Source organism: Roseisalinus antarcticus (assembly GCF_900172355.1).
GTDB lineage: Bacteria > Pseudomonadota > Alphaproteobacteria > Rhodobacterales > Rhodobacteraceae > Oceanicola > Oceanicola antarcticus_A.
In genome coordinates this window covers 109,215-166,885 of record NZ_FWFZ01000005.1, presented here as the reverse complement: position 1 = coordinate 166,885, position 57,671 = coordinate 109,215, and the positions used below count along the sequence as shown (strand labels likewise).

At 69.9% G+C, this 57,671-nt stretch carries 41 protein-coding genes and 1 tRNA gene (2 of these 42 cut by a window edge); 18 read left to right on the top strand and 24 right to left on the bottom strand.

What is annotated here, in order from left to right; genetic code table 11:
• The 4 genes in view from ROA7023_RS06995 to ROA7023_RS25640 are tightly spaced (at most 2 nt apart) and all read left to right on the top strand, a layout consistent with a single transcriptional unit that may run on beyond the window.
• Window positions 1-744 carry the 3' portion of an NAD-dependent epimerase/dehydratase family protein gene (locus ROA7023_RS06995; RefSeq protein ID WP_234992063.1) on the top strand. The gene continues 222 nt to the left of window position 1, outside the view, so 744 of the gene's 966 nt are visible here — the last part of the coding sequence; its start codon lies beyond the left edge, outside the window; its stop codon occupies window positions 742-744.
• Window positions 741-1,532: an MBL fold metallo-hydrolase gene (locus tag ROA7023_RS06990; protein ID WP_085878298.1), complete on the top strand. Its 792-nt coding sequence runs from the start codon at window positions 741-743 to the stop codon at window positions 1,530-1,532. The genes ROA7023_RS06995 and ROA7023_RS06990 overlap by 4 nt, the downstream gene beginning before the upstream one ends.
• Window positions 1,529-2,788, top strand: coding sequence for a hypothetical protein (locus ROA7023_RS06985; RefSeq protein WP_085878297.1), 1,260 nt, complete (start codon window positions 1,529-1,531; stop codon window positions 2,786-2,788). The genes ROA7023_RS06990 and ROA7023_RS06985 overlap by 4 nt, the downstream gene beginning before the upstream one ends.
• Before the next feature lie 2 nt (window positions 2,789-2,790).
• Complete coding sequence (locus tag ROA7023_RS25640) at window positions 2,791-3,906, top strand: DUF3419 family protein (protein WP_085878368.1); 1,116 nt, start codon at window positions 2,791-2,793, stop codon at window positions 3,904-3,906.
• On the opposite strand, the gene ROA7023_RS06975 is transcribed toward ROA7023_RS25640, so the two are convergent.
• The 11 genes from ROA7023_RS06975 to ROA7023_RS06925 form a co-directional block, all read right to left on the bottom strand.
• Window positions 3,858-3,931, bottom strand: a tRNA-Gly gene (locus ROA7023_RS06975). The two genes, ROA7023_RS25640 and ROA7023_RS06975, sit on opposite strands and share 49 nt — an antisense overlap.
• Before the next feature lie 97 nt (window positions 3,932-4,028).
• Window positions 4,029-5,375, bottom strand: coding sequence for a tetratricopeptide repeat protein (locus ROA7023_RS06970; RefSeq protein WP_085878296.1), 1,347 nt, complete (start codon window positions 5,373-5,375; stop codon window positions 4,029-4,031).
• Complete coding sequence (locus ROA7023_RS06965) at window positions 5,372-6,175, bottom strand: alpha/beta fold hydrolase (protein ID WP_085878295.1); 804 nt, start codon at window positions 6,173-6,175, stop codon at window positions 5,372-5,374. Before ROA7023_RS06965 ends, ROA7023_RS06970 begins: the two co-directional genes overlap by 4 nt.
• Window positions 6,175-7,182, bottom strand: a complete 1,008-nt coding sequence (locus ROA7023_RS06960; RefSeq protein ID WP_085878294.1) for a P1 family peptidase — start codon at window positions 7,180-7,182, stop codon at window positions 6,175-6,177. The genes ROA7023_RS06965 and ROA7023_RS06960 overlap by 1 nt, the downstream gene beginning before the upstream one ends.
• A complete protein-coding gene (locus tag ROA7023_RS06955) occupies window positions 7,166-7,903 on the bottom strand; it encodes an SDR family oxidoreductase (RefSeq protein ID WP_085878367.1) in 738 nt (245 codons plus the stop codon). Before ROA7023_RS06955 ends, ROA7023_RS06960 begins: the two co-directional genes overlap by 17 nt.
• Before the next feature lie 4 nt (window positions 7,904-7,907).
• Window positions 7,908-9,356: an aldehyde dehydrogenase family protein gene (locus tag ROA7023_RS06950; protein ID WP_085878293.1), complete on the bottom strand. Its 1,449-nt coding sequence runs from the start codon at window positions 9,354-9,356 to the stop codon at window positions 7,908-7,910.
• The gene (locus tag ROA7023_RS06945; protein ID WP_085878292.1) at window positions 9,346-10,950 is read right to left on the bottom strand and encodes an ABC transporter ATP-binding protein; all 1,605 of its coding nucleotides are present in this window, start codon (window positions 10,948-10,950) and stop codon (window positions 9,346-9,348) included. Before ROA7023_RS06945 ends, ROA7023_RS06950 begins: the two co-directional genes overlap by 11 nt.
• On the bottom strand, window positions 10,947-11,768 hold the full coding sequence (locus ROA7023_RS06940) for an ABC transporter permease (protein WP_085878291.1): 822 nt from the start codon (window positions 11,766-11,768) through the stop codon (window positions 10,947-10,949). Before ROA7023_RS06940 ends, ROA7023_RS06945 begins: the two co-directional genes overlap by 4 nt.
• Window positions 11,765-12,712: an ABC transporter permease gene (locus ROA7023_RS06935; protein ID WP_085878290.1), complete on the bottom strand. Its 948-nt coding sequence runs from the start codon at window positions 12,710-12,712 to the stop codon at window positions 11,765-11,767. The genes ROA7023_RS06940 and ROA7023_RS06935 overlap by 4 nt, the downstream gene beginning before the upstream one ends.
• Window positions 12,713-12,848: 136 nt before the next feature.
• Window positions 12,849-14,324: an ABC transporter substrate-binding protein gene (locus ROA7023_RS06930; RefSeq protein ID WP_085878289.1), complete on the bottom strand. Its 1,476-nt coding sequence runs from the start codon at window positions 14,322-14,324 to the stop codon at window positions 12,849-12,851.
• Between the two features lie 35 nt (window positions 14,325-14,359).
• On the bottom strand, window positions 14,360-15,685 hold the full coding sequence (locus tag ROA7023_RS06925; protein WP_085878288.1) for an acetylornithine deacetylase/succinyl-diaminopimelate desuccinylase family protein: 1,326 nt from the start codon (window positions 15,683-15,685) through the stop codon (window positions 14,360-14,362).
• Between the two features lie 52 nt (window positions 15,686-15,737).
• On the opposite strand from ROA7023_RS06925, the gene ROA7023_RS06920 reads away from it, so the two are divergent.
• The gene (locus ROA7023_RS06920; RefSeq protein WP_085878287.1) at window positions 15,738-16,289 is read left to right on the top strand and encodes a LuxR C-terminal-related transcriptional regulator; all 552 of its coding nucleotides are present in this window, start codon (window positions 15,738-15,740) and stop codon (window positions 16,287-16,289) included.
• 20 nt (window positions 16,290-16,309) lie between these two features.
• On the opposite strand, the gene ROA7023_RS06915 is transcribed toward ROA7023_RS06920, so the two are convergent.
• The 3 genes from ROA7023_RS06915 to ROA7023_RS06905 all read right to left on the bottom strand — a co-directional run bounded on the left by ROA7023_RS06915 (window position 16,310) and on the right by ROA7023_RS06905 (window position 18,812).
• Window positions 16,310-16,645, bottom strand: coding sequence for a chaperone modulator CbpM (locus tag ROA7023_RS06915; RefSeq protein WP_085878286.1), 336 nt, complete (start codon window positions 16,643-16,645; stop codon window positions 16,310-16,312).
• On the bottom strand, window positions 16,642-17,565 hold the full coding sequence (locus ROA7023_RS06910) for a DnaJ C-terminal domain-containing protein (protein WP_085878285.1): 924 nt from the start codon (window positions 17,563-17,565) through the stop codon (window positions 16,642-16,644). The genes ROA7023_RS06915 and ROA7023_RS06910 overlap by 4 nt, the downstream gene beginning before the upstream one ends.
• 137 nt (window positions 17,566-17,702) lie before the next feature.
• Window positions 17,703-18,812, bottom strand: a complete 1,110-nt coding sequence (locus ROA7023_RS06905; RefSeq protein ID WP_085878284.1) for a helix-turn-helix transcriptional regulator — start codon at window positions 18,810-18,812, stop codon at window positions 17,703-17,705.
• A 250-nt stretch (window positions 18,813-19,062) separates the two neighbouring features.
• Here ROA7023_RS06905 and ROA7023_RS06900 point away from each other — a divergent pair, with 250 nt between their 5' ends.
• From ROA7023_RS06900 to speB, 8 genes are all read left to right on the top strand, one after another.
• Entirely contained in the window at window positions 19,063-35,235 is a 16,173-nt protein-coding gene (locus ROA7023_RS06900) for a leukotoxin LktA family filamentous adhesin (protein ID WP_159458453.1), read from the top strand.
• Complete coding sequence (locus ROA7023_RS06895; protein ID WP_085878282.1) at window positions 35,232-36,866, top strand: ShlB/FhaC/HecB family hemolysin secretion/activation protein; 1,635 nt, start codon at window positions 35,232-35,234, stop codon at window positions 36,864-36,866. The genes ROA7023_RS06900 and ROA7023_RS06895 overlap by 4 nt, the downstream gene beginning before the upstream one ends.
• A gap of 27 nt (window positions 36,867-36,893) precedes the next feature.
• Complete coding sequence (locus ROA7023_RS06890) at window positions 36,894-37,424, top strand: invasion associated locus B family protein (protein ID WP_085878281.1); 531 nt, start codon at window positions 36,894-36,896, stop codon at window positions 37,422-37,424.
• Between the two features lie 111 nt (window positions 37,425-37,535).
• Complete coding sequence (locus ROA7023_RS06885; protein WP_085878280.1) at window positions 37,536-38,282, top strand: sulfite exporter TauE/SafE family protein; 747 nt, start codon at window positions 37,536-37,538, stop codon at window positions 38,280-38,282.
• Between the two features lie 50 nt (window positions 38,283-38,332).
• Complete coding sequence (locus ROA7023_RS06880) at window positions 38,333-39,361, top strand: pyridoxal-phosphate dependent enzyme (protein ID WP_085878279.1); 1,029 nt, start codon at window positions 38,333-38,335, stop codon at window positions 39,359-39,361.
• Window positions 39,358-40,509: a M24 family metallopeptidase gene (locus ROA7023_RS06875; protein ID WP_085878278.1), complete on the top strand. Its 1,152-nt coding sequence runs from the start codon at window positions 39,358-39,360 to the stop codon at window positions 40,507-40,509. The genes ROA7023_RS06880 and ROA7023_RS06875 overlap by 4 nt, the downstream gene beginning before the upstream one ends.
• Window positions 40,506-41,252 (top strand): maleate cis-trans isomerase family protein, encoded by a 747-nt coding sequence (locus tag ROA7023_RS06870; RefSeq protein WP_085878277.1) that lies wholly within the window; start codon window positions 40,506-40,508, stop codon window positions 41,250-41,252. The genes ROA7023_RS06875 and ROA7023_RS06870 overlap by 4 nt, the downstream gene beginning before the upstream one ends.
• Entirely contained in the window at window positions 41,249-42,193 is a 945-nt protein-coding gene (speB, locus tag ROA7023_RS06865; RefSeq protein ID WP_085878276.1) for an agmatinase, read from the top strand. Before ROA7023_RS06870 ends, speB begins: the two co-directional genes overlap by 4 nt.
• A 19-nt stretch (window positions 42,194-42,212) precedes the next feature.
• Here the strand turns inward: speB and ROA7023_RS06860 are convergent, their stop codons facing one another.
• A complete protein-coding gene (locus tag ROA7023_RS06860; protein WP_085878275.1) occupies window positions 42,213-42,653 on the bottom strand; it encodes a MarR family winged helix-turn-helix transcriptional regulator in 441 nt (146 codons plus the stop codon).
• A gap of 95 nt (window positions 42,654-42,748) precedes the next feature.
• Here ROA7023_RS06860 and ROA7023_RS06855 point away from each other — a divergent pair, with 95 nt between their 5' ends.
• The 4 genes from ROA7023_RS06855 (at window position 42,749) to ROA7023_RS06840 (ending at window position 47,916) form a co-directional block, all read left to right on the top strand.
• Window positions 42,749-43,279, top strand: a complete 531-nt coding sequence (locus ROA7023_RS06855; RefSeq protein ID WP_085878274.1) for a cytochrome b — start codon at window positions 42,749-42,751, stop codon at window positions 43,277-43,279.
• An 87-nt stretch (window positions 43,280-43,366) separates the two neighbouring features.
• Window positions 43,367-44,008 (top strand): hypothetical protein, encoded by a 642-nt coding sequence (locus tag ROA7023_RS06850; RefSeq protein ID WP_085878273.1) that lies wholly within the window; start codon window positions 43,367-43,369, stop codon window positions 44,006-44,008.
• Window positions 44,009-44,083: 75 nt separating this feature from the next.
• Complete coding sequence (locus ROA7023_RS06845; RefSeq protein WP_085878272.1) at window positions 44,084-45,877, top strand: ABC transporter transmembrane domain-containing protein; 1,794 nt, start codon at window positions 44,084-44,086, stop codon at window positions 45,875-45,877.
• Between the two features lie 155 nt (window positions 45,878-46,032).
• Complete coding sequence (locus ROA7023_RS06840) at window positions 46,033-47,916, top strand: acyl-CoA synthetase (protein ID WP_085878271.1); 1,884 nt, start codon at window positions 46,033-46,035, stop codon at window positions 47,914-47,916.
• Between the two features lie 143 nt (window positions 47,917-48,059).
• Here ROA7023_RS06840 and ROA7023_RS06835 read toward each other — a convergent pair whose 3' ends face one another.
• Together ROA7023_RS06835 and ROA7023_RS06830 are read right to left on the bottom strand one after the other, a co-directional pair.
• Entirely contained in the window at window positions 48,060-49,196 is a 1,137-nt protein-coding gene (locus ROA7023_RS06835) for an acetate/propionate family kinase (protein ID WP_085878270.1), read from the bottom strand.
• Window positions 49,193-50,569: a bifunctional enoyl-CoA hydratase/phosphate acetyltransferase gene (locus tag ROA7023_RS06830; protein WP_200812469.1), complete on the bottom strand. Its 1,377-nt coding sequence runs from the start codon at window positions 50,567-50,569 to the stop codon at window positions 49,193-49,195. Before ROA7023_RS06830 ends, ROA7023_RS06835 begins: the two co-directional genes overlap by 4 nt.
• Before the next feature lie 166 nt (window positions 50,570-50,735).
• Between ROA7023_RS06830 and ROA7023_RS06825 the strand changes: the two genes are divergently transcribed.
• Window positions 50,736-51,929 carry a hypothetical protein gene (locus ROA7023_RS06825; protein WP_085878268.1) on the top strand — a complete coding sequence of 398 codons (1,194 nt, stop codon included), beginning with the start codon at window positions 50,736-50,738 and terminating at the stop codon, window positions 51,927-51,929.
• A gap of 9 nt (window positions 51,930-51,938) precedes the next feature.
• Here ROA7023_RS06825 and ROA7023_RS06820 read toward each other — a convergent pair whose 3' ends face one another.
• From ROA7023_RS06820 to ROA7023_RS06790, 7 genes are all read right to left on the bottom strand, one after another.
• Window positions 51,939-52,748, bottom strand: coding sequence for a division plane positioning ATPase MipZ (locus tag ROA7023_RS06820; protein ID WP_085878267.1), 810 nt, complete (start codon window positions 52,746-52,748; stop codon window positions 51,939-51,941).
• A 30-nt stretch (window positions 52,749-52,778) separates the two neighbouring features.
• Window positions 52,779-54,848 carry a methyl-accepting chemotaxis protein gene (locus tag ROA7023_RS06815; RefSeq protein WP_085878266.1) on the bottom strand — a complete coding sequence of 690 codons (2,070 nt, stop codon included), beginning with the start codon at window positions 54,846-54,848 and terminating at the stop codon, window positions 52,779-52,781.
• Between the two features lie 217 nt (window positions 54,849-55,065).
• The gene (gene rpmE / locus ROA7023_RS06810) at window positions 55,066-55,287 is read right to left on the bottom strand and encodes a 50S ribosomal protein L31 (protein ID WP_085878265.1); all 222 of its coding nucleotides are present in this window, start codon (window positions 55,285-55,287) and stop codon (window positions 55,066-55,068) included.
• Between the two features lie 11 nt (window positions 55,288-55,298).
• A complete protein-coding gene (gene rplS / locus ROA7023_RS06805; protein ID WP_085878366.1) occupies window positions 55,299-55,685 on the bottom strand; it encodes a 50S ribosomal protein L19 in 387 nt (128 codons plus the stop codon).
• Window positions 55,686-55,976: 291 nt separating this feature from the next.
• Complete coding sequence (locus tag ROA7023_RS06800; RefSeq protein ID WP_085878264.1) at window positions 55,977-56,816, bottom strand: hypothetical protein; 840 nt, start codon at window positions 56,814-56,816, stop codon at window positions 55,977-55,979.
• Window positions 56,791-57,591 (bottom strand): tRNA (guanosine(37)-N1)-methyltransferase TrmD, encoded by an 801-nt coding sequence (trmD, locus tag ROA7023_RS06795; RefSeq protein ID WP_085878263.1) that lies wholly within the window; start codon window positions 57,589-57,591, stop codon window positions 56,791-56,793. Before trmD ends, ROA7023_RS06800 begins: the two co-directional genes overlap by 26 nt.
• Window positions 57,592-57,657: 66 nt before the next feature.
• Window positions 57,658-57,671 carry the end of a hypothetical protein gene (locus tag ROA7023_RS06790; protein ID WP_085878262.1) on the bottom strand. Its footprint extends 790 nt past the window's final position, so only the last 14 of its 804 coding nucleotides appear in the window; its start codon lies beyond the right edge, outside the window; the stop codon is at window positions 57,658-57,660.

Here is a 57,671-nt window from a genome sequence, read left to right as displayed (position 1 = left end):
TCGGGCCCCGCGCCGGCCTTCTCCGCGGCGAACGTCGCCACCGTGCGAAGGCTGCTGGACCTGGCCCGCCGGGCCGGCAACCGGCGCTTCGTTCAGGTCTCCACCCCAGCCGTCTACTGGCGCCCGAGCGACCAGATCGGCCTGTCCGAGAGCGCTCCCCTGCCGCCGCCCGTGAACCATTACGCCGCGACCAAGCGCCGGGCCGAGCGCATGGTCCTTGCCGCGCCGGAGCTTGGGCCCGTCGTCCTGCGGCCCCGCGCCATCTACGGCCGCGGCGACACGGCGTTGCTGCCCCGGCTGGCCGCCGCCGCCGCCCGCGGGCCGCTGCCGCTTTTTCGTGATGGCCGGGCGGTGACAGACCTGACCCATGTGGAGGACGTCGTGGACGCCTGCATCGCCGCGCTCGACGTCGCCGCCGAGGACCTGCCGGAGGTGCCGGTCTTCAACGTCTCGGGCGGCGCGGCCCAGCCCCTGCGCGAGGTGATCGAGCGTGTCTGTGCGCACCGCAACCTGCCGCTGCGCTGGCGCCCGGTGCCCGTACCCGTGGCGATGGCCGTTGCCCGCGCCTCGGCCGCTGTCGCCGCGCTCACCGGCCACCGGCGAGAACCCGCGGCGACCCGCTACGCGGTCGGGGTGCTGGCCTACAGCCAGACACTCGACATATCGCGGGCGCGGAACCATCTGGGCTGGAGCCCGCGCATTTCCTTCGAGGAGGGCTTCAGGGAGGCGATGTCCGACGGATGATTGTGCATTTCGCGATCTCTGCCCGGGTGCGCGTCTACGAAAGGCTGGTGCTGCGGGGCGCACCCTGGGCCGTCGTTGGCCTGCCCGTGCGCTACGGCATCGTCCTGCATCCCGATGCGGGGCCAGTGCTGATCGACACCGGCTATCACCCCGGGATGATGACCGTGCCCGCGGGGCTGGCGCTTCGGGCCTACCGGCGGCTGATGCCGCCCGATTTCGATGCGGCCGGGCAACCCGCGACGGCGCTCGGGGCGTTGGGAGTCCAGCCCGCCGACGTCCGCCACATCGTGCTGACCCACCTGCATGCCGATCACGTCGCGGGTCTGGTCGATTTCCCGCAGGCCCGGGTGCATGTGGCGCCGGAAATCGCCCGGCTGCTTGGGCGGGGGCGGCGCCTGCCCGCCGGCAAAGGCGTCTTTGCCGAGCTGGTGCCCCGAGATCTCGCCGCGCGGGCAGAAGCATTCCCCGACCCCACGGCGCAAAGCCCGCTTGGGCCGGCGGCGGATATCCTCGGGGACGGGACCTTGCTGGCCGTGGCGCTGCCCGGCCACGCGCTGGGCCACTGCGGGATCTGGGTCGCGCCTTCGGAGCTGCTCTATGCCACCGACACGGCCTGGACCATGCCCGGATTGATGGAGGACAGGGAGACCCGCCTCGCAGTCGCCGCCGTCGCCGACGACCGTCGCGCGGCGGCCCGCAGCGCCGCCCGTGTCAGGCGCTTCGCCGAGGACGGCGGCCGTGTGGTGCTGTGCCACGATCCGGCGCCCTGTCCGGAAGATCTGCCATGATCGTCGACCCACTGGCCGCGCTGATGACCTACGGCCGGATACAGGCGACCCCGTCCCGGTTTTCAGGCCGTCGGACGTTCGAGCGCTGGCAGGACGCCCGCCTGCAACGCTGGCTCTGGCGGCGGGCCGCGCGTGTGCCGGCCTTTCGCGGGCGGATCGGCCCGAACACCCGGCTGGCAGAGCTGCCGGTCATGGACAAGGCCACGCTGATGGCCAATTTCGCCGCCTACAACGTGGCCGGCCTCGATGCCGACACGGTCCGCGCGGCCATCGCCCGCGATCGCCGGGTGGGGCCCTGGCATGTGGGCCACAGCACGGGCACGAGCGGCAATCGCGGGCTCTATGTCCTGTCGGACCGGGACCGGTTCAACTGGCTGGGGGCGATCCTTGCCAAGGCGCTGCCGGATTTCTGGCGGCGACGTGCACGGATCGCCGTGATCCTGCCGACGGCGACCGGGCTCTACGACGCGGCCCATGGCTTCGGCCCGATGCAGCTTTCGTTCCTCGACCTCACCGCGGGGCCGGAGCACTGGCTCGGGCCGCTCATCGCCTTCCGGCCGACCGTCGTCATCGCCCCGCCGAAGATCCTGCGGCACCTGGCAGAGGCCGCGCCGGAGCGCCTTGCGCCCGACCTGCTCTATTCCGGGGCCGAGGTCATGGACCCGCTCGACCGGTCCACCATCCGCGCGGCCTTTCCGCGTGCCCGGCTGGGCGAGATCTACATGGCCACCGAGGGGCTGATCGCGGTCACCTGCCGCGCCGGGCGGCTACACCTCTGCGAGGACGCGATGCATGTGGACCTGGAGGAGGCGGGCGCGGGGCTCGTCCGCCCGGTCCTGACCGATTTCAGCCGGCAGGCCCAGGTCATGCTGCGCTACCGGATGAACGACCTGCTGCGGATGGACGACAGCCCCTGTGCCTGCGGCTCTCCCCTGCGCGGGGTGGGCGAGGTTGTGGGCCGCGAGGACGATTGCCTGATCCTGCCTGGCGGGGCGGAAGTGACGCCGGACGTGGTCCGCAACGCGGTGGTCGATGCCGACCCGCGCATCTCGGACTTTCGCGTGGTGCAGGCGGGGGACGGGATCTATGTGAGCTTGCCCCGGGACGTGCCGGCGGCTGCCCTGCAGCGGGCCGAGGCCGCGCTTTCGGCGCGATTGTCGGCGCTGGCGGGCCGGGCCGTGCCGATAATGGCAACCGCCGCCGACCTGCCCCTGATGACCGGGCGCAAGCTGCGCCGTGTCGAAAGGCGCAGCTGACCGTGGAGTTCTTCGAAGGGCTGAACTTCAGCTCCGCCAACGAGGATGGCGCGACAGAGATCGCGGTGCTCGGCCCGCAGCGCGGCCGGATCCTGTCGCTGGCAGGCAGCGGGGCGCGGGCGCTCGACCTGTTGCTGGGCGAGGCGGACGAGGTCGTGGCCCTCGACACCAACCCTGCGCAACTGGCGCTGCTTCTGCTGAAGATGGCCGGTTTCGCCACCCTCTCGCACCCCGAGCTTCTGGCCTATCTCGGGGTCGCGCCCTGCGCGGACAGGCTGGCCCTGCACCGGCGCGTGGCTCCGGCGCTTGGGCCCGAGGCCCGGGCGTTCTGGCAGGACCGGCAGGCGCTTGTCGCGCGGGGGGTCTGGTATGCGGGCCTGTGGGAGCGGATCCTGGCCCGAGCCGCCGCCACGGGACGCCTGCTCTGGGGGCGGGCCATGGACTCGGTCTTCGCGGCGCGGGATCCGGGCGAACAGGCGGAGATCTGGCGGACCCGCATCGACGGGCCGCTCTGGCGCTTCGCGCTGCGCGGGGTCTGCCAGCCATGGCTCTGGACCCATGTGATCGGAGAGCCCGGCGGCCGGCAGATGCCCGGCGCACGGACCGCGTCCCGGCGTCTGGCGGCCGCGTTCTCGGCGGCGTCCGGGCGCTTCCTGTTCCGCGACAGCGACGCGGCAAGCCTGATGCTGCGCGGGCGCCACGACCCCGCCGGCGCCCTGCCGCCGCACCTGACGCCAGAGGCCCACGCCCGCATCCGCGCGAGGCTGGACCGGATCAAGCCCCTGCGCGGTGCCCTTCGGGACCTGCCCGCGCTCGATGTGGGACCGATAGACGGTTTTTCCCTGTCCGATTTCGGATCCTATTGCGATCTCGCGATCTGGGCCGCGTCCTGGCAGGGCGTCCGTGCCTGCGCGGCTCCGGGTGCGATCTTCTGCGAGCGGGTGTTCCTGAACCCGCTGCCCCTGCCGGGCGGCATCGCGCTGGCGCCCGCGGAAAGCCGGTGCCTGACGCTGCGGGACAGGTCCATCGTCTATGACATTCGTGTCGGGCAGGTAGAGGGGGGGCTGGCTGGAGCGGGCGACGGGAATCGAACCCGTATCATCAGCTTGGAAGGCTGAGGTCTTACCATTACACAACGCCCGCTCAGCACCTCGCTTCCTATGTCATGGCCCGGCGCGGGTCAAGCATCGGCGCCGGCCGGCTCGGCTGGACCCGGCGCCTCCGGCCCGCTGGTGCGGCGTCAGTCCGCCAGCCGCGCGCGGACCCGGCCGGCGAGGTCCGGCAGGCCCACATCGTCATAGACCTGCGCCAGAAGCCGGTTCAGCGGGATACCGTCGGGGTCGTAGGTGCGCCGCATCTCCAGCACCTGCTGCGCGGCCGAGGCGCGGCCCGCCTTGACCAGCGAATCGAGGTGGATCTGGTCGAAGAAATCGCGCTGGGCATGGGAGCCGCCGATCTCGCTCATCCGCGGCAGGGCGCGTCCCAGCTCACGCGCGGCGTGGGCGTGATCGCCGGTGGCATGGGCGGCGATGCCCAACGCGGCGGGCAGGGCCACCTCCGCCCAGGCGGCCTGGTCATGGGCCGAGGCGGCGGCCCGATTGCGGATCGCCGCCATCAGGGCCTCGGCCTCGGGCAATTGCGCATGGGTGAGCGCATAGAGGTATTGCAGCGCCAGAAACGGCGATACGGTGTCAGGCCCGCGCGCGGCGATGCGCCGGGCCACGTCCTCCCACCTTTCGCCGACGTCGATGCCCGCGAATTCCATCCGCGCCAGCAGGGAGACGGCGCCGACCTGGTCCTGGCTGTAGTCCTTTTCCCGGGCCCAGACATGGGCGTCGAAGGCGGCCAGCACGTCCGCCTGGCGGTCGCGGCTGATGTAGAACAGCGCGAGATGCCACCAGTTGTGCGTGTGCATGAACGAGTTGAGCTCTGCCCAGCTCGGCGCCACCGATTCCAGAAAGGCGATGCCCTCGTCCACCCGGCCTTGTGTCAGCATGACATGGGCCAGCGCGTGGTGCGCCCAGGGGTCGGTCGGCTCGATCTCCATCGCGCGGCGGGCGGCGGCTTCGGCCTCGTCCAGCAGGTGGCATTGCTCGTATCCGAACGCCACCATGCTGTGGACATAGGGCGTGGTCTCCCCCTCGGGCAACGCATGCAGCGCGAGCCGCAGCATCGCGGCCGCGTCGCCGATGTTGAACAGGTGATATTGCCCGAACTTGATGATGGCGAGGTCGGTGGGGTGGGCGCGGGCGATCTCTTCGCAGCGGCGGATGACCTCGGGAATGTCGCCCGCGACCCAGGCCGCCAGCACCTGCGCGTTGGCCTTTTCGCGGGCGGTGCCGGGGGCGGCCAGGGCGCGGTCGAGGTAGGGGGCCGCGCGGGTGGGCGCCTCGGGCGATTCGAGGAACATCCATAGGAAGCCGGCGTAGGTGTTGCCAAGGCAACTTTCGGGATGGGCGTCGATGCAGCCCATGATCGTGGTCGCCCGGGTCTGATAGGCCAGAAAGCCCTCGATGAAGTCGTTGATCCCCGCGATCAGGTCCGGCGCGGTGTCGGTGACGGGATTGCCTAGGCAGTCGGTTGTCATGGGGTCTCCTCGGTCAGGAAGGGCAGCAACGCGGCAAGTGTGGCCTCGGGCGCGTCCCAGTGGACGGAGTGGCCCGCGCCGGCCAGCGTCCGGATCGTCAGATTGCCAAGCGGCGCAAGGGCCGCGCGGGCGGCAGGCTCGGGGATCAGCAGGTCGCTGTCCCCGAGGATGGACAGGACCGGGCACAAGACCTGGTCCAGGGCCCAGTCCCCGTCGAAATCGCGGATCGCCGCGACCTGCGCGGCCATGGCCCGCGCCGATTGCGCGTGAGGATAGGCGAGCGATTGCGCGATGGCCGCGTCCATCTGCCCGGGCAGCTCGAAGAAGCGCGGGTGGAACAGCCAGGGCAGGAAGGCCCGCAGCCAGAGGTCGGGGGGCTGGCCCTCGGCCCGTAGGCGCAGCATCAGGTCGAACAGGGCGAGGTTGCGCGGCGCGTTGACCGGGGCGCTGGCCAGCAGGGCAAGCCGCGAGACCTGGGCGGGGTGCTCGGCCGCCATCTGCACCCCGATGGTGCCGCCCAGCGAATGCCCGACCACCGCCACGGGGCCCAGCCCGAGGTGGCCCACAAGCGCCGCCGCATCCGCCGCCCAATGGTCCACCGACAGGGGCGCATCGACGGGCACGGTGCGCCCGGTGCTGCGGTTGTCGGGGCGGATGACGGTGAAATGCGCGGCCAGCGGGGCCAGCAGCGGGACCCAGCTTGCGCTGTCGCTGGCGGTTCCGGCGATCAGCAGGACGGGCGGGCCGGTGCCGTCGATCTCGTAGTGCAGGGTCACGTCGGACAGCGGCAGGCTTGGCATCACGCGCTCCGATAGCAGGGCAGCAGGTCGCCGGGGGCGGGGGTCGCCTCAAATATTGCACGGCCGATGCCGCGCGAGAGGCAAAGCGCGGCTGCGTGGCCGATCTCGAGCATTTGGATGTCACTGGCGGCAGGGCCCGTTCCGGTCGAGATGCCGAAGACCAGGTCGCCGTCGTTGGGCGTATGGGCGGGGACCACGGCGCGACCGATGCCGTCGTGCGCGGCAACGCTCAGCCGGTGGCATTGCGCCTTGGTCAGGGCGGCATCGGTCGCGACGATGGCGATCGTCGTGTTCGTCCGGGCCCCCTGCATCGCGGCCATCTTCCGCGACGCCGGCGCGGCGCACAGCCCGGCCGAAGGGTCCGGGCCCAGCCCGCCGAACTCCGCCTCGATCTCGAAGGGCGCGGCCCAGAAATGCCGCTCTCCCGGCGTCGTGACGCTGCCCACCGGGTTTGCCGCGACGAGGGCGCCCACCATCGTGCCGTCCGCCAGCCGCAACGAGGCCGAGCCGAGCCCGCCCTTCTGCATCGCCGCCAGCGCCCCGGTGCCCGCCCCCGCGGTGCCAAGCGCGAAATCCTCTCCCGCCGCGTCCAGCGCCGCGCGGCCCAGACCGGGATAGGGCGACACGTCCCAGACCTTGTCGCCGCCGTTCAGCAGATCGAACAGGATGGCGCCGGGCACCAGCGGGATCAGCGCCGCGCCGATGCGCAGGCCCCGGCCCGCCGCGCACAGGCCCTCGGTGACGCCCGAACAGGCATCGAGTCCAAAGGCCGACCCGCCCGACAGCACCAGCGCATCCACCGCCGCCACGGTCTTGTCCGGCGCCAGCAGGTCGGTGTCGCGGGTGCCCGGCGCGCCGCCCATGACATGGACGCTGGCCACGAAGGGCGCCTCTCCGGTCAGCACGGTGACCCCCGATTTCAGGGCCTCGTCGCTTGCGTTGCCCACGCGCAGCCCGGTCACGTCGGTGATCAGGTTGCGGGGGCCGAGCCTATATGCAGCGGCCACCGTCGACCTCCATCGCGACGCCGGTGATCATCGACGCCTCGTCCGAGCACAGGAAACAGGCCGCGTTGCCCATGTCCTCGGGCGTGGAAAAGCGGCCCAGCGGGATCGTCGACAGGAACTTCGCGCGGATCTCGGGCGTGTCCTGGCCCATGAAGGACTTCAGCAGCGGCGTCTCGCCCGCCACCGGGTTCAGCGCGTTCACCCGTATGCCCGAGGGGGCCAATTCCACGGCCAGCGCCCGCGTGGCGGTGATGACCCAGCCCTTGGAGGCATTGTACCAGCTCAGGTTCGGGCGCGGAGAGACCCCGGCCGTGGACGCGATGTTCAGGATCACGCCCGCGCCCCGCGCCTTGAACCCGGGCACGATGGCCTGGGTCATCAGGTAGATCGCCTTCATGTTGACGGCGGTGATCCGGTCGAAATCCTCTTCGGTGACGGTTTCGGTCGGGGCGGGCAGGTGGGTGACGCCGGCGTTGTTGACGACGATGTCCGGCGGGCCGATGGCCTCGCCCGCGGCCATCAGGGCCGCCACGCTGTCGCGGTCGGCGACGTTGCAGGTCTGCGCCGTCCCGCCGATCTCGGCCGCGACCCCGGCCGCCGCGTCGCCGTTGATGTCGGCCACGATGACATGCGCGCCCTCGGCCGCGAATTTCGCGGCGATGCCTGCGCCAAAGCCGGATCCGGCCCCGGTCACGATGGCGATCTTGTCTTTCAGTCTCACGTTTTCACCCATGCCATGCTGCGACAGTTTTCAGTTGCGAAAAACCATAGAGCGCCTCGAAGCCCTTTTCACGCCCGTGGCCCGATTTTCCGACCCCGCCGAAGGGCAGCTCTGCCCCGCCCCCCGCGCCGTAATTGTTCACGAAGACCTGTCCCGCGTGCAGTTTTCGCGCCAGCCGCATCTGCCGCCCGCCATCGCGGGTCCAGACGGCGGCGACCAGCCCGTAGGCGGTGCCGTTCGCGATGCGCAGGGCCTCGGCCTCGTCCTCGAACGGGATCAGGGCCTGAACGGGGCCGAAGATCTCGTCCTGCGCGAGCGCATGATCGGGCGGCACATCTGCAAAGAGCGTGGGCGCGACGTAGTGCCCGGCCTCTGGCGCGTCCGCGACGATCTGGCCGCGCGCCGCGACGGTCAGACCGTCGCCCTGCGCCAGGAACCCCTCCACGATGGCCTTCTGCCGGGCCGAGATCAGCGGGCCGACCGAAGGGTCCGACATCGCCGGGCCGACGGTCAGATTTCCGTAGGCCGCTGACATGCGGTCGCGCACCTGATCGTAGACGCCTTGCTGCACCAGGATGCGCGAGGAGGCCGAGCAGGTCTGGCCCGCGTTCTGCACCCCGGCATTGACGAGAAACGGCAGGGCGCGGTCGATATCGGCGTCGTCGAAGACGATCTGCGGGGATTTGCCGCCCAGTTCCAGCGTCACCGGCACCACGTTCCGCGCCGCGGCGGCCTGGATCAGGCTGCCCACGCCCACGGACCCGGTGAACGACAGGTGCTGCACGCCCGGATGGCCGGCAAGCGCCGCGCCGGCCTCGGCCCCCAGCCCCGTCACCACGTTCAGCGCCCCCGGCGGCAGCCCCGCCTCGCGGGCCAGCGCGGCGAAGGCGAGCGCGGTGAGGCAGGCCTCTTCGGCGGGCTTCAGCACGCAGGCGTTGCCCATGGCGAGCGCCGCCCCGACCGAGCGGCCGATGATCTGCATCGGGTAGTTCCAGGGGATGATATGCCCGGTCACCCCGTGCGGCTCGCGCAGGGTATAGACGGTATAGCCGTCGAGATAGGGGATCGTCTCGCCCATCACCTTGTCGGCGGCGCCGCCGTAAAACTCCATGTAGCGGGCCAGTGCTGTGGCATCGGCCCGCGCCTGGGTCAGCGGCTTGCCCACGTCGCGGGATTCGAGCTCTGCCAGGTCCTCGGTCCGGGTCAGGATCAGCTGGCCGAGGCGGGTCAGGATGCGGCCCCGCTCCAGCGCGGTCATGCGGCCCCAGGCGCCCTCCAGCGCGGTGCGGGCGGCGGCCACGGCGGCGTCGACCTCGGGGGCGCCGCCCCGGGCGATGGTCGTGATCGGGGCGCCGGTCGACGGGTTCGACAGGACGAGCGTCTCGGCCCCCGGGGACCAGGCGCCGCCGATCAGGTGGCAGGCTTCGGGGATGCCAAAGGGCTCAAGGGGCATGGGCGGTGGTCCTCAGATCGGGCAGTTGCGGGGCGGCGGCCAAAAGGGCCTTGGTGTAGGGGTGCCGGGGCGCGGAGAAGACCTGCTCCGTCGGGCCCTGCTCGACGATTTCGCCGGCCTGCATGACCATCACCTTGTCGGTGATCGTGCGCACGACGCTCAGGTCGTGGCTGATGAACAGATAGCTGAGCGGCCGCTGACGGCAGAGGTCGGCGAGCAGGTCCAGCACCTGCGCCCGGACCGAGACGTCGAGCGCCGAGACCGCCTCGTCGAAGACGATCAGCGCGGGGTCGTTGATCAGCGCCCGCGCGATGGCGATGCGTTGGCGCTGGCCGCCGGAAAACTCGTGGATGTATTTCCTGGCATCTTTCGGCGCGAGGCCCACGGCGGTCAGCGCCTCGGCCACCTTGCGGTCCCGCGCGGCCCCCTGGGGCGGATCGGGCAGCAGGTGGAACGGCTCGGTGATCAGGCGCGAGACCCGGTGGCGCGGGTTGAAGCTGCCGTAGGGGTCCTGGAACACGACCTGCATCTGCCGGCGCACGGCGAGGTTGGGGTGGCGGTCGGTCCAGACCGGGGCGCCGCCCAGGGTGATGCTGCCCGACTGCACCGGCTCCAGTCCCAGAAGCGCCCGGGTCAGGGTCGACTTGCCGCAGCCGGATTCGCCCACCAGCCCCAGCCGCTCGCCCCGGTTCAGGGTGAACGAGACGTCGCGCACCGCCTGGATCTCGGGCCGCGGTCCAAAGAGGCTGCGGCGCGGCCGGCGATAGCTGCGATGCACGCCCCTGACCTCCAGCAGCGGGGCGGGCGCGGGGGCGGGGGGCAGGTCGACCGCATGGGCCGACGCGGCAAAGAGCGCGCGGGTGTAGGGGTGCCGCATCTCGCGCAGCAGGTCGGGCGTGGCCCCGGTCTCGACCACCGCGCCGTTCTGCATCACGACGATCCGGTCGGCCATGTCGGCGACGACGGCCAGATCGTGGGTGATCATCAGCAGGCCCATGCCGAACTCCTCCGTCAGCCCGCGCAGCAGGTCCAGAATCCGGGCCTGCGTGGTGACATCCAGCGCCGTTGTCGGCTCGTCCGCGATCAGCAGTTTCGGCCGTAGCGCGATGGCCATGGCGATCACCACCCGCTGGCGCTGACCGCCCGACAGCTCGTGCGGATAGCGCGACAGGGGAAAGCGGTCCTCGGGCAGGCCGACGCGGGTCAGCATGGCGCGGGCGCGATCTCGCGCCTGGGCCTTGGGGATGTTCTCGTGGATGCGGATGGTCTCGGCGACCTGTGCGCCGATGGTCTGCACCGGGTTCAGCGCGGTCATCGGCTCCTGAAAGACCATGCCCATCTCGCGGCCCCGCATGGCACACAGCTGCGCCTCGGGGGTTGCCAGAATATCCGTGCCGTCAAGCAGGATGCGCCCCGTGGTGGCCGCCCGGTCGGGGGCAAGGCCCATGGTGGCGAGGGCGGTCATCGACTTGCCGGACCCGCTCTCTCCGGTGATGGCCACGATCTCTCCGGGGGCGACCGTCAGCGACACGTCACGCAGGATCCCGGTTCCGCCGATGGAGAGGCCGAGGGTCTCGATCGAAAGCAGGCTCATGTCCGTGTCACCCGGATGCGCGGGTCGAGCAGGTCGCGCAGGCCGTCGCCCATCAGGTTCAGGCCCAGCACCATGAAGACGATGGCCAGCCCCGGGACCAGTGCCACATGGGGCGCGATGCTTGCCAGGGTCTGCGCGTCGGCGAGCATCCTGCCCCAGCTCGCGGTCGGCGGTTGTGCCCCGAGGCCGATGTAGGACAGTGCCGCCTCGGCCAGAATGCCGAGCGAGAACTGGATGGTGCCCTGCACGATCATCAGGTTCGCGATGTTGGGCAGGATATGCTCGACCGAGATCCGGGCCGGGGACTTGCCCGAGACCCGGGCGGCGAGGATGAACTCCCGCGACCAGAACGACAGCGCCCCGCCGCGGGTCAGGCGGGCGAAGACGGGGATGTTGAAGATGCCGATGGCGATGATCGCGTTCATCGCCCCCGCGCCGAAGACGGCGGTGATCAGGATCGCGATCACGAGGCTGGGGAAGGCAAAGATCAGGTCGTTGCCGCGCATGATCGCCTCGTCCAGAAGCGACCCGCGCCGGGCGGCGGCGAGCAGCCCCAGCGGCACCCCCAGCCCCATCCCGATGCCCACGGCCAGCAGCGCCACCGCGATCGAGGTCCGCGCCCCCATCATGATCATCGACAGGATGTCGCGGCCCAGCTGGTCGGTGCCGAGCGGGTGCGCCAGGCTCGGCGATTGCAGCTTGGCCGGAATGTCCAGAAGCTCGATGTCATAGGGCGTCCAGACGAAGGACAGCGCCGCGCCCCCGAGAAAGACCAGCGACAGGATCGCGCCGACGACAAGGCTGCGCGGCCACCTCATGCCCGCGTCCTCAGCCGCGGATCGACCGCGGCATAGGCGAGATCCACCGCGAAGTTGACCACGATCACCAGGAACACCAGCAGCATCACGACGCTTTCCACCACGATCAGGTCACGGGCGGAAATCGCCTGGAAGATCAGCCGCCCCAGCCCGGGCAGGAAGAACACCTGTTCGATCACGATGCCCCCCGCCAGCAGGAAAGAGAATTGCAGGCCGATGATCGTCAGCACCGGGATCAGCGCGTTGCGCACCGCGTGCCGCCACAGCGCCTGCCGGCGGCTGAGGCCCTTGGCCCGCGCGGTGCGGATGAAATCCTCGCCCAGCATGTCCAGCAGGGACGAGCGCATGACCCGCGCCAGGATCGCCGCCTGCGGCAGGGCGAGCGCGATCGCCGGCAGGGTCAGCGATTTGAGCCCGCTCCAGACCCCCGCGTCCCAGCCCGAGAACCCGCCCGCCGAGAACCAGCGCAGCTTGATCGCGAAGATCAGCACCAGGATCATCGCGAACCAGAAATTCGGGATCGCCACGCCCAATTGCGTGGCGCCCATGACGCCGATGTCACCGGGCCGGCCCCGCCGGCTGGCCGCGTAGATGCCCGCCGGAAAGGCTATCAGGACCGACAGGCTGAGGGCATAGAGGGCAAGCGGCAGGGACACCCAGATCCGGTCGCCGATCATCTCGGACACCGGGGTGCGATAGGTGTAGGAGACGCCGAAATCGCCCTGCAGCATGCCCGTGACCCAGCCCAGATAGCGTTCCTGCACCGTGCCATCGAGGCCAAGCTCGGCCCGCAGCGCCGCGACCGTGTCGGGCCGCGCGTTGACGCCCAGCATGTAGGCGGCGGGGTCGCCCGGCACGACCTCGACCACGGCAAAGATCACCAGCGACGCAACGACGAGGCTGAGGCCGAGAGAGACAAGGCGGCCGAGCGTGTACCGGATCACGGTCGGGCCGCTCCTGTGGGATCGGGCAGGGCAACGGGCATGGGGTCAGACCGAATGTCAGGAACAGAAAGACGGGCGCAAGGATCCGGTGCGGCGAGTGGCGCGACCATCGGGCCGCGCCACTCGCCGAAAGGGCTCAGGGCCAGGTGACGCCGGTCAGGTCGATGGCCGCGGTGGGCTGGTTCAGCCACAGCCCCTCGATACCCGCCCGGGCGACCGTCGGCACGGCCAACTCGAAGAGATAGCCGTTGACGTAGTCCTCGGCGATGATCCTCTGCGCCTGCGCCAGAAGGTCCGACCGCGCGGCGGGATCGGTGGTGGCCTCAAGCGTCGTCATGACCTCCTGGAAGGCCGGGTTGTCATATTGGAAGTAATAGTCGGGGTTGGCATAGATGCCGATGTCCATGGGCTCGGTATGGCTGACGATGGTCAGGCCGAAATCCTTGCCGCCAAACGTGGTCTCCAGCCATTGTGCCCATTCCTGGTTCTCGATCTCGGTCTCGATCCCCACGGCGCGCAGCTGGGCCGCGATGATCTCTCCGCCGCGGCGCGCGTAGGACGGCGGCGGCAGCTTCAGCGTGGTGGTGAACCCGTCGGGCAACCCGGCCTCGGCCAGCAGGGCGCGGGAGCGGTCGGGGTCATACTCGGACAGCCCGGTCAGGTCGACGTAATCGGGGTTGTGCGGCGCGAAATGCGTGCCGATGGGGGTGCCAAGGCCATACATCGCCCCGTCGATGATCGCCTGCCGGTCGATGGCATGGGCCACGGCTTCGCGCACCAGCACGTTGTCGAAGGGCGGCATCTTGTTGTTCATGGCGAGGATCGTCTCGCCCTCGGTATTGCCGACCAGCACCTGAAAGCGGGGGTCCGCCTCGAATTGCGGCAGGTTCTCGGGCGCGGGGAAGCCGACGTAGACGTCCACGTCCTCGGCCATCATCGCGGCAAACGCCGCCGTCGGGTCCGAGATGAAGCGGAAGGTCGCCGATTCCAGCGCCGCCGGCGTGCCCCAGTAATCGTCGTTACGCGTGATGGTCAGCCGATCGCCCTGGACCCAGCTGTCGAACTTGAACGCGCCGGTGCCGATCGGTGTCGAGGCGATGTCGTCGATGCTTTCGGGGGCCACGATCACCGCGTCGCCCCAGGCCATGTTGAACAGGAAAGAGCCGTTGGGCGCGTCCAGCGTGACCTGCACCGTCAGCGGGTCGATCACGGTCACGTCGGTGATCCCGGCAAACAGGCCCTTCTGCGCGTTGGTGCTGTCCTCGGCCCGGGCGCGGTCGAGGCTGAACTTGACGTCCTCGGCGTCCATCGTGGTGCCGTCGTGGAAGCTCACCCCGTCGTGCAGGGTGAAGGTATAGACCAGCCCGTCGTCGGAAATCTCCCAGCTTTCGGCCAGCCCCGGCACCACGGAGCCGTCGGACATGAACCGGGTGAGACCCTCGAAGATGTTGGAATAGACCACCGAATCGATGGCCTGCGCGGCCCCCCCGGTGGGGTCGAGGTTCGGCGGCTCCAGCTGCATCGCGACGTTGATGTCGGTGGTCTGGGCGGTGGCGGCGGTGGCGAAGAACGCCGCCGATCCGGCCAGTGCCAATCTGGTAAATCGTGTCATTGCATGGTCTCCCCGGTGAAGGTGTCTGGCCCGTCCTAGTGGGGCGGGCGCGTCTCGTCTGTCGGCAACAGCAGCGCCACAAGGCTTCTGGCCATCACGTCGGCACTGTCCATCATATCGTCTACGCCCACATATTCATCCGGCATGTGGGCAAGTTCCAGCAGGCCGGGCCCGTAGGCCACGCAATTTTTCAGCTTGCCGATCCGGTCGATGTGTTTCTGGTCATAGCTGCCGGGCGAGGCGACGAACTCCGCCTCGCGGCCCAGCACCTCGGCGATGGCCGCAGCCACGGTGCGGGCCACCGGCGCGTCGCGGTCGGTCATGGAGGGGATCACGTGGTTCAGCTCCTTCATGGCATAGTCGAAATTCGGTCGCGTCGCCTTCAGCCCGTCCAGCAGGCCCGCGATCTCTGCCTTGACGCTGTCGCGGGTTTCCTCGACCAGGTAGCGCCGGTCTATCACGATCCGGCAGCTGTCCGGAACACAATGCGAGGGCAGGGCGGTCGAGCCCGCCAGCCGCTCCGCCTGGCCGCCGTGGATCGAGTTGATGTTCATCGTCGAGGACCGCGCCCCTTCGGGCACCACCGGCATTTCTGTCCGCCGCGCGGCCATGGCGGGAAAGAGCTTGTCCTCGAACGCCTGAAGAACCGCCCCCATGTGCCGGACCGCGCAATCGCCCAGGAACGGCATGGAACCATGGGCGATCTCGCCGAAAGTCTCGATCTCGGCCCACCAGCCGCCCCGGTGGCCAAGGCAGACCCGGTCCTTTTGCAGCGGCTCGGGGATGATCACGTGCTGCACCTTCTGCGGCGAGAAGAACCCCCGTTCGGCCAGATAGGCGACCCCGCCGTAGCCGCCCGATTCCTCGTCCGCGGTGCCCGAGATCTCGATCGCGCCGGCAAAATCGGGGCAGGTCGCAAGGAACGCCTCGGCCGCGATGATCGAGGCGGCCAGCCCGCCCTTCATGTCGCAGGCGCCGCGGCCATAGATCCTGCCGTCGATCAGGGCGCCGCCGAACGGGTCCACCGTCCAGCCGGCGCCGACATCGACCACGTCGATATGGCTTGTCAGGTGGACGCAGTCGCCCGGTCGGGTGCCCTCGCGACGGGCGACGACGTTCCAGCGCGGATAGCGGTCGCTGTCGCCGGGGGTGCCCTCGGCGCGGATCATCTGGGTCTCGAACCCCGAGGTGCGCAGGCGGCGGTCGAGATAGTCGCAGATCTCGCGGTAGTTTTCGCCCGGCGGGTTCAGCGTCGGAATGCGGATCAGGTCCTGCGTCAAGGCGATCAGGTCGTCGCGCCGCTCGGCCAGGGCGGCCGACAGCGCAGGCAGGGCGGGGGAGGCGTCGGGGGCGTGGGTCATGGGGAAACTATTGCCGATGACAAATACGGTCTCAATACCGTATGAATACGGCATGCACTCGGTTCCCACTGACACCGCCCTGCTGGCCTTCGACGCGGCCCCCGTCGGGATCGTGATGGCGGAACAACGGTTTATCCGCGCCTGCAACGGGACCTTCGCGGCGATGCTCGGCTATGAGGTCGGCGACCTGGTCGGGCGGTCCTTCCGCGTGCTCTACGGCTCGCAGGAGGAATTCGAGCGGATCCGCGACATCGGGCTGAGCGTGCTCCAGCAATCGGGGCACTATACCGACGAGCGGTTGATGCGGCACCGCGCCGGCCACGGGATCTGGTGCCGGTTCCGGGCCCGGACACTCGACCCGCGCGATCCGCTGGCCCGCGTGGTGATGAGCATCGCGCCGATCCACGACGCCGAGCCGATCCGCCTGTCCAAGCGCGAACGGCAGGTGCTGGAGCTGATGAGCCGGCGCCTGACCAGCAAGGAGATCGCCGCCCGGCTCGGGCTGAGCCCGCGCACAGTCGACGATGTGCGCGGCCGCCTCATCAAGCGGTTCGGCGTGCGCCGCGCCGCCGACCTGCTGGGGCGGCTTCGGGGGTTAGGCTGACACAGCGGGACGGCCCCGGCCTAGGCCCCCGGCTCGCGCAGCAGGGCGCCGATCCGGGCCCGCAGGTCGGGGGGCTGCGCCTCGATCGCGCGGGCGATGGTGCGCAGGTCCTGCCGCACGCCGTGCAATTCGTCCAGCAGCGCCACGATCACGCCCAGCACGGTCTCGTCGATCTCCAGGTCGTCGCTCAGCTCGCAGAGCAGGGTGAGCCGCGCGACGTCGATCTGGCGAAACACCGGGCCGCGGCTGGTCCGGTCGGGCCGCACCAGATCGTCCTCCAGGAACCGCGCAAGCCTTGGGCGTGACAGGCGGGTGACCACGGTCAGCACGTCCTCTTCGGTCATGTATTCGCTCATTTCGCCCCCCTCTTCAGCAAGTCGCCGCGCGGATCGTAGCCGTGGCGCTCGCGCCATGTCTCCATGAACGCCCGCAGCTCCGCGTCGATCTCCGGCGGCGCCGTGATCTTCAGCTCGACCCGCTGGTCGCCGGCGGCCCGCTTGCCCGAGGCCGGCACGCCGCGCCCGCGCAGCCGCAGCACCCGGCCGGAACTGGCGCCGGCGGGGATGGTCAGCCCCACCGGCCCGTCGATCGTCGGCGTGCTGACCTTGCCGCCCAGTATGGCCTCGTCGATGGTGATCGGCAGGGTCACCAGAATGTCGTCGCCTTCGCGTCGAAAGACCGGGTGGGGGCGCACGGTCAGCGCGATCAGCGCATCGCCCGCCGGGGCGCCGCCGGTCCCCGGCCCGCCCTTTCCGCGCAGGCGCAGGGTCTGGCCGTCGGCCGTGCCCGCCGGGATCCTGACCGCCAGCCCCTTGCCATCGGGCAGGGTGATGCGGGTTTCCGAGCCGCGCACCGCATCCAGAAAATCGACCTCCAGCGTATAGCGCTGATCCGCGCCTGGGGCCGAGAAGCCCCGCCCGCGGCCCCGGCCCCGCAGGAATTCAGAAAAGATGTCCTCGGGGTCCACCTCCTGCGAGAACCCGCGCCCCTGGGCATAGGGGTTGCCGGTCGCGTCGGCGAAATCCCGGTAATATTGGCGCGGCGGGCGTTCGGCCCCCGAGGCGTCGATCTCTCCGGCGTCGAATCGTCTGCGGGTCTCGGGATCCTTCAGCAGCTCGTAGGCGGCCGCGATCGTCTTGAACCGCCCCGCGGCGCCCGGATCGTCGGGATGCAGGTCGGGGTGGCTCTCGCGCACCAGCTTGCGATAGGCCTTCTTGATCTCGGCCGTGGTCGCGGCGCTCGTGAGGCCAAGCGCCTTGTAGGGATCATCTGCCATGGTCCGGTCCTTCAGCGTCCGGTGCCGGGGCAGGCCCGCCGCCACACCGTCGCAACATGCGCCTAGTTGAGCCCGGGGCGGCGCGACAATCCCTGATCCATGTCAAGTCGGCGTCGCGCACTCCGGATGCCGGGCCATCAGCCGCCGCCAAGGATCAGCGCGACCAGCTCCGATTGCCGCCGGGTCCCGGTCTTCTCGAATACCCGCGACAGGTGCGTCCGGGCGGTGGACAGGCTGATGCCCAGCCGCTCGGCCACGGCCTCGCGCCCGCCGCCGGCCACGATCTCGAAGGCGAGCCGCGTCTCGGCCCGGGTCAGGCCGAAGCGGTCCCGGAACCTCTGGCGAACGAGCCGTGTCTGCGCCGCGCGGTCCCGAAGGATCACCAACGCCACCGGATGACGCCAGAGCGGCTGCGCGTCGCCGGCCCCCGGCGGCGTCCAGGGCAGCACCTCAAGCTCGACCTCCGGCGCACCGGTCAGCTGCATCACCCCGCCGCGCAGGCCCAGACCCGGCGCCGCGCAGCTCTCGACCAACTGGCCGAAGCGGTTGTCGTCGGCCGGGCTGGCCAGTGTAAGCACCCCGTGCCGCAGGCGGAAGACCGATGATTGGCGCAGATTGTCCTCCGCGCCCGGCTCGTCGACGACGGGCCGGCGCGAACCGTCCACCGCGATCGCCAGGGTCGCGTTCTGGGCGGCCGCGGTCGTGGCGGCGGCGCACGCGACCTCCAGGGTCTGAAGCCGGCGCATGATCTGAACGGCCTGGATCAGGTGCGGGACGATGGCGCCGAAGACCCGTTCCGCGTTGGTCGAGATCGTGTCGCGCACCTGCCCGGCCTGCACCACCACCGAGGCGAAGGCCTCGCCGCCGGTCACGAGGTTCGAGGCCAACCGCTCTGCCCCCAGCCCCGAGCGGCGCCAGAAGTCGTTGTGGAACTCCGACCCGCGATAAAGGTCGCGGCCCGTCGTCTCCAGCGAGGTGACCTGGCCCGCGGCGGCGTTGATCGTCCCGGGAATCGTCGGGTCCAGCGCCCACCAATGGTCGGAATAGGCGGCGACCACGGCGGGGTCGGCCCGCGGGGTGATGACCTCGGCGAGGCCCAGCCGGCGGTCGGCGACGACCAGCGCGGCGTTTTCGAGTCCGCATTGGTCGGCCAGCGCGTTCAGGGCCTCGGACCAGTCCGTCGATCCCGCGACCGCGCCGTAGATCAGCCCGATCGACTGCACCAGCCCATCCTGCGTTGCGTCCATCCCGACCTCCTTGCTCCACCCTCCTTGCCGCAGGGTCAATGGTGGCCTCTTCTGAAGAAAGCGCAAGCCGTTTGTCCAAAGATGCTTTTTGGACCGGCCTCGGACGAACGTCCGATGTGGCGAAGCCCGGGTCCGCCTATGATGTCTCCATATTCAACCGTAGCGATTTCGAAGAGGGATGTTGCACGAGATTTCACGCCCTGCATTTACGGTATGCCCCCTGCCGATGGTCTCCCGTCGGCGGCGGCGCATGCTTTGGGCGTTGCTGGCCTCGACAATTCTCGCCGTCGCACCGGCGGCCCGGGTCGTGGCCCAGGATGTGCGGGCCGACGGGCGCACCGAAACGCGGGTAGAGCGGCGCGGCGCGGTCACCGACGTGCGCACCGGCACGGTTTCCGGCCGCTACGGCGTGAACAGTTTCGACAGGCTTGGGGCCTCGGCCGGGCGGACGGTGAACATCCACGCGCCGCGCGGCTCGGCCGGCACCGTGAACGTCGTGACGGGCGGGCGCACGGTGGTGGACGGCACGCTGCGGTCGATGGCGGGCGGGCGCACGGGTGGAGAGATGTATATCGCCAACCCCGACGGCTTCACGATCTCTTCCGGCGGGCAGGTGCTTGGCGGGCGGATCGGGCTGTCGACGCCGACCCGCGGCTTTGCCGAGGGCCTGACCGGCCCGGATGGCGCGGTCAGCGCCGACCATGTCCGCGCCTTCGCCGACGGCACCGATCCCCAGGGCGGCGGCGACATCGACGTGGCCGGACGGATCGCGGCGGGCGAGGCGGTGCGCCTGACCGCCGGGGGCGACATCACGATCTCGGGCGAGGTCGCGGCCGGCGACCGGACCGCGGTGATGGCCGGTGCCGTGAACATGGGCGACGTGACGCTCCGCGCCGGCGGCGACCTTGTCCTGCACGGCGGCGCACGGGTGACCGCCGGGGGCGCCCAGGGCGGCGGCCGGATCGACGCCCGCAGCGGCGGCGACATCACGCTCGATTGGGGGGCCGTCGTGGGCGCCGAGGGCCTGGGCGACGCGCCCGGCGGCTCGGTCGTGCTGTTTGCCGACGGCTCTGCCCGGCTGGGCGCGGGGGCGGTGGTCTCGGCCGCCGCGCTGGGCGCGGGGGCGGGCGGCTTCGTCGAGTTCTCGGCGGTGGAGCTGGTCGAGCTTCAGGGCGAACTGCGCGCCTGGTCTGCCCGGGGCGAGGGCGGCGCGATCCTGGTCGATCCGAAACTGATCGAGGTCGTGGACACCGACGTGCTGACCGGCAATGCCGACTACCTGCTGCAGGCCTCGGAACAGATCGTGGTCGAAGGCGGCATCGTCATCTCGACCCGCAACATCGGCGCCGGGACCGATCACGTCAACGATCCGTCCACGGGCAATTCCGGTGACATCACGCTCGAGGCGCCCGATATCGAGATCCAGCCGGGCGCGATGCTGCTGGCCTTCGGAACGGACGGTTTCGCGGGCGGCGACATCCTGCTCGACGCGCACATGGTCGACAGCATCGACCTGGCCACGGCGGCGCTTCCGGTCGGGCGGGCGGGGATCAGCATCACGGACGCGGTGATCTGGGGCCGCAACGTGACCCTGCGCACCCGGGTCGTGAAGGACAATGTCTTTGCCGCCCCCGGCGCCGTCAGCCAATACGTCAACGACGCGTTCGGCAGCACCGGCCTGGGCGTCCTGGACAGTTTCATCGCGGCGCAGGTCGCCAATGCGGATGCCTCGGTCGCCACGCTCCTGGGGGCGCTCGATGCCGAGAACCTGCCCGCCCGGGTCTCGGCCGAGGCCGAGACGCACGTGGTGCGCAGCTACATCCTCTCGCAGGGCGATACGGTGATCTCGTCGCGGGCGTCCACCCGGATCCAGCTTGACCCGGCGGACCAGGCGCTGGCCCTGGCCTTGGCGCTGTCCGAGACCCATTCCGAGACCATCGTGCAGGACAGCCAGATCCGCGCCAACGGCGATCTCGACATCACCGCGCTGTCGCGCGAGACCCTGCGCCTCTCGGCCGGCGGCGACGATCAGGACAGCGCCAGCAACATCGCCCTCGCCGCCAGTTTCCGAGACAGCAGCGCGACCGCCCTGCTGGTGGGCTCGACCTTTCGGCTGCCGGATTACGACGGCGTGCCGCGCACACCCAATTACCGCGAGACGACCGTGGCCGGCGACGCGACGATCTCGGCCGAGATCGTCAAGGACATCTCGATCACCGCGGCCTCGGGCGGGAACGAGACCGGCGCGGGCGAAGCGGTCATCCTGTCCTACGACAACAGCGCGGCCCGCGCCTCGGCCACCGCGCAGATCCAGACCGACGACGGCAACCTGACGATCGACGCGCGGACGAGCCACGAGGCCTACGCCCTCGACGCCCATGTGGACGAGGACGCGCTGAGCGTTCCCGCGACCGCCCCGACCAGCGGGGTCTCGCAGATCGCCGGGCTCACCGACGGGCTTCGCGGCGCCCTGTCGGGCGCCGCCGGCGGGATCTTTGACGGCGCGGCCTTCGTGCTCGATCAGTCGGAGACCGCGACCCTGGCCAGTTTCGGCTATCCCACACCCTACGAGAACCTGCTGGGCGGCTTCGACCGCGAGGGCCAGGGGGGCAACTTCTGGGCGATGCTCGACGGCGCGACCGAGAGCGCGTCCGAGGACACGGCCTTCACCATCTCGGCGCTGACGGATCTGGGCGACAGCAGCGTCAGCGCGACCATCGGCAACGCCGGCGACGATGGCAGCACGCGCGGCGGCACGGTCGTCTTCTCCGACCAGATGCGCACGACCGAGGCCTATAACTACAACACCCAGTCCTATCACGATCCGGCCCTGACCACGGCAGCCGAGCTGTCGGGCGCCTACACGATCGACCAGCAAAGCATCGGCGGCACCGACATGGCGGTGTCCTATGGCAGTCTCGTCACCGATTTCGAGACCCGCGCCGAGGCCGAATTCATGCAGGGCGGAAGCACCGGGGCGCTGACGATCTCGGCGCTGGAGGACCTGGAGCTGACGAACCGGCAAAGCGCGGATCAATTCGCCAACAACGCGGCCGGGACCCTGGGCTTCGCCCGGACGGACTACGGTTCTGACGTGGTGGCCCGGTTGCTGGAATCCCGCCCCCCGACGGGCCGCGACACCGCCCCCCTGACGGTCACCGCGCACAGCCTCAGCACGCTCGACACGGTCGCGATGCGAAATGGCGCGATGCTGGACGACAAGCTGCAGGTCGCCGGTGCGACGGCTCTGGTGGTGTCCTCCGGCGGGGTCCGGGCCGAGATCGACCGGAATGTGTTCCTCGACCGCAACCAGGTCACCGTCGAGGCCCGGGATGCCACCTGGCGCCAGATCGTCGCCAATGCCGTGGCCGAGGGGGACGCGACCAACATCCTCGGTGCGCTCGCCTACGACGAATACCTGCGCGACACCACGGCCCGGATCATCGGCGCCGAGGTGGCCGGCGGTGCGGACGGCGTTGCCGTGTCGGCGCTGTCCGAAACCCACGCCAGCGTGGTCTCGATCGGTCGGGCGGCGGGCAGCGGCGGCGCCAGCCTCGCGGGGCTCGGCGCCTGGGTGGTGGACGACCGCGACGTCGTGGCGACGGTCGAGCCGGGCGCCTTCAACATGGTCCTGACGGGGGCTCTCGATGTCACGGCGCTGCGCGAGGACAGCTACATCCTGCTGCAGGGGACCGAGGCGAGCTCCGATGTCGGCGCCGGTGTCGCGCTCGGCGTGCTGCGCCTGGGCGGAGAAACCCGGGCCGAGGCGGATTTCGACATGTTCGGCCTGACGCCCGAGCTGGAGGCGGAAATCCCCCCCGGCAGCGAGGGCGAATTCGAGATCACCGAAGTGTCTTTCGGCGGTGACGTGACCGTGACGGCGACCAATGCGGCGCGCGCCTTTTCGCTGACGATGGGCGGCGGCTCGGCCAGCACCTTCGGCGGGATCGGCTCTGTCGGCTATCTCGACATGGGGCACCTCGCCGATGACCAGGCGATTTCCGGGGTCACCGACGCGCTGCTCGACGAGGGATCGGACCGGGCCGATTATGACGCCGAGACGGACGCGGTGCTGGACGGATTCGCTGCCGATTTCGCGGCAGCGGGCGACAGCAGCGGCGGCGGCCTGCTGCCGTCACAGGTGGGCCCGGCGGCGATCGTCGCGCGGCTTGCCGTGTCGGGCGGAGAGGTCGGCGGTGCGGGGGCCGTGACGGTCGAGGCCGGCGACGACCGCAGCGCCACCGTCGTTGCCGGACAGTTGCAGAACGGGCTGGTGGCGCAGGCGACCAGCGCCTTTGACACCTATTTTTCCATCGACGACATCTCGGAGACCGGCGTCACCCTGTCCCTGCGGCCCGACAGCGTGGGCGAGGCCATCACCGCCGCCACCCAAGTCTATGCCACCGGCGCCAAGGCGGCCGGTGCGCTGGGCGATTTCAAGGACGCGATCACCGGTGGCGCCACGATTTCCACCGACGCGACCACGGTCGGGGCCGCGGCAGGCGTTGCCATCATCGGCGGGGCGGTGTCGGCGCTGCTCGACATGACCGCGCAGGACACCGGCAGCGCCGAGGGCAGCGTTGCCGCCGGCACCCTCGACGTCTCGAGCCGCAATGCGGCCGGTGCCGCGGCGCTGGCGTTCGGCGCCCAGGTCGGCTCGTCCAGCCTTGGCGCCTCGGTCGGCCACGCGCGGCTGAACCAGCTGACGACGGCGGCGGTGGAGGCGGGCAGCGCCTCGGCCGGCCGTGTCACCGTCACGGCGGCGAACACCGGTCGGGCCACGACCATCGGCGGCGTGGCGCAGGTGGCGACGAACAGCCTGGCGGCCGGAGCGGCGATCATCCTGGCGGACATGGACGCAGCCACCCTGGCCGAACTGCGCGACACCGCTGTCGGCGGGATTTCGGGCGTGACGGTCGATGCCGCGGAAAGCGGCAGCGCGCTGTCCGTCGCGCTGTCCGCCGGGGGTGCGCCGGGCGGCGGCGCACTTGTCGGCACGATCGGCGCCACCTCGCAGCGGTCGCTGGTCCGCGCCGTCGCCCGCGACAGCACGGTGTCGTCCTTTGCCGGCGATATCGCCGTCACCGCGCGGCAAACCGCGGTGACCAATGCCGTCACCGGGCAGGGCGCGGGGGCCTCGAGCCTCGCCATCGGGGCCGCGATCTCCGACGTCACCCTGCGCGGCGTGACCGAGGCGCTGGCCCTCGACGCGACCCTGCTGACCATCGGCGCGGGCGGCGACGTCATCGTCAGCGCCACCGCCGACCGCCGCGTCAACGCCGCCGCCCTCGGCGCGAATGTCGGCGGCACCGCGGGGCTGACGGGCTCGATCTCGCTGATCACGCGCGAGGATGTCGTGCGGGCCGAGGTCGCCGCCTCTGAAGTGACATCCGGCGATTCGATCCTGGTGGAGGCCCTAGCCGACGTCACCTTCGCGGCCCTGGGCGGCGGAGAGGAAGGCGGCCTCGCGGGGCTCGGCGCGGCCAATGTCAATCTTGCCGGCGGCGGGTCCGTCGGGGTCGGCGTGTCGGTCAGCGCCCTGCGCTCTGCGGGCACGGTCGAGGCGCTGGTCTCTGACGACAGTGCCCTGAACGCCCTCGGCACCGCGACAGGGGGCGGTGTCGCGGGCCACCGGAGGTCCGAGGCCGACGATTTCGGCACCCTCGCGGCACAGACCTATCACGGCGTGGCGGTCGTGGTCGACGCGGCCTCCGAGGTCAGCCTTCTGTCGCTCTCTGCCTCGGCGGCGGGGGCTGTTGCGGTTTCGGTCCAGGTGCCCGTTGTCAGCGTCACCGACACCGTGCGCAGCCGGATCACCGGCAGCAGCGTGGACAGCGGGGCCGATATCGCGATCGTGGCCGGCAACCGGGCGGAGCTGTCGCTGCTGTCGCTGATCGCGCAGGGCAGCGGCTCGGTCTCGGGCGGGGCGGATATCGAGGCGATCACGCTGGCGCGGACCACCGAAGCGGTCAGCGATGGCGCCGACCTGACCGCCGAGCGCGACATTGTGATCGAGGCGATCTCTCCCGACACGGTGACGACCTGGTCCGGCTCTTTCTCGGTCGGGGGCGCGGTCGCCATCTCGGGCGTGATCCAGTCGCTGCTGGCCGAGAGCGAGACCATCGCCCGCGTCGAAGGCGGCAGCCTGATGGCGGGGGATGATTTCGAGATCGCCGCTGCCGCGCCGCGGGCCGTGGTCCAGAACGCGGTCAACGCGACCGCGGCGGGGCAGGCCGGTATCGGCGGCACCGTGCTGCACCTTCTTGCGCGGGATACGACCATCGCCGAGGTGGGCGACGACACCCTCTTCGGGCAGGCCAGCCTGGAGATCGGCGACGACGGCACCATCGCCGCCAGTGCGACGCTGGATGTACAAAGCGTGGTTGTCAGCGGCGCGCTCGGCACTGTTGGCGTTGCGGGCTCTGTCCTTGTGGCGAAGTCCGAGCAGGTCGTGGCCGCCCGCCTGGGGCGCAATGCCGAGCTGACGGAGGGCAGCCTCGACGACCTGACCATCAGCGCGGCCCAGCACCTGCTGCATTCGGCGACCCTGGGCAATGTCACTGCCGCGGGCGTGGCGGTCGGCGCCTCGATCCTGTCGCTGTCGGGCGGCAACACGGTCCTGGCCGAGATCGCCGACCTGGCCGATGTCGCGGCTGATGGCGAGGTCTCGGTGCTGGCAGAGCTGGACCGCGACGTCACCGGCACCTCGCTGGCCTTCGGCGGCGGCGCTCTGGCGTTCCAGGGCTCGGCGACCTTGATGGGCTTCGGCCGCACCGTGGAGGACAGCGAGACCTCCGGCACCCTGGCGCTGATCGAGGGCGACCTGGTCGAGCAAGACGCCCTCGATTACGGCGCGGGAGACGCGGCGGCGCAGCAGTCGCTCGACGCCGCCACCGCTGCCCGGCAGGCGATCGCGGCCGCCGGCGGCCTCGTGGTGCCGGACGGGGTGACCGCCCGGATCGGGGCGCTGACGGAGGTGGACGCGGAACAGGCGATCACCGTCAGCGCGACCGAGATCGGGGCGCTCGACGCGACCTCCGGCGGAGTGGCCATCGGCAGCATCGCCGCGACGGCGGGTTTCACCAAGCTTCGGCTCGGCACCGAGGTCAGCGCCGAGATTGCCGAGGGCGCCGATCTCTACAGCCCCGGCGCGGTGACGATCAGCGCGGTCAGCGACGTCGATACCGGCACGCCGCAGACCATCGCGGGCGCGGGCGGAGCAATCGCCGGGTTCGGCGCGGTGACCGAAACCCACGCGGACCGGCAGGTCGCCGTCAATGTGGCGGACGCGGCGCGGATCGGCGACGATGGCGCGGGCACGGCGGCGATCCTGCTGGAGGCCCGCGAAACCGGCGCCACCAATGCCCGCGCCGACGGCGGCGGTATCGCCGCGGTCGCTGTGGGCGGCGTCTTCGCGACCACGCGCAACGCCTCGCAGGTCTCGGTCACGTTGCCCGGCGACGGCATCGCCACGATCAGCGGCGACGATGTCAGCCTGCGCGCCACCCGCGCGGGCGCGGTCGAGGCGCGGGGCATCGGCCTCGCCGGCGGCGTGGTCGCCGGGGCCGGCGTCGATGTCGCGGCCTACGACGCATCCGCCGTGGCCGTTGACATCGGAACATCGCTCCTCACCGCCGCGGGCGTCCTCGAAATTGCCGCCACGTCGCAGGCCGATGTCCTGGCCAGAGGCACGGGCGGCACGCTCGCGTTGGGCGCGGGCCTTGGCGTCACCCTGTCCCGGGCCGAGCGCACGGCCGAGATCGACGTGCGCGGCGCGGGGGCCAGCCTGACGGCGGGAAGCCTCGCGGTGACGGCGCTCGATGCGGCCTCGACGCTGGAGGAGGGCGCGTCTTCGATCACGGCGCGGACGTTTTCGGCCACGGGGGGCGCTGCGTCCCTGGGCGGTGCGATCACGACGCTGCTCGGCGACAGCCGCGCGACGGTCGACCTGTCGCTGGCCGGGTTGGAGGTGGAGAACAATGCCGATTTTCTGTCCGGCACCAATGGCTTGCTGGACGCCACATCGACGGGGCTGAACCTGGGGCTCTACGCGGGCGGGGCGAACCTGACCACGCTCGACAGCGATGCCGATGCCGCGCTGACGGTCACGCTGACCGGCGCGGGGGAGGTCGGCGGGGCGCTGCGGCTGGATGTCGACCAGGTCGAGGATGTCACCGTCGATGCGCTCTCGGGCACGGGGGCGCTCTATGCGGTGAATGCCGCGGAAATCGACATGAGCCTTGGCGGTACCGGCACGCTCAACCTCGACGGCGGAGGGGAGCTGACCGTGGGCGGCACCCTGGGGGCGGACATCTACCGCGGCCTGACCTTCGCGGCGGACTCGGATTCGCTGAAGGCTTCCATCGCCGGCTTCGGCGGCTCGCGCATCGACATCGACGTGGACAGCGACAGCGCCATCACCCTGGACGGCCAGATCACCGCGGGCGGCTATGACGCCGGGATCGTCACCGACCTGACCAAGCGCGACCCGGGCTATTCCGGCCGGATCGGGTCGCTGGGGGTGCTCGACGGGACCTCGCTGCAATCGGACACCGACGTGGACCTGACAGCCGTGCTGACCGTCGCCGATGGCGCCCGGCTGACGCAGGTCGGGGCGGACAGCTTTATCGACGTCGGCACGCGGTTCGCGATCACCAGCCTCTATGACCTGTCCGACAGCGTGAAGATCGACACCGGCGGCGGCATCGCCATACCCTCGGCCCGGTCCGAGATCGAGGTCGACGCGACCGACATCGCGATCCGGATCGGCGATGCCGAGATCCTCACGGATTCGGGGATCGACATTTTGATCCTGTCCGACGTCGCCATCGCAACCGAGGCCTATGTCAACGTCTACGGCGTCGCCGGCTCTCCCTATGCCGAGGCCGTTTCGGACTACGATGCCGCCCAGGCGGTGGAGCTGGCCGCGGGCGCGCGCATCCTGTCGAACGAGGGCGGCGTGGTCATCAACGCGGGCTCCGACACGGCGGGCGGGCAAAGCGCCGACATCACCTCGGAACTGCGGGTCTGGAACAGGACCGCCGTGCCCATCGGCCGGACGCCCTATGCCGAATCGCGCAACGTGCAGACCAATGCCGTCACGATCGCCGGCGGGGCCGATCTGCGGGCCGCGAACGACGTGGTGCTGGTGGCGGGTGCGGGTGCGGTCGACACCTATTCCTACGGCATCGCCTCCGACCTCTACCGCGAGGCCGGGGAAGCCGTGGTCAACGCGCTGGGCGACCTGGTGGGGGCGGAGGATGTCAGCCTCGACACCGAGGTCGGCGTCACCCGCGAGACGCTGACGAACACCGTCACAATCGATGGCTTCGTCGAATCCGGCACCAATTATTTCCAGGAACTGCGCGCCGACGACAGCGGCATCACCACCCTGACCGACGGCATCACCGCCGAGCTGATCGCCGACGCCGATGTCCGCGCAGAGCTGGAGGACGCGCTCGACCAGCTCGAAACCGACCTGGAGGAGGCCTACGGCGACCCGCTGCTGACCACCCGGCTGGAATACGAGATTGCCCGTGTGGAGCGGATCCTGAACGATCTGGGCAGCGATCCCATCGACCTGATCCGGGTCGACAACGCCTATGCCGCCGCGGGCGACATAGAGATCACCGCCGATGTGCTGGGCGGCTCGGGCACGCTGGTCTCGCACGGCGACGCGACGATCCAGATCTACAACGAGGGTCCGGCCATCGTCGAGGTGGTGGACGCGCTGATCCCCTATCGCGGCGGCGGGCTGATCACCCTGAACGAGATCCCGCTGACCGCCGCGGATGCGCCGGACGCGCTGACGCTTCAGGCCAGTTCCACGGCGGATATCGCGGCCGTTCCGATCATCTCGGTCGAAAACCTCTATGCCGATGACGGCCTGTCGGGCGACATCTATGTGACAGGCACGGTCGAGAACCTGCGCGGCACGGTCAGCCTGTTCACCGCCGACGGCAACATCCTCGTGCTGGGCGGCGCGATCGAGGCGCAGCAGGTCGATATCCAGTCGGGCGGGGATTTCCTGCTGTCGGCGGCCTATGACGACGCGCTGGTGAACCTCAATGCCTCGCCGCTGGCCACCCATGCCGGCATCATGGAATGGTCTCTCTCGGGCCTGGTCTCGAGCTGCGCCACCGATTGCATCGTCGAAGACATCGACGAGTTCGCCACCGTCGGCCGCGAGGTTCTGCCCGGCGGCGCGGTGACCGCCGCGGGCAACATCTTCATCTATGCCAACAACGCGGTGAACATTAACGGCCTCGTCCAGTCCGGCATCACCGATTACGAGGTGCTGATCCGCGAGGGCGTCGATCTGGCCTTCGACCTGCTGCCCGCCGGACAGGCGGTTCCGGTCCTCTACAGCCCCGCGCCCACGGAAACCTCGCCGTCCGAGCAATACCTGGGCGACCTGTTCGAACTGGTTTCGGGCAACGTGGTCGTCCGCTACGACACCGAGGCAGAGGTGCTGGTGCTCGACCCCGTCGTCGCCAATGGCGGGCTGATCGAGATCGTCGGCCAGATTGTCTCTACCGGGAACGGAGAGCTGTCGGCGGCGCATGGCTTTGCCCAGATCGACGTGGTGAACGAGTCCGACTACGCGCTGGTCATCAACGACCTCTCGACCGGCTATGGCGAGGGCGCGAACGGCCTGATCCGCATCGTGGACCTCAACCGCCCCGCCGCGACCGGCGATGGCTTTGTCGTGACCGAATTCACGCAGGCCCCCGACGGCAAAGTCACCCGGACCGTCACCGGTGCCAGCACGACCATCCCCTTGCTGACATTGCTCGATACGCCGGTCTACGAGGTCGAGGACGCCTACCGCGTGGCCTTCGCGCTGGGCGACATCTCCGAACGGCTCGACGGCACCTACGAGCTGGACGAAAGCGCCCCCGGCGTGCTGAACCGCGACTGGGACCTGTTCTATGATTACGGCAACGCGCTCGACGGCAACGGCAACCTGATCGTGCTGGACACCGCCGAGATCGCGGGCAACCCCCGCTCCTCCGAGATCCTGCTGCTTGACGCGGGCGAGAACCCGTTCGAGGCGATCTTCAGCGACGGGCGCGATCCGTTCGGCGGCTGGATGGTGGACCCGCTGAACGACGAGGTCGTCCCCGAGCTCTCCGCCTGGCTCGACCCGCTGCTGACCGCGCTGGGGTCTGACACCCTGGCCGAGATCATCGCCGACAACGAATACGCCCGGATCAGCCGCGACCTCGTCGCGCTGTCTCCGCCGGTGGAGACGACGCAGATCTACAACCTGCTGGAGACGGACAACATTGCCACATCCGATACCGACCCGCTGCTGGACGTCTATGGCTATCGGCAGTTCCGGGGCGAGTCGACCACCACGCAGGACTACAACCTGCACTTCCTGTTCGCGGGCGAAGATATCGACGTGGGCTTTCACGGCCATGACAGCGGTGCGCTGACAATCGATTCCGTGGGCGACGTGATCTTCGACGGCGCGGTCTACAACCGCTCGGGCCCCACGACGGTGCTGTCCGACGGCACGATCCTGGCCAATTCCGCGACCAACCCGTTCGAGGTCAACAAGCTGACGCTGGACGCCGGCGGTGACATCGGCCGGGCGGCGGTCTATGGCGCGAGCGGGCTGGCGCAGGGCACGGTCGGGGTTGTCGCCGGCCCGGCGAGCGGTCTGGGCCTCGCCGACCGGCTGGGCGGCGGCGCCAGGGTGGTCCTGCCCCTTGCCGAGCGTCTCGCGGAGGCCGAACTTGGCACCTTCCGCATCGACCAGGACGAGAGCTTCGGCCTGGACGTGCTCGCCGGCGGCGATGCCCGGATCGAAGAGCTGACCGGCACGATGGAGATCCTCACGGCCGGGGCCCAGAACGACCTTTTGCTGCGCGCCGCCAATTCGGTCATGACTCACCGGTTCTCGACCACGCCCGTCCTCGCGGCCGCCGACAGGGTGCGGTTCGAGACGACGGCGGGTTCTGTCGGCACGCTCGATGCGCCCATCACCTTCACGGCGCGGGTGGTGTCGGCGGACACGGGCGGCGACATCAACCTGCTCACCGCCACGGACCAGGCCTTGCAGGTCAACCGCCTGATCTCGGCCACGGGCGACGTCTCGCTGGTCTCGACCATCGCGTCGATCTGGGACAACAACACCGTCGCCCGCGTCGACCGGAGGCTGGAGGATGACACGCTCACAGCCCTCTGGGACGACCTCGGCCTGCGCGCCACCGATGCGTCGGGCACCCCCGAGACCACGCGCGGCCCCGCGCTGATCGCGGCCGTGGAGGACGCGCGGACCGCCGCCTATTTCGACTACTGGACCACCCGCCTTGCCGCCGGCGCCTATGACCCGGCCTTCACGGTCAGTCTTTCCGCCGCCGATACTGCTGTACTTGAGGCGCGCGACCTCGGCGCGGGCGAGATCGCCACGCTCGAGGCCGCGGCGACCGACCGCTACCACGGGCTCCACGCTGAATGGGGCGACACGGAGTATGACCCGAGCTACCGCTATACCGTCACCGCTGCCGAACGGGCCGACCTTCAGACCGGCCAGTACTGGAGCGATGTCGAGCTTGGCCTCGGCCTGCGGCGTTCGCTGATCCTCGAGGTGACCGACACCGAACCGGTGGTGGAAGAGCCCAACGTCTCGGGCCGTGACGTCAACCTCGCCTCCGGGGCCAGCATCGGCCGCGACCGCAATCCCTATGTGATCGACAGCGCCACCGGCCTGACCGAGGAGGCGCTGGCCGAGCTCTGGACCGCCGAACGCATCGACCTGACCGTCGGCCCCGATACGGTCGAGATCGCGCGGGTGGACGACCTCGACATCGCGGCGACCGGGCAGGTGGTGGCCATCGCCGCCGATGACGTGCTGATCGGGTCGGAGCAATCCATCGAAATCCTCTATGCCGACGCGGGCGCACAGTTGCGGATCAAGAGCGCGGACGCCCTGACCCGCGCCCCCGATGGCGTGGTCCTGCCGCACCTGCTGCGCGCTCAGGACATCGTGCTCGAGGCCGCGGCCGGCGGCATCGGCGCCATCGGAGAGCCGTTGCTCATCGACCAGCTTGCCGGCGGGGCGCTCGTGGCGCGGGCCGGTGGCGCGGTCCGCCTGACCGCGCCGACCTCGGACATGGCCGTGTCGGAGGTCTTTTCCGAGACGGGCGTGGTGCTTGTCACGGCGACCGGCTCGATCCGCGATCACGGCGCCTCGGACGGCGTCGATATCCTGGCGGACAGCGTGGCGCTGCTGTCGGCCGGCGATATCGGCGCGGCGGGGGATGCGCTCGACATCCAGATGCGGGGCGGGGCGGGCAGCGTCTCGGCCGTGGCGCTTGGCGGCCCCCTCGATCTTGCGCTGCTTGGCGGGAATGTCACGGCGGGGCTGATCGGCTCGGTCGCCGGCGACGTCACCATCGTGGTGCCCGACGGCGACCTGACGCTCTTTGGCCTGGCCGACCCGGCGCTGGCGGCGCTGTTCCAGTCCGACGTGCTCGACGCCGACGCGACCGCGACCGAGCCGGGGCTGGCCACGCTCCAGACCCTGCTGCCGCAGGGCGGCGGGTCCGGGATCCTGGATCTGGTGACAGGGCCGGAGCTGTCCGACAGCAATATCGCGGCCGCCGGCGGGGGCTTCGCCGGCTTCACCGGCGGGGCGGTCGACCTGTCGGACCGGCTCTCGTCGACGCGGGTCTTTCTGGCGGACCGGCTTTCTGCGACCGGCGACCGCCTCTCGGAGCTCGACCCAGGTGCGGGAACGGGCGGCACTGACGTGCCGTCCTCCTCGGACTTTCCGCTCCTGCCCTCGATCCACGCGGGCGGGGAGCTGTTCCTCGACGTGGGCGGCAGCGTGCTTGGCCGTGAGGGCGCCGCACTCGACATCCGGGCGGTCGAGGCGGCGGACCTGCGGGTGGGCGCGTCCTTTGGCAGCCGGAACGATTACATCGTGACCCGCGTCGCCAACGGCGACATCGCGGGCGACGCGACCCTGGCCCTGCGCGACCACGACCGCACCGACGCCGTCGCGCCTGACTACTACATCGCCAATATCGGCGATCTGCGCCTGGTTATCGCGAACCTGACCGAGGGCGAAAGCACCCTGCGCCTCGCCACGGTCGGCGACCTGGAGCTGGACGCCGAGGCCCGGCTGCGCGGCGGCACGATCTGGCTCGCCGCGCTGGGCAACGACGACCGGGGCGGGATCTCGGGCATATCCATCGACGACGCGGTGACGGTCGAGGCGGACGCGCTGGGCCTGCTGACGACCGGCGCGGTGACGGTCGCCGGCTCCGACAGCCTGAGCCTCGCCGACAGCGACCTCTACCTTGTCGCCAACGACCTGCGCTTCGATGGCGCCTGCGCCGATTGCGGCGTCCTCAGCGTGACCGGCGACCACCGGATCGGCATCGTGAGCCAGGGCAGCGTCGATCTGGCCGAGGTCTCGGCCCCCGAAGGCACGGTCGACATCCTCACCAGCAACTACGGCGCGATCCGGCTGGACCGGCTGACCGCCGACGAGGTCACCCTGCTGACCCGGCTCGGCACGGTCGAGATTGGCACGCTCATCGCGGGCGACGCGCGGATCGTGGCCAACGGCTCCGTTCTGCCGGGCGACTATGACGTGGCGCGGTCGCTGAGCATCGACGCGCTCTCCATCGGGCTGAGCGCCGAGGACCCACTGGTGATCCTGGGGCAGGAGGATCCTGCGACCGTCGACCTCTTCGGCGACTACGGGATCTTCGCCACGTTCAGCGACGGCGATCTCTACACCGCCGACCGGCTCGCGGCGGGCGAGGAGGGGCTTGGCATCACGGTCGACGCGACGTCGGACGGAGTCGGCATCCTGACGGTCGGCGCCGTCACGACCGAGGGCAGCCCGGTCGTCATCACCTCCGACGTGCTGACGATCTCGGACGATATCCTTTCCGATGGCGGCGACGTGACCCTGCGCAGCCTGATCGGTGCGCTGCGCATGGCCGAGTTCACCGCGGTCGACGCCGGAAATGGCCATATCACCGTGACCTCGGCGGGCGACATGTTCCTGTCGTCGCTCAGGAGCGTCGGGCTGGACCCAGACGCGCCGATGATCCTGGTTTCGGCGACCGAGTCGCTGTCCAGCGTGGCCGCGAACGCCGCGACCATCTCCGCGGGCATACTCGGCGAGGCGCGGGTCGGGCTTTATGCGGGCGCGATCGCCGACACCGGCCCGGCCGGTTTCTGGGTCGATGCGGGGCAACTCGATGCGGCGGTGGGCTTTGGCGATCTGCATTTGATCTCGACCCTGGCGGCGACAACGATCCTGTCGCTCAAGAACCTGGGCGGCGGTGCCATCGAATTCGTCGGGCTGGGCGATATCCTGTTGTCCGACGCGGCGCTGGAATCGGTGGATCTCTTCGGCGGTGGGGCCACGGGCGACATCAGCCTCAATTCCAACTACGGCGACATCTTCGGCGACATCTCGTCGCTGGTCGGGGGCGCGGTCACCCTTCTTGCGCCCGAGGGTCAGATCGGCAGCGCGGCGGATCCGCTGACCCTGCCGACGGAGGATCAGACCCTGCGGATCGGCGCCAATGGCGAGGTCGCCCTTGCGGTCACCGGCGACATCGCGGCAGAGTTCATCGTCTCGGAGACCGCGCCGGTGACGGTGACCGCCTCGGGCGCGGCCACGATCACCGGCCTCGCGGGCGCCGCCCCGGCAAGCGTCACCGCCACCGGGATCGACGCGACCCAACTGGAGGAGGGCGCCCTGGTGCCGACTGCCCCGGCGATCGACGCTCTCATCAGCCCGGCCCGCTACCGGGACCTTGTCGTGGGGCCGCAAGGGGCCATTACGCTGGTCGAGACCGGCGATTCCGGCGGAGAAACCGGCGGAGAAACCGGCGGCGAGACTGGCGGAGAAACCGGCGGCGGCGATGCTGGCGGGGATGAGACTGGCGGCGCCGGGACCGGTGACGGTGATACCGAAAGTGGTGCGGCCGGTGATGGCGATGCCGGTGGAGCAGATAGCGGCGGCACGTTTGTCGGCAGCGGCGAGGATGGCGGAAGTGATACCGGCGGCGACGACACGGATGGAGGCCAGACCAGTGACGGCGATCCCGGCACCGGGACCGGCACCGGCTCCAGCGGAGCGGGGTCCGGCGGAAGCGAGGCTGCTGGCGGCGATACGGGCAGCGACGGCGCCGGGGCCGGTGAGACGGGCGGAGACGGGACGGAAGCGGCCGAAAGCGACGGGGCCGGGCAGAGCCCGCCCCCGAACAATCCCCTGACCCGGCTCTTCGGACCGGGTGGCGGCTCGGGTGTCGGGGCGAGCGGGGGGCAGTTCGGGGCAGGGGTCCTTGACGTCACCCGGACGGGCGGGGTGACCTTCGGTTGGCAAACGGCGGACGACGACGAAGAGGACGAAGAGGACGACGAAGAGGGCGCCGAGGAATGACCGGCCTGTCCTCCCGGCTCGCGGCTCTCGCCCTGGCCTGTGCGCTCGGATGCCCGGCGCCGGCGGCCTACGCGCAGGGGCTGACGCCCTCGGATGCCGCCCGGGCGCTGGCCGAGCTTGCCGCCGGAACGCCCTCGGCCGCCCCGGCCCGCACGGCCGCGGCCACGCCGGCCCCCCGTGCCGCGCCACGGGCGCCGCCGCCGTTCCGGCTGCGCACGATCCTTTTCGACGGCCCCTCGGGCTATTTCACCGACGCGCGGCTGCAAGCGGCCGTGGCGCCCTACCTGGGCCGCCGTCTGACGCTCTCGCGGCTTCCGGTCCTCGCCGAGGCGATCAACAGCCTCTACCGCGCCGAGGACATCGCCCTCGCGCAGGCCGTCGTGACCGGCGCGGACCCGGCCCGGGGCAGGGTCACCCTTGGGCTGTTCGAGGCGCGGCTGGGCGCTGTGCGCTATGTGACCGACCGGATCTCCGAGGCCTACATCGGCTTTCGCACCGGCCTTCGGCCCGGGGAGCTTGCCGACACGCGCCGGATCGGCGACCGGCTCGAGCGGTTGTTCCTGACCGACGGGCTTCTTGCGGATGCCGCCTTTTCGCCGGGCGCGGCGCCGGGAGACACCGACCTGACCGTCACCTTCGAGGAACCGCCCCCCAGCGCTCTCGTCCTGAGCCTCGACACCTACGGAGATGCGGCGTCGGGCACCTCGCGGCTTGTGCTCAGCTATCGGCTGAATAGCCTGACCGGCTGGAACGACCCGCTGGCGGTCGACCTGCTGGTGACCGAAGGGGCGCGGTCCGCCACCCTGAGCTATGCCCGCACCGTCACGCCGGACGGCGGGCGGCTGGGGCTGAGCCTGTCGCGCCAGCGGGTCGAGAACATCACCGGGCCGGACCGCGTCTCGCGAACCCGCAGCGCCACCGTCAGCTTCGAGCATCCGCTGGCGCTTTCGGTTGACGGGACGCTGTGGGCCAGCGCACTGCTGGACGTCTATTCCGAGACGGTCGAGACCACGGGCATCACCACCGCGGACCAGGCCGGCAGCTCCGTCACCCTGGGCCTGAACGGCACGTCGCGCCCTGCAGACGGGGCCCTTCGCGGCGCGGTCTGGAACCTCGCCGGCACCTTCGGCACCTATGAGGACGGCGTTCTCGGCGGGGGGGAGCGGGCGTTCTCGACCCTGTCCGGATCCGCCCGGCTTGAATGGCTTTGGGGGGAGCAGGTCTATGCCACGGCCTCGGCTGCGGCGCAGGTGCCGTTGACGGACGACACCCCCTCGCGGTCGCAATTCACCGTGACCTCGCCGTTCGCGGTGCCCGGCTACGACAACGGGCTGTCGGCGGGCGACGGCGGCTATTGGGCGCGGTTTCAGATCGAACCGGCCCGCCCGCTGCCGATCGACGGGGCCCGGTTGCGGCCCTATGCCTTCGCGGCGCTCGGCGAGGCCTTCGACCGGGAGGCCGGCGAGCTGACGGGCCAGGGCCTGGCCAGCGCCTTCGGCTTCGGCCTCGCCGGACAGATGGGCGAGCGCGTCCAGATCGACCTGCAGGCCGTCCGGCCCGTGACGGAGGTTTTCGGGCAGGGCGGCGACGGCGCGTGGTCCATGCAGGCCGCCCTGTCGGTCAGTTTCTGAGTCCCCACCGCAAGGACGAATCCCGGGATGATCCGCCACCGGACGACCAATCTGATGCCACCGGCCGCGCTGCGCAGGCTGTTGTGCGGGGCACTTGTGCTGCTGAAGCTGGGCATTCCCGGCCCGGCCGCGGCGCAGGACGGCGCGAGGTTCCGGGATTGGACGCTGCTCGACCTGCCGGCCGGAGGCTGCGTCCTGCATAACCGGGTTCTGTCGGTGGACGGGGGGCTGACCCTCGCGGATGTTTTTCTGGAGGACCTGGGCGGCGATCTGTTGATGTCGGTCCGGGTTCCGGTGGGCGTCTCGCTCGCCGATGGCATGGCCTATCGCCATGACGGGCGGCCGGTGGCGGTGCCGCTGATCTGGCAATCCTGCAACACGGAAACCTGCCTGGCCCAGGTCCGCGCGACCGCCCGCGAGGCCGAGCGCCTCAGATCCGCCCGCGCCGTCATTGTGGGCTTCGTGCCTGTCCCCGGTGCGCGGCCGCTGACTTTTCCGGTCTCGCTGATGGGGGTGACGGCGGGCCTTGCCGCGCAAAGGGCCTGTGCCGCCCCGTGACGCTCTGCCGCCGGTGCCGTCGCTTTGTCATGCGCGGCGCATGTCCAGGGGCCTTGCCGCCGCGCGGGGCAGATTGTATGCGACAGCATGCAAGCTTTCGGAGCCGCCTGAATGCCACCCTGGCTTCCCCTGCCGGACGGGATCGACGGGCTGGTGCTGCTGGCGCTCGCCGGGTGCTCGGCGCTGGGCTCCTTCATCACCGCGGCGTTCGGGATCGGCGGCGGGGCGCTGTTGCTGGCCGTCATGGCCATCGTCATGCCCTCCGCCGCGCTGATCCCGGTCCACGGGGCGGTGCAGTTGGGGTCCAACGCCAGCCGGGTGGCGTTGTTCTGGCGCCATATCCACGGCGCGGCCTTGCCCGGCTTCGCCCTCGGGGCGGTCGTGGGCAGCGTGGCGGGCGGTTTGATCGCGGTCGACCTGCCGGCCTCGGTGGTGCAGGCCGGGGTCGGGTGCTTCGTGATCTTCTCGGTGCTGGCCCGGCCGCCTGCCTGGCTGCGGAACATGCCCGTCGTGGCCGGCGTCGTGTCGAGCTTTCTGACCATGTTCTTCGGGGCGACCGGGCTGTTCGTGGCAAGCTATGCCCGGGCGCGGGGCCTCGACCGGGCCGGCTTCGTCGGCACCCAGGCCGCGCTGATGACGATGCAGCACGGGCTGAAACTGCTGGTCTTCGGGCTTCTGGGTTTTGCCTATGCGGACTGGGCCGGGGTGATCGCCCTGATGATCGCGGCGGGCGGGCTGGGCACCTTGACCGGCCGCATGGTGCTTGTGCGCACGGACGAGGCCCTGTTTGCCCGGATTCTCGACATCCTGATGCTGCTGATCTCGCTGAGGTTGATCTGGGGCGCCTTCCGGGGCTAGCGCCGAGACACCCGGTTGACGGCAGGTTTGACACATGTCCCACTCGCGGCATGAAAACAGTCATCAACAGCCATTGCGGCACCGGCCTGTCCATGCCCGACGTGCCTTACCCGTCCCAGGACATGGCCGCGCCGCTAGCTCTTCTGGCCCGCTGCCCCGAACACCGGGTGACGCCGCTGCTGAACCGGCCCGACCTGGCCGCGCTGGCCGATGTCGCGACGGTGCATGTCAAGGACGAGCGGGACCGCATGGGGCTTGGCAGCTTCAAGGCGCTGGGCGCGGCCTACGTGATCGCCTGCGACGCGGCCGAGGGCGCCGCGAAAGGCCGGACCTACGTGACCGCCAGTGCCGGCAACCATGGACTGTCCGTCGCCGCGGGGGCCGCCGCGTTCGGCGCCCGGGCGCAGGTGTATATCGCCGAGACCGTGCCGGAGGCCTTCGCCCAGCGACTTGCGAAGCTCGGCGCGAGGGTGACCCGCGCGGGCGCCACCTACGAAGACAGCATGGCCGCGGCCGAGGCCGATGCCGCGGCGAACGGCTGGACCCTGCTTTCCGACAGTTCCTGGCCCGGCTACATGACCCGGCCCCACCGGCTGATGGAGGGCTATCTCGCGCTGATGGCCGAGGTCTTCGACCAGTTGGAGGTGCCGCCGACCCATATCCTGCTGCAGGCCGGCGTGGGCGGGCTGGCGGGTGCCGCCGCCGCTGCGGCGCGGGCCCATTGGGGCGCCACGCCCACCATCGTCGTCGTCGAGCCCGAGGCCGCACCCGCGCTGCACGCCTCGCTGGCCGCGGGCGAGGCGGTGACGACCGCCGGGCCGGTCTCGGCGATGGGGCGGCTCGACTGCAAGACGCCCTCGCTGATCGCGCTTCAGGGCCTTGCGCGGGACGCGGACCTCTCTGCGCTGATCACCGAGGACGAGGCCGCGACGGCGACCGCCCGCCTCGCGGGGCTGGGCCTGGCTTCAACGCCCTCTGGCGCGGCAGGCCTTGCGGCGCTGCTGTCGGCCGACCGGGCGGGGCTCGGTCTGTCTTCGGGCGCGCGGGTGCTGGCAATCCTGTCCGAGGGCCCGGAATGACGCCCTTCCCGGCCTCTGAATTCGCCGCCCGCACGGCGCGCGCACAGGCCGGGATGGCGGCGGCCGGGCTTTCGGCGCTGTTGCTGACGACCGAGCCCGAAATCCGCTATTACACCGGCTTTCTCACCCGCTTCTGGGAAAGCCCCTCGCGCCCCTGGTTCGTGGTCGTCCCGGCCGAGGGGCCGCCGATCGCGGTCATCCCGGCCATCGGGGCGCATCTCATGGGCCAGAGCTGGATTCGGGACATCCGCACCTTCGCGGCCCCGGCCCCCGACGAAAGTGCGCTGGCCCTGCTGGCCCTGACCCTGCGCGAGGAGGTGCCGCCGGGCGGGCTGATCGGCCTGCCCGACGGGGCCGAGACACATGTCCGCCTGCCGTTTTCCGACTGGGCCGTCCTTCAGGACCTGACCCTGCGCCGCCGCTTCGTCGGGGACGGCGGGCTGGTCGCGCGTCTGCGCCAGGCGAAGTCCGCCGCCGAGATCGACCGGATCGCCACCGCCTGCGCCATCGCCGGCCGCGCCTTCGCCCGGGTGCCCGAGATCGCGGGTGCGGGCGTGCCGCTCGACCAGGTGTTTCGCGGGTTCCAGGGGCTGTGCCTGGGCGAGGGCGCCGATTGGGTCGCCTATCTCGCCGGCGGCGCGGGGCCGGGCGGCTATGGCGACGTGATCTCTCCGGCCACGGCCCGGCCGCTGGCGCCGGGGGACGTTCTGATGCTGGACACCGGCGTCGTCCACGGCGGCTACTACAGCGATTTCGACCGCAATTTCTCGGTCGGGCCGCCCGGCGCCGAGGTGGCCGAGGCGCATGAGACCCTGATCGCCGCGAGCCGCGCCGCCAAGGCCATCGCCCACCCCGGCACGACCCATGCAGAGCTGTTCCACGCGATGCACAGCCTGACCTCGGGGGGCACGCCGGGGGCGAACACCGGCCGGATCGGGCACGGGCTGGGGATGGAGCTGACCGAGGGGCCGTCGCTGCTGCCGTGGGAGACGGCGTCGCTGCGCCCCGGCATGGTCATCACGCTGGAGCCCGTGATCGAGCTCTCGCCCGGGCGGATCATGGTCCATGAAGAGGTCATCGCGATCGAAGAGGACGGCGCCCGCTGGCTGTCGAACCCGGCGCCGCCGCAGATCGCGGTGCTGTCATGACCAGCCTGTCCTACGAGATCGACGCCGCGAGACCCGCGCAGCTAGGCCTCGTGGTGCTCCAGGCAGACGAGACGATCGAACGCGACTTTCGCCGGCTGATGCCCGAGACGCCGGAGGTCTTCGTGACCCGCATCCCGTCGGGCGAGGACCTCAACCTAGCAACGCTGGCCGCGATGGAGGAGCATCTGACCGCCGCCGCGGCCCTGTTTCCCCGCGCGGCGGATTTCGCCGCCGTCGCCTATGGCTGCACCTCGGCTTCGGCGCTGATCGGGGCGGGGCCGGTGGCCGGCGCGATCCACGCAGGCACCCGAACCGCCCATGTGACAGAGCCGCTGACGGCGCTGATCGCGGCCTGCCGGGCGCTTGGCGTCACCCGTCTGGCGATGCTGTCGCCCTACCTGCCCCCGGTGTCGAGCCGCCTGCGCGAGGCGCTCGCGGCGCAGGGCATCTCGACCGTGTCCTTCGGGTCCTTCGACGAGGAGGTCGAGGCGCGAGTCGTGCGCATCGCCGCCGATTCCGTCCATGACGCGGCGCTGGAGCTTGGCCGCCACCCGGACGCGCAGGCGCTGTTCCTGTCCTGCACCAACCTGCGCACGCTCGGGGTGATCCCGCGTCTGGAGGCGGCGCTCGACATTCCGGTGCTGTCCTCCAACCAGGTGCTGGCCTGGGACCTCTTGCGCCTTGCGGGCCTGTCGGCGCCCGCCGGCGCCCCCGGACGACTGTTTGCCTGCGAGGGACCATGAACGACTATGACACCGGCCGCCTGGACCTGCCCTTCGTCGGCATCCCCACCTTCGGCAAGTCGCCGCTGGTCCTCGACTGGAACGCGATCGACGCCGATGTGGCGATCCTCGGGGCCCCGCTCGACATGGGGACGCAATGGCGCGCAGGGGCGCGGTTCGGGCCGCGCGGGATCCGCGAGGCCTCGACGCTGTTCTCCTTCGGACATGCGGGCGCCTATGATTTCGAGGACGACGTCACCTATCTCGAGGGTGTCCGCATGGTCGATATCGGCGACGCCGACATCGTGCACACCGACCAGGCCCGCAGCCTGTCGGGGATCGAGGCCGGGGTCCGCGCGATCCTGGCCGCGGGCGCCCTGCCGGTGGTGCTGGGCGGCGACCATTCGGTCAACATCCCCTGCATCGACGCATTTTCCGACCAGCCGCCAGTGCATCTGGTGCAGATCGACGCGCATCTCGACTTCGTGGACGAGCGTCACGGCGTGCGCACCGGTCACGGCAATCCGATGCGCCGCGCCGCCGAAAAACCCTGGGTCACGGGGCTGACGCAGGTGGGCATCCGCAACGTCTCGTCGACCGGTCGCGACGGCTATGTCGCGGCGCGCGAGATGGGCTCGGACATCCTGTCGGTGCGTCAGGCCCGTGCGCTGGGCGTCGAGGGCGTGCTGGCGCGGATCCCGGCGGGGGCGCGGTATTACCTGACCATCGACATCGACGGCTTCGACCCTTCCATCGCGCCGGGCACCGGCACGCCCAGCCACGGCGGGTTCCTCTATTACGAGGGGCTGGAGCTGATCGCCGGCCTTGCGCAACGCGGCACCATCGTTGGCCTGGACTTGGTGGAGGTCGCGCCGGACCACGATCCCGCCGGCACGACGCAGATCCTGGCCGCGCAGCTTCTTCTGAACACCATCGGCCGGATCATCGCCGCCCGGGGCTAGGCCGGGGCCAGACCGAAGTTCAGGTGCAGGCCGGCGGCGGCGTCCGGCTCAGAGCCTTTGACAGAAGGTCATGGAGCTGCCGCCGGTCGCCCGGATCGAGCGGCGCGAGGATCTCGTCGATCACCTCGGTCAACGTCCTGCGCAGGTGGGTGACGGTGTCCTGCCCCTTGTCGGTCAGGCGCAGCATGCAGACCCTCGCGTCGTTGTCGCACTGGCTGCGCGTCAGCAGGCCCTTCTCGGCCAGCGCCTTGATCGCGCGGGTCATCTGCGACTTGTCCCGCGCCACGCGCCGCACGACCTCCTGCACGGGGGCGGGCTCTATGTCGGCCAGTGCAAGCAGGATCATCCCGCCCGAAGGGCCGATCCTCGCTGTGTCCACGGTCCCGGCCCGCGCCTGCATTCCGGCGTGAATGCCGCGCATCAGCCGGTCCACAAGCTGGGCTGTCTCGGTATCTTCCATTGGTGTCCAGACAGGGGGCCGAAAGAGTTGACAAAGTCCACCAATCCGCGAATTGTAGACAATGTCTAGCTAACGTATTCCACGTCGAGGCACAAATGACGCGATATCACCCGGCCATCGTCGTCCTGCACTGGATCATGGCGGTGATGATCATCGTCTCCTTGCTCGGCGGCAAGTTCAGCCTGAAGCCGATGCCGCTCGATTCGCCCGACAAAGTGCCGACGATCGCCATCCACATGAGCATCGGTCTGGCCATCGGCGCCCTATTTCTGTTGCGTCTCGGGATCCGGCTCGCCTCGGATCGGCCACCCCATGCGACGACTGGCAACGATGTGCTGGATTGGATCGGAACGGCCGCGCACTGGGTGCTCTACGGGCTGGTCGCGGCCATGGTGTTGAGCGGGATCGCCATGGCGTTCTCGACTGGGCTGTTCTCCATCGCCTACGGCGGATCGGGTGAACCGCTGCCCGCGAACCTGTCCGAGATCGCGCCGCGGCTGGCCCATGGGCTGTTCTCGACGCTGCTGTTGATGCTGGTCGGGCTGCACATCGCGGCGGCGCTCTATCACCAGTTCTTTCTGCGCGACGGCCTGTTCCGGCGGATGTGGTTCGGCAAGCGGCGCTGAGGGCCACGGCCCGGCGGCCGTGAAACACCCACCAATTCGACCAGATCCCGCCCCAGTCCTGTCTTGCTTGGCGGGCAGGCTGGGCCCATGGAACAGCCATCCCTCCCGAAGTCCGGCTGCGGCCGCATCGTCCTGCGCCGGACAAATGCGCGGCGGCGCGTGACGGTTTTCTTCGCCGGCCGCCATGCCTGCGGCCCCCGGATCGACGACGGATATGGCAGCGCCTTCGCCCTGCGCCACGGGCTGAACGCGGTGCTGGTGCAGCCGAACAGGCCCAGATGGTACCAGGGGCCCCTCGGCCGGCAGCTTCCGCAGCTTCTGGCCGAGGTTCTTGCAGGGTTCGACCATGTCACCTTCGGCGGGGCCGGGATGGGGGCTTACGGGGCGCTTCTCGCGGCCCAGCACATCGCGGCCGACCACGTGCTTGCCGTGCACCCGGTCTCGACCCTCGATCCGCGCAAGGCGCCCCTGTCGCGGGCGCAACGCCGCGACGGCGCCCGGCTAGGCCGGGACATCGCGCCCGTACTCACCCATCGTGCGCGGCACTACACCCTGGTCGCCACCGGGCCCGAGGATGCCGTCCACGCCGCCCGGATGTTTCTTCCGGCCGGGCGGACGACCCGTCTTAACGCAGGCCAGCTGACGCCCGGCGGCACGCTGGGCCTGTCCGACAGGGCATTGCTCGGCCTGCTGGGCGCCGCCGCCCCGGCGCTGGCGCGGGCCGGCTGACAGCCTGCGTCACGGCGGTTTCTTGCCCCTGACGGCCCCACCGCTTATGTCAGGGCCACACGATCGGGGGGCACCATGGCCGATACACCCAGAACGGTCAGCGAAGACCGCGAAAAATCCAGGGAACTGGGCGCCCTTCAGGGGCTCTGGCCCTTCGTGGCCCCCTACCGGCGCACCCTTGCCGCCGCGCTGACGGCTCTGGTCGCCACCGCCGGAATCAGCCTTGTGATCCCGCTGGCCGCCCGTCGCGTCGTGGACAATTTCAACGTCGAGGGCGGGGCGCTCGCCAACTGGTATTTCGTCGCCGCCATCCTGATCGCGGCGCTGATGGCGCTGGGCTCCGCGCTGCGCTTTTACCTGGTGTCGCGGCTTGGCGAGCGGGTTGTGGCCGATATCCGCAAGGCGGTCTTCGACCGGATGATCGGCATGTCGCCGGAATTCTTTGAAAAGCTGATGACCGGCGAGATCATCTCGCGCATCACCACAGACACCACGCTGATCCAGTCGGTGATCGGCTCGTCGGTTTCGATTGCGCTGCGCAACGCGCTGGTGCTGGTTGGCGGCATCGCGCTGATGCTGGTGACCAGCGTCAAGATGTCGGCGATGGTACTTTGGCCGATCCCGGTCATCGTGCTCCCGATCATCCTGCTGGGCCGCCGCGTCCGCAAGCTGTCCAAGGAAAACCAGGACTGGATCGCGGCGTCTTCGGGGGATGCCTCGGAACAGCTTCTGTCCGCGCAGACGATCCAGGCCTTCACCCACGAGACGCTGAGTCGCGGCAAGTTCGCCAAGGTCACCGAAAAGAGCTTCGACGTGGCGCTGCGCCGGATCACCATGCGCGCGGTGATGACGGCCATCGTGATCTTCGTCGCATTCTCGGGCGTGGTGGGGTTCCTGTGGATGGGGGCGTCGGACGTGCGCAGCGGCGTGATCACGGCCGGCGAGCTGATCCAGTTCATGTTCTACACCGTCATGGTCGCCGGCGCCGTCGCCGCCCTGACCGAGATCTGGGGCGAGTTGCAGCGCGCCGCCGGTGCGACCGAACGGCTGATGGAGCTGCTGTCGAGCGACGACAGCGTGCGCGACCCGGTCGCCGGGCCCGTTCGCAGCACGCGCCGCCGGGGCCATATCCGGTTCGAGGACGTGGTCTTTTCCTATCCCTCGCGGCCCGGTATCTCGGCGCTCGGGGGGGTCTCCTTCGACGTCAAGCCGGGCGAGACGGTGGCCCTTGTCGGCCCGTCCGGGGCGGGGAAATCGACCATCATCCAGCTTCTGCTGCGGTTCTACGACCCCAAGTCGGGCCGCATCCTGTTCGACGACACCGACCTGCGCCAGATGACCCGTGCCGATTTCCGTGGAGATATCGCGCTGGTGCCCCAGGACCCGGTGATCTTCGCCGATACTGCCCGCGAGAACATCCGCTTCGGACGTCCCGATGCGAGCGATGCCGAGGTCGAGGCCGCCGCCCGGGCCGCCGCGGCGCATGATTTCCTTGTGGCGCTGCCCGAAGGCTATGACAGCTACGTGGGCGAGCGCGGCGTGATGCTGTCGGGCGGGCAGAAACAGCGCATCGCCATCGCCCGCGCGATCCTGCGCGACTCGCCCGTGCTGTTGCTGGACGAGGCGACCTCTGCGCTGGATGCCGAGAGCGAGCGGTTGGTGCAGCAGGCGGTCGAGGGGCTGGCCGAGGGGCGGACCACGCTGATCGTCGCCCACCGCCTCGCCACGGTGAAGAAGGCCGACCGCATTCTGGTTTTCGACGGCGGGCAGATCGTGGCGGAGGGCAGCCACGACCAGCTCGTGGCCCAAGGCGGACTCTATGCGCGCCTCGCCCGTCTTCAGTTCACCGAAGGCATGGCGGCGGAATAGCCCGCGTGGCCACCCGCCCCGACCTCGCGTCGTCGCGAGGCATCGCCACGGCCGGGCCGCAGCGTCATACTTGCGCCGGGTCGCCCCGCGGGCGACCCTCATGGCAACGGAGCGCCGCGGGGAACGGGCCCGGACCGTGAGGAGGAGAAGACCACATGACCTATGCGACGGTCGCCGACAGGAATGCCATCGAGGCCGAGTGCCCCTGGGACGAACGCGCCCTGCCCGCGACGCTGCACGGGCTGCTGGCGGCCACGGCCGACCGGCATGGCGCCAGCAAGGCGGTGACGTTCCAGATGTTCTCGGACCCGGGCGCCCCGGACGAGACGCTGACCTGGTCGCAGCTGCACGCGAAGGTCTGCCAGACGGCGAACCTGTTCCGGTCGCTGGGGGTGGGCGAGAGCGATGTGGTGGCCTTCCTGCTGCCCAACTGCACCGAGACCGTGCTGACCTATGCCGGCGGCGCGATCGCCGGCGTGGTGAACCCGATCAACCCGCTGCTCGATGCCGAAAATATCGCGGGCATCCTGCGCGAGACCAATGCCAGCGTGCTGGTGACCCTGCGCAGCTTTCCCAAGACCGACGTGGCCCAGAAGGCGGCGGAGGCCGTGGCGATGGCGCCGAACGTCAAGACCGTGCTCGAGGTCGATCTGCTGCGCTACATGACCGGGCTGAAACGGCTGATCATCCCGCTGATCCGGCCCAAGGTCGCGGTCCGGCACAAGGCGAAGGTCATGGATTTCAACGCCGCGATCGCCGGTCAGCCCAGGACCCTGGCGTTCGAGGACAGCGCCGGCGACCGTGTCGCGGCGCTCTTTCACACCGGCGGGACGACCGGAATGCCCAAGGTGGCGCAGCACCGCTATTCGGGGATCATCTACAATGCCTGGCTGGGCGAGCGGCTGCTGTTCAGGGAAACCGACGTGCAGATCTGCCCGCTGCCGCTGTTTCATGTCTTCGCCACCATCGTCTGCCTCGGGGCATCGCTGGCCTCGGGGGCGCAGATCGTCTTTCCGACACCGCAGGGCTATCGCGGCGACGGGGTGTTCGACAATTTCTGGAAACTGGTAGAGCGTCACCGCGTGACCTTCATGATCGCGGTGCCCACCGCGATGTCGGCGTTGATGCAGCGCAAGGTGGATGCGGACATCTCGTCGCTGAAGCTTGCGTTCTGCGGCTCATCCCCGCTTCCGGTCGAGCTCTATAACCGGTTCGAGAAAGCCGCCGGCGTCACGATCTGCGAGGGCTACGGCCTGACCGAGGCGACCTGCCTGGTGTCGATCAACCCGCCGGACGGAAAGAAGAAAGTCGGCTCGATCGGCATCCCTTTTCCCTATACCGACGTCAGGATCCTGAACCATACCGCCGAGGGGCCGTATGAATGCGGCACCGACGAGATCGGCGAGATCTGCGTCGACAATCCCGGTGTCTATACCGGCAATACCTATACCGATCTGGCCAAGAACAACGGGCTTTTTCACCATGACCTCTACCTGAGGACCGGCGACCTCGGCCGGATCGACGCCGACGGGTATCTCTGGATCACCGGGCGGGCCAAGGACCTGATCATCCGGGGCGGTCACAACATCGACCCCGCCGAGATCGAAGAGGCACTGGCGGGCCACGAACAGGTGGCCTTCGCCGCCGCGATCGGCCAGCCCGACGCCCATGCCGGAGAGCTGCCCTGCGCCTATGTGGAGCTGATCGACGGCGGCAGCGTCGACGAGGAGGAGCTGATGCGCTTCGCCAACGGGCGCATCCACGAGCGGGCCGCGAAGATCAAGCATATCGACGTGTTGCCGAGCCTGCCCAAGACCGCGGTGGGCAAGACGCTCAAGAACGAGCTGAGGAAGCTGGCCATCGCGCGGGTCTATGGCGCGGCCCTTGACGCCGGCGGGGTGGCTGCTCGGGTCGCCTCGGTGGAAGAGGACAAACGGCAGGGGCTGGTGGCGCGGATCGCAAAGACCGGAGCGGTGACCGACGAGGAGGTCTCGGCCGTTCTGGGGGCGTTTTCCCGGCCCTGGGCCTGGACGGGCTGAACGCGGTCGGGCGCCGGACGGCGCGTCGCACCGGGGCGCTATCGCGTTGTTCTGACCGGGCGAGGGGGCGCTGCCCCCTCCGTCGAAAGTGGTGCTTTCGCCGTTCACCCCCGGGATATTCTCGACCAGAAGAAGGGCTGGCGTCAGGCGCCTGTCAGGGCCGTGCGGGTGGCGCGGGCGATGACGGCCTCTTCGTCGGTTTCGATCCGCAGGATGCGGGCCGGGCCGGCGCCGATCTCTTGCGCGTTGGCGGCGTTGGCGGCCGGATCGAGCGTGAGGCCGAGAAAGCCCAGCCGCTCCAGGGCGCGGGCGCGGATCAGCGCCGAGTTCTCGCCGATCCCGCCGGTGAAGACCAGCCCGTCGAGCCCGCCGAGAACCGCCGCCATGGCGCCGATCTCGCGGGCGAGACGGAAGACGTAGTAATCGATGGCCTCGGCCGCGCGCGGATCGTTCGACGCCTCCAGTGTGCGCATGTCCGACGAGATGCCGGAGAGGCCCTTGAGGCCGCTCTCGCGGTAGAGGAGGGCTGTGATCTCCTCTGCGGTCATTCCCTTCTGATCCATGAGAAAGAGCAGCACGCCCGGATCGACCTGGCCGCAGCGCGTCCCCATGGGAAGGCCGTCCAGCGCAGAGAAGCCCATGGTGGAGCCGATGCTCTGGCCGTCGCGCAAGGCGCAGATCGAGGCGCCGTTGCCCAGATGGCAGATCACGACCCGACCGGCGGCGAGATCCGGCTCTGACCGGGCCAGGACGCCGGTGATGTAGTCGTAGCTGAGCCCGTGGAAGCCGTAGCGGCGCACGCCCTCCTCGTAGAAGCGACGCGGCAGGGCGAAGGTGTCGTTCACCCAAGGATGGCCGCGGTGAAACGCCGTGTCGAAGGCGCCGACCTGAAGCGCATCGGGAAAGACCGTGCGGGCGGCGGCGACACAGGCCAGGTTGTGGGGTTGGTGCAGCGGTGCGAAGGGCGCGAGGGCGGCAAGATCCGCGATCGCCTCCGGGGTCAGCACCTCGGGCCGCGCCCGGTCGGGCCCGCCGTGGACGATCCTGTGGCCGACCCCCGCCAAGGGGCCATCCACACCCGGCCCGATCGCCGCGAGAACCGCCGTGAGCGCCGCGCGATGGTCCGCCGGGCCGAGGGCCACCGGCGCGGACCCGTCCAGCAGCAGTCGCGCATCGCCGCCGATCCGTTCGACCTGGCCGGCCTGGACCCGGGAGTCCTGCGCCCAGACCGAGAACTTGAGCGACGAGCTGCCCGCGTTGAGGGTCAGGATCCGGCTCAAGGCAGTTTCGCGCCGTAGAGTGCGGCCACCGCGCAGGAGGCCAGCCGCGCGGCCTCGTCATCGGCGCGGCTGGTCAGGATCACCGGGACGGAGGCGCCGACGACGATGCCGCCCGCCTCTGCATGGGCGAGAAAGGTCAGCTGTTTGGCGATCATGTTGCCGGATTCGAGGTTGGGCGCGACGAGGATATCCGCGTGCCCCGCGACCAGCGACTTGATACCCTTGGTGACCGCTGCCTCCAGATCGACGGCATTGTCCATCGCCAGCGGGCCATCCACCAGCCCGCCGGTGATCTGGCCCCGTTCCGCCATTTTCGACAAAGCAGCGGCATCCAGGGTCGAGGGGATGGCGGGGTTCACGGTTTCGACCGCCGAGAGGATGCCGGCCTTGGGCTGGTCGATCCCGAGGGCCAGGGCCAGGTCGATGGCGTTCTGCACTATGTCGATCTTGGTGGTCAGATCGGGCGCGATGTTGATCGCCGCGTCCGTCACCAGCACCAGGTGGTCGATGCCGGGGATGTCCATGACGAAGACATGGGACAGGCGCCGCCCGGTGCGCAGGCCGCCCTCACGCTTGACGATCGCGCGCAAGAGCACGTCCGTATGCAGGTGCCCCTTCATCACCGCGCGGGCGCGGCCCTCGTGCACCAGCGCCACGGCACGGCGGGCCGCGCGGTCATGGTCGGGCTCGTCGATCAGCTCCAGCCCCGCGATGCTGACGCCGGCCTCGTGGGCCGCGGTCTCTATCAGGGCGGCGTTGCCCACCAGGATCGGCGTTATCAGTGTGTGGTCGCGACCCAACAGGGCGCCGGCAATCGCCTCGGGGCTTTCGGGGGCGACGACGGCGGTGGGGATCGGCGGCAGATGTTCCGCCCGGGCGATGAGGCGGTCGAAATGGACGTGGCTGCGCACGGTGAGGCCGGGCACATCCTCTGCCGAAAAGCTCTGGGGTGCGACGGGGGCGGTCACTTTCGCCTCTCCCGACGCCAGGGTCGTGCCGTCCGCGGCCTCGATCCAGGTGTCGAAGGTCGCCTCTCGGTCGGGGCCGAGAGCGGTCAGGCGCACCCGCGCCGTCAGCTCTTCGCCCGCGCGGGCGCGGCCGTGGAAGGAGAGGCTCTGGGACTTGTAGAGGGTGCCGGGACCGGGCAGGCGATTGCCCAGCACCCCCGAGATCAGCGCACCGAGCCAGGCGGAGGGGGCGATGGCCTCGGGCACGCCATCACCGTCGCCATCGGCGTCGGGAATGTGCAGCGGGTTCATGTTGCCGCTGGAATTGGCGAAGATGATGAGGTCGTCGGCGACGCAAAGCCGCGTGACGCTGGCCTCCATCCCGATGGTCAGGTCATTCCAGGGTGTATTGGCGTAAATCGTCATCAATCTTCCCGTCGCTGCGGCAGCCTGGACACTGTGCCGGGGTCCTGCAGCGATGCGCAAGGGCGAAGGGGCGCTGCCGCAGGCTCTCCCACAAATGGTCCGGGCGGTGCCCACCGGGTGCCGCATTCCGAGGGCAGTCTGGCACCATCTCAGCCGGAGATCTGATATGCCTGTCGCAGCCACTTCCATCGTCTTCCGCCTCGCGCCGATCCTGCTCGGCCTCTGTGCCGCCGTCGTATTCGGCCTGGGCATATGGCTGCAGATGCAGGCGAACGACCGCATGGCGTCGCGCGCCGAAATCTACCAGGCCGGGCCGCCGCCGGCGGTCGCGCTCGACCTGTTCGACCCGCCGCGCCATACATCGACCGCGGGCGAAGCGCTGGTGACGGCGCAGATCGACGTCGCGGGCGCCGTGGACCTTGCGCCGTTGGTCGAGGGCGGGCCGTCCGCGCTTGCCGTTCCGCTGCTGAGCGTCACCGACGACACCGGCGCCGCTCCGCTGGGCATGGCAATCTTCTCGTCGCCGGATTTCGTGCCGGGTCGGATCACCGGGGCGGGCCTCGCGGCCATGGCCGGGGCGCCGGGCGATCCGCGCCCGCTGGTGACACTCAACGGATGGTTCGGCACGCCCGGCAAATGGGTCGCCGCGCTGGATGAACGTGGCATGAACGTGACCGGCCCGGTCATCTATCCGTTCGTCGATGGGCGCCGGGCGGCGATCCTGCCGGATGACTATGGGCAATCGGCGGTCTTCGAACGTTTCTCGAAGGTCGGCGGCGCACTCGGTTTTCTGGCGCTCTTGTTGTTTGCCGTCGCGCGGCCCCGATCCGACGAGGCCGACACCGAAACCGCGACGGAAACCGTCCCGGTAGCCTCGCCCCGGCCCCCCGGGGCGCAAGAGCCTGGTGACGCCGCGGTCGTTGGCCCGGCCATCGCCAGCGATCGTCGTTCGCCCGTTCGCCGAATCCTGGTCGGGCTGTTCCTCGTGTTCGTGTTGTTGGCCGTCGTGATGATCACCGCGCCGCGTCTGCTCGGATCCGGCGAGCCTGTGGCCCCGACCGCGGCTGAGGCGGAGGTTCAGGCCACATCCGATATCGTCTCGCCCGCGGTCGCCACGGCCGCGCCCGGCGGTGTCGTCACCGCCGAGGGCGCCGCCACGGCCACGGAGCTGAGTATCGCCGGGGTCAGGGCCTGGGCGCAGGACCGGCTCGCCGCCGCGGCAGCGGGCGACCTCAGGGCGATCCTCGTGCTGTTGCTGGGCGCGGTGTCGATGATCCTCGTGTTGGCGCGGGTGGTGACGGATGCCCTGCGCCGCAGGCCGGCCCGCGCGGACGCGACGCCGGAGCAGCGGACCGCCTGACGGTTCAGGTCAGAACGTCACCTCGACGCCGGGCAGAGTAAGGGCCCGCATGAGATCGCGGAGTTCCTGCCGCGCCGCGATGTTCGAGATGTTCAGGCCCTTGACCCCGATGTCCCGCAGATCGAGCAAGGTCAGGCCGCGGGGAAACAGCTCCCGGAAGATGACCCGCTCGTTGAAACCCGGCGCGGTGCGAAAGCCGATGCGGCGGCCGAGCTTGTCGAGCGCCTTTTCCATCTTGACCTTGTTGACCATCTGCTGCGCCCCCAGGCGGTTGCGCACCACGATCCAGTCAATCGGTTCCAGCCCGGCCTGGGCGCGCAATTGCCGCGCGTTCCAGACCATCTCGGAATAGACCGACGGGCCTGTGATCGTCTCGCCGTCCATGGCGATATGGGCGAGCAGGTCGAAATCGACGAAGCTGTCGTTCAGCGGCGTGATCAGCGTGTCGGCCAGGGAATGCGCGACCTGGCTGAGCCGCGTGTGCGAGCCGGGGCAATCGATCAGGATGAAGTCGCTGTCCGGCTCCAGCCCCGCCACCGCGGCAGAGAGCCGGTGGTCGTTGACGTTCTCGCCGGGGCCCAGGGCGGCCTGGTCGATCTCGGGAAGCTCATGATAAGATGGGGTCGGCAGGTCGAGGCCGGTCTTTTCCAGATAGGCCAGCCGGTTGTCCATGTAGCGGCCGAGCGTCTTCTGGCGCAGGTCGAGATCGAGGATCCCGACCTTGTGGCCGAGCCGCGCCAGTGCGGTTGCCACATGGATCGAGACGGTCGACTTGCCCGCGCCGCCCTTTTCGTTGCCCACGACGATGATATGCGCCACTGCCCGGCCCCCGCTTATTGTTGGTGTCTACTATATGTTGTCTATCGAGCCGACGAAAGCGCAGCCGGCCATCGTCGCGCAAAATAGGGCAAGGCTTGTCGGTCGTGCCACAGCAGGTGGATGGACTGGAGTTGTCCATCGAGCTCGGCCGGGCATGGTGGCCGGGGTCGGGGACCGATCAGAAATCCTGGAATGCGTCAGCATCCGTGCCGGTCGCCCGCATCTGGACGACCCCGGCGGGCGGCTGCCGGGCGGGTGGGGGCGCCTCCTGGATCTGCGGCATAGCAGAGACCTCGCGCCGGGCTGAGGGGGCCCTTGCCTCGGCCCGGCCGCGTATGCCGTGGAAGGCGCCCAGTGTCTCGCCAAGTTGTTCGGCCTCGTGGCGCAGGGTCTGGCCCGAGGCATTCGCTTCTTCGAGATCGCTGCGTTGTGCTGGGTCATGCTGTCCAGTTGCTTCACGCTCTGGCTCACCTCGTCAAGACCGCGTGCCTGGTGCGCCACGGCCTCGGCGATGCTGGCCATGAAGCCGCCGAGGGTTTCCACATGGGACAGGACCTGGCCCAGGGACGTGCCGGTCCGTTGCACCAGGGCGCTGCCCTCGCTGACCTGCTCGCCGCTTTTCATGATGAGGTTCTTGATCTCCTGCGCCGAGGTCGAGGCGTTCTGGGCAAGCCCCCGCACCTCGGACGCGACGACCGCGAATCCCTTGCCAGCCTCGCCCGCACGGGCGGATTCGACCCCGGCGTTGAGTGCCAGAAGGTTGGTCTGGAAGGCGATGTCGTCGATCACGGAAATGATCTGGTTGATCTGCTCGGAAGAGGCTTCGATCCGCTGGATGGCGGCGACCGCCTCCTTGAGGATCTTTTCGCTTTCGGCCGACATTTCCCTGCTTTGCTTGGCGATCTCGTCCGCATTTCGGGCGGTGCCTGCCACCTCCGCGCTGGATTGAGTCAGCTCGTCGAGCGCCGCGGCTGATTCCTCCAGCGTCGCGGCCTGGGTTTCCACCCTGCGCGAGAGGTCGTCGGACATCGCCCCGATCTCTTCGGCGGCGTTGCGGACGTTCTCGGCGACGCCACCGACATCGCCCAAGGACCAGGCGAGGCTGTCGACCACGGCGTTGAAATCGTCGCGCAGCGAGACGTATTTCTCGGGGAACGGCCCGTCGCCGGCCCCCTCGATCCTGTGCGACAGATCCTGCCGGGCGAGATGCGCAAGACCGTTGCGAAGCTCCGCCACTACGCGCTCCGTATCGGCCTGATCCTGCTCGCGCTTGCGTATCCGTGCGCGTTCCTGCAGGTGGCCGAGGCGGAAGGTCTCGATCCGTCGGGCGATGCCGCCGATCTCGTCCCCGCGGGACTGGTAGGGGACCGTCTCGTCCAGGTCGCCGTTCGACACCTTGCCGATGGTCGCGGCCAGCCCGCCGAGAGGCCGCAGCTGGTAGGTCAGCAGCGACAGCAGGGCGGCGACGCCGGCAGCGATGCTGATGGCCGAAATGATGGTGCCGAATCGCTGTTTCCCGGCGATGGCGGCGTCGACCACGCCGCGGTCTATCCCGACGTAGATGATCCCGGTGACCTCGCCGGTCGCATTCGTCACGGGTTGGTAGATCGTGAGGTAGGACTTGCCGAGAATCGTGGCCTCCCCGCGGTAGGTCTCTCCGGCGAGCATCGCCGTGCGCACCGGGTTGTCGCGGCCCAGGTAGGTGCCCACGGCGCGGTCCCCCTCCGCAGTCCGTATGTTGGTCGACAGGCGTATGAAATCGCCCCTCTCCGCATCCCAGCCGAAGATGGTGGCAGTCTCGCCCGTGAGGGTGCCGACCCGGTCGATCAGGTCATGTCCGTCGAAGGCGGGCGCGGACTCCCAGGTCACAGCGAGATCAGAGCCGTCGGAGGAGAACCTGGCCTCGACCTGGTCGTATGCCACGTCGAATGTGCTGGCGAGAAACCGCAAGGACATCGCCTGGTGGCGTTCGGCCGCGTCCAGCAGCGCATTCTCGGTGCTTCTTGTCAGGCTGCCGACCACGCCGGTGCAAAGCACGATGAGCAGAAGCGTCAGCCCGAGGGCAAGTCGGACCTTGAGGGATTGAAAACGCGACTTCACTGCGGGCAGACTCCTGTTGGCGAACAGGATCGGGACTAGCCGCAAGACCTTAACAGGGTCACAATTCCACGCCGCGGGATTGGCCGGACCTGCGCTGTTTCGCCCGATCCGCGCTGGAGTTCAGGGGCCGGGCAACCGCCCCCAAGACCCAGTTCTTCAACGAAAAACGCCGCCCGGGGGGCCGGGCGGCGCAATTGCGTGGCGATGGCCGATGATCTCAGAAACCGAGACCTTCGTACTTCTTCTTGAACTTCGAGACGCGGCCGCCAGTGTCCATGAGACGCGAGCTGCCGCCGGTCCAGGCCGGGTGCACCGAGGGGTCGATATCCAGCGACAGCGTGTCGCCTTCCTTGCCCCAGGTCGATTTCATCTCGAGCATGGTGCCATCCGTCATCTTGACGTTGATGAGGTGGTAATCGGGATGGATGTCTTTTTTCATCTCGGCTCTCCTCAGGCCTGTGCGCCGGCCTTGGGGGCGCGATAATTGGTCTGCTCGGCGATACGGGCCGATTTGCCCCGACGCGTCCGCAGGTAATAGAGCTTGGCACGGCGGACCTTGCCGCGGCGCACGACGGTGATCTCTTCGATGTTGGTCGAGTAGAGCGGGAACACACGCTCCACACCCTCGCCGAAGGAGATCTTGCGCACCGTGAACGACCCGGCGATGCCAGAGCCGTTCTTGCGGCTGATGCAGACGCCTTCGTAGTTCTGCACACGGGTGCGGGTGCCCTCGGTCACCTTGTAGCCGACGCGAATCGTATCGCCGGCCTTGAAGTCGGGAATGCTCTTCCCGAGCGAGGCGATCTGTTCCGCCTCGAGTTCAGCGATCAGGTTCATCTGATCCACTCCTAAATCTGCTCACGGTTGGTCCGTGAAGGTGTCTTTGCCGCCCGAGAGCTCTTGTCTTCGACCGGGTCCCGGCCCGTGGCCAGCCCGCAAGAGATCGCGCAACGCTTTCCTGGTCTCGCAGCGGCCCGTCGAGAGCTTCGGGATGCCGGGGCGAAGTTCCCCGTTCCGCCGAAAAATCCCGGACCACAGCCATACATCGCGATCGAAGTCCGATCCCGCCGCATGAGAGAGCCGCTTACTCCAACTTCCGGCGTCGATCAAGGGTCAAGTGACGGGCGGTCAGTCCATCCCGAGCCCGGCTTCGGCGAGGGCCGCGACCTTGGCGCGATGCAGCTCGGCGTCGTCCGCGATGGTCCGGTTCGCCTCCAGCAGCCAGGCCGAGAGCGTGTCCGACTGGCTGCGCCGCGCCGCGGGGGCCGGGGTAATCCGGTTGCGCAGGTCGCGGGGCAGGTCGAGCAGGTCGAAAACCGCGCTTGCCGGGCCCTCGGGGCTTGCCGCGATCTCGGACAGGGACCGCACCACGACACGGTGCGGGGCCAGGGCGGCGGTCAGCCGCGCGACCTCCTGGTCGAGGTCGAGATGCGGGCTGACGGTCGCGGCAAAGGCCTGGTAATCCTCGGTCATGCGGCGCAGGCGCAGCAGGTGTTTCCAGGCGCTGGCGATATAGCCCTCGGTGTCCCGCGTGGTGTAGAGAAACACGATCTCGCTGCCCGGAAACCGCGCGGCGATGCCCTCGGCCAGCGCCCTGGCGAGGATGACCGCCGTGTCGCCGTAGCTGGTGATCCGGACACCGTCGGCCCGCGTCTCTCCGACCATGGCGCCGCTGAAAGCCTCGCGGGTCAGGACGATCCGCTCCGCATCGGGCATCTTGTCGAGCAGGACCCGCAGATCCCGGCGAAAGCCGGCCAGCCGCTTCGGACCGGGCAGAAAGCCGAAATGCCGGCCCCGGTGCAGCACCGGTTGCAGCCGCGCCCCGTAATAAAGCGCCGCGTGGGGTGCCAGAAGCTTGTCGTTGGCGCGCAACCCCTGCTGCAGCGAAGTTGTGCCGGTCTTGTGAAACCCGGCGTGGACGATGACCTTCATGCCGCGCCCGTCATGGCTTTCGCGGCCGCGCGGCATGGGCGGCCCAGAGGTCGGGGCGCCGGTCGCGGGTCAGCGCCTCGGCCTGCGCCTGGCGCCATTCGGTGATCCGCTCGTGATGGCCCGAGGTCAGCACCTCGGGGATCGGCAGGCCCTTCCATTCGGCGGGGCGGGTGTATTGCGGATGCTCCAGCAAGCCGTTGGAAAAGCTCTCCTCAACCGCCGAGACCGCATTGCCCAGCACGCCGGGCCGCAGGCGGATACAGGCATCCAGCATCGCCTGGGCGGCGATCTCTCCGCCGGTCAGGACGAAATCGCCGAGCGAGACCTCTTCGATCCCGTAGTGATCGAGCACTCGTTGGTCGACCCCTTCGAACCGGCCGCAGAGCAGGGTGACCCCGTCGCAGGCGGCCAGCGCCTGGGCCATCGGCTGGTCGAACCGGCGGCCGCGGGGCGAGAGATAGAGGATCGGCATCCGGCCGCGGGCGGTGCCCTGGGCCTGTTCGATCGCCCGGCCCACCACGTCGGCGCGCAGCACCATGCCCGCGCCACCGCCGGCAGGGGTGTCGTCGACGTTGCGATGCTTGCCGTCGCCGAACAGCCGCAGGTCGATCGTGCGCAGCTGCCACAACCCGTCCTTCAGCGCCTTGCCGGTCAGGCTTTCGCCGAGGATGCCGGGAAAAGCCTGTGGAAACAGGGTGATGATCTGCGCCGTCCAGGCCCGCGACAGCTCTGGCCGGTCGACCATCAGCTCTCGGGGCTTGAGCGTGGCGCGGATCGACTTGCGACCGTGGGACTTGGATGCGTCTGACATGCTGCGTTCTCTAGCCCAAGCCCGCGGACTTGGAAACAAGGCCTGGCTAAACTAGGCCCGGACGCATCAGGCCATCCCCC

What these genes read in the sequence shown, in the direction of transcription:
- ROA7023_RS06905 (WP_085878284.1), bottom strand. Translation starts at nt 18,812, where the DNA reads ATGGACGCAACGCAGGATGGGCTGGTGCAGTCGATCGGGCTGATCTAC.
- ROA7023_RS06900 (WP_159458453.1), top strand. Translation starts at nt 19,063, where the DNA reads ATGCTTTGGGCGTTGCTGGCCTCGACAATTCTCGCCGTCGCACCGGCG.
- ROA7023_RS06850 (WP_085878273.1), top strand. Translation starts at nt 43,367, where the DNA reads ATGGAACAGCCATCCCTCCCGAAGTCCGGCTGCGGCCGCATCGTCCTG.
- rpmE (WP_085878265.1), bottom strand. Translation starts at nt 55,287, where the DNA reads ATGAAAAAAGACATCCATCCCGATTACCACCTCATCAACGTCAAGATG.
- ROA7023_RS06855 (WP_085878274.1), top strand. Translation starts at nt 42,749, where the DNA reads ATGACGCGATATCACCCGGCCATCGTCGTCCTGCACTGGATCATGGCG.
- ROA7023_RS06890 (WP_085878281.1), top strand. Translation starts at nt 36,894, where the DNA reads ATGATCCGCCACCGGACGACCAATCTGATGCCACCGGCCGCGCTGCGC.
- ROA7023_RS06940 (WP_085878291.1), bottom strand. Translation starts at nt 11,768, where the DNA reads ATGAGGTGGCCGCGCAGCCTTGTCGTCGGCGCGATCCTGTCGCTGGTC.
- rplS (WP_085878366.1), bottom strand. Translation starts at nt 55,685, where the DNA reads ATGAACCTGATCGCTGAACTCGAGGCGGAACAGATCGCCTCGCTCGGG.
- ROA7023_RS06830 (WP_200812469.1), bottom strand. Translation starts at nt 50,569, where the DNA reads ATGACGATTTACGCCAATACACCCTGGAATGACCTGACCATCGGGATG.
- ROA7023_RS06965 (WP_085878295.1), bottom strand. Translation starts at nt 6,175, where the DNA reads ATGCCAAGCCTGCCGCTGTCCGACGTGACCCTGCACTACGAGATCGAC.
- ROA7023_RS06985 (WP_085878297.1), top strand. Translation starts at nt 1,529, where the DNA reads ATGATCGTCGACCCACTGGCCGCGCTGATGACCTACGGCCGGATACAG.
- ROA7023_RS06895 (WP_085878282.1), top strand. Translation starts at nt 35,232, where the DNA reads ATGACCGGCCTGTCCTCCCGGCTCGCGGCTCTCGCCCTGGCCTGTGCG.
- ROA7023_RS06920 (WP_085878287.1), top strand. Translation starts at nt 15,738, where the DNA reads ATGCACTCGGTTCCCACTGACACCGCCCTGCTGGCCTTCGACGCGGCC.
- ROA7023_RS06910 (WP_085878285.1), bottom strand. Translation starts at nt 17,565, where the DNA reads ATGGCAGATGATCCCTACAAGGCGCTTGGCCTCACGAGCGCCGCGACC.
- trmD (WP_085878263.1), bottom strand. Translation starts at nt 57,591, where the DNA reads ATGTCAGACGCATCCAAGTCCCACGGTCGCAAGTCGATCCGCGCCACG.
- ROA7023_RS06840 (WP_085878271.1), top strand. Translation starts at nt 46,033, where the DNA reads ATGACCTATGCGACGGTCGCCGACAGGAATGCCATCGAGGCCGAGTGC.
- ROA7023_RS06880 (WP_085878279.1), top strand. Translation starts at nt 38,333, where the DNA reads ATGAAAACAGTCATCAACAGCCATTGCGGCACCGGCCTGTCCATGCCC.
- ROA7023_RS06950 (WP_085878293.1), bottom strand. Translation starts at nt 9,356, where the DNA reads ATGCCCCTTGAGCCCTTTGGCATCCCCGAAGCCTGCCACCTGATCGGC.
- ROA7023_RS06990 (WP_085878298.1), top strand. Translation starts at nt 741, where the DNA reads ATGATTGTGCATTTCGCGATCTCTGCCCGGGTGCGCGTCTACGAAAGG.
- ROA7023_RS06825 (WP_085878268.1), top strand. Translation starts at nt 50,736, where the DNA reads ATGCCTGTCGCAGCCACTTCCATCGTCTTCCGCCTCGCGCCGATCCTG.
- ROA7023_RS06860 (WP_085878275.1), bottom strand. Translation starts at nt 42,653, where the DNA reads ATGGAAGATACCGAGACAGCCCAGCTTGTGGACCGGCTGATGCGCGGC.
- ROA7023_RS06845 (WP_085878272.1), top strand. Translation starts at nt 44,084, where the DNA reads ATGGCCGATACACCCAGAACGGTCAGCGAAGACCGCGAAAAATCCAGG.
- ROA7023_RS06875 (WP_085878278.1), top strand. Translation starts at nt 39,358, where the DNA reads ATGACGCCCTTCCCGGCCTCTGAATTCGCCGCCCGCACGGCGCGCGCA.
- speB (WP_085878276.1), top strand. Translation starts at nt 41,249, where the DNA reads ATGAACGACTATGACACCGGCCGCCTGGACCTGCCCTTCGTCGGCATC.
- ROA7023_RS06870 (WP_085878277.1), top strand. Translation starts at nt 40,506, where the DNA reads ATGACCAGCCTGTCCTACGAGATCGACGCCGCGAGACCCGCGCAGCTA.
- ROA7023_RS06925 (WP_085878288.1), bottom strand. Translation starts at nt 15,685, where the DNA reads ATGACCCACGCCCCCGACGCCTCCCCCGCCCTGCCTGCGCTGTCGGCC.
- ROA7023_RS06800 (WP_085878264.1), bottom strand. Translation starts at nt 56,816, where the DNA reads ATGCCGCGCGGCCGCGAAAGCCATGACGGGCGCGGCATGAAGGTCATC.
- ROA7023_RS06930 (WP_085878289.1), bottom strand. Translation starts at nt 14,324, where the DNA reads ATGACACGATTTACCAGATTGGCACTGGCCGGATCGGCGGCGTTCTTC.
- ROA7023_RS06885 (WP_085878280.1), top strand. Translation starts at nt 37,536, where the DNA reads ATGCCACCCTGGCTTCCCCTGCCGGACGGGATCGACGGGCTGGTGCTG.
- ROA7023_RS06970 (WP_085878296.1), bottom strand. Translation starts at nt 5,375, where the DNA reads ATGACAACCGACTGCCTAGGCAATCCCGTCACCGACACCGCGCCGGAC.
- ROA7023_RS06945 (WP_085878292.1), bottom strand. Translation starts at nt 10,950, where the DNA reads ATGAGCCTGCTTTCGATCGAGACCCTCGGCCTCTCCATCGGCGGAACC.
- ROA7023_RS06915 (WP_085878286.1), bottom strand. Translation starts at nt 16,645, where the DNA reads ATGAGCGAATACATGACCGAAGAGGACGTGCTGACCGTGGTCACCCGC.